Source organism: Pseudomonas sp. P105 (assembly GCF_032614175.1).
In the GTDB taxonomy this organism is placed as follows: domain Bacteria; phylum Pseudomonadota; class Gammaproteobacteria; order Pseudomonadales; family Pseudomonadaceae; genus Aquipseudomonas; species Aquipseudomonas rhizophila.
Map to the genome: position 1 here is coordinate 1,681,010 of NZ_CP126693.1, position 57,671 is coordinate 1,738,680.

General features: G+C 59.9%; 53 protein-coding genes (2 of these 53 running past the window's edge). All 53 read left to right on the top strand.

Annotated elements, in window-relative coordinates; all coding sequences use genetic code 11:
- Positions 1-931: the 3' portion of a sigma-54-dependent transcriptional regulator gene (locus QOM08_RS07635; protein WP_076385858.1), read on the top strand. 629 nt of this gene lie to the left of the window's left edge; 931 of the gene's 1,560 nt are visible here — the last part of the coding sequence; its start codon lies beyond the left edge, outside the window; its stop codon occupies positions 929-931.
- Positions 932-1,274: 343 nt separating this feature from the next.
- Complete coding sequence (locus QOM08_RS07640; RefSeq protein ID WP_047226216.1) at positions 1,275-2,012, top strand: flagellar basal body rod protein FlgF; 738 nt, start codon at positions 1,275-1,277, stop codon at positions 2,010-2,012.
- A 49-nt stretch (positions 2,013-2,061) separates the two neighbouring features.
- Positions 2,062-2,847 carry a flagellar basal-body rod protein FlgG gene (gene flgG, locus QOM08_RS07645; RefSeq protein WP_047226217.1) on the top strand — a complete coding sequence of 262 codons (786 nt, stop codon included), beginning with the start codon at positions 2,062-2,064 and terminating at the stop codon, positions 2,845-2,847.
- Between the two features lie 51 nt (positions 2,848-2,898).
- Positions 2,899-3,594: a flagellar basal body L-ring protein FlgH gene (gene flgH / locus QOM08_RS07650; protein ID WP_047226218.1), complete on the top strand. Its 696-nt coding sequence runs from the start codon at positions 2,899-2,901 to the stop codon at positions 3,592-3,594.
- Positions 3,595-3,639: 45 nt separating this feature from the next.
- Positions 3,640-4,725, top strand: a complete 1,086-nt coding sequence (locus QOM08_RS07655; RefSeq protein WP_160892017.1) for a flagellar basal body P-ring protein FlgI — start codon at positions 3,640-3,642, stop codon at positions 4,723-4,725.
- Between the two features lie 10 nt (positions 4,726-4,735).
- A complete protein-coding gene (gene flgJ, locus QOM08_RS07660) occupies positions 4,736-6,040 on the top strand; it encodes a flagellar assembly peptidoglycan hydrolase FlgJ (protein ID WP_188251128.1) in 1,305 nt (434 codons plus the stop codon).
- Between the two features lie 10 nt (positions 6,041-6,050).
- Positions 6,051-8,117, top strand: coding sequence for a flagellar hook-associated protein FlgK (gene flgK, locus QOM08_RS07665; protein WP_047226220.1), 2,067 nt, complete (start codon positions 6,051-6,053; stop codon positions 8,115-8,117).
- 13 nt (positions 8,118-8,130) lie between these two features.
- Positions 8,131-9,696 (top strand): flagellar hook-associated protein 3, encoded by a 1,566-nt coding sequence (locus QOM08_RS07670; protein WP_316912766.1) that lies wholly within the window; start codon positions 8,131-8,133, stop codon positions 9,694-9,696.
- A 93-nt stretch (positions 9,697-9,789) separates the two neighbouring features.
- The gene (locus QOM08_RS07675; RefSeq protein WP_316912767.1) at positions 9,790-13,356 is read left to right on the top strand and encodes a glycosyltransferase; all 3,567 of its coding nucleotides are present in this window, start codon (positions 9,790-9,792) and stop codon (positions 13,354-13,356) included.
- Positions 13,357-13,611: 255 nt separating this feature from the next.
- The gene (gene rfbF, locus QOM08_RS07680) at positions 13,612-14,385 is read left to right on the top strand and encodes a glucose-1-phosphate cytidylyltransferase (protein WP_186654069.1); all 774 of its coding nucleotides are present in this window, start codon (positions 13,612-13,614) and stop codon (positions 14,383-14,385) included.
- A complete protein-coding gene (gene rfbG / locus QOM08_RS07685; protein ID WP_316912768.1) occupies positions 14,367-15,449 on the top strand; it encodes a CDP-glucose 4,6-dehydratase in 1,083 nt (360 codons plus the stop codon). Before rfbF ends, rfbG begins: the two co-directional genes overlap by 19 nt.
- Positions 15,446-16,006, top strand: a complete 561-nt coding sequence (rfbC, locus tag QOM08_RS07690) for a dTDP-4-dehydrorhamnose 3,5-epimerase (protein WP_316912769.1) — start codon at positions 15,446-15,448, stop codon at positions 16,004-16,006. Before rfbG ends, rfbC begins: the two co-directional genes overlap by 4 nt.
- A complete protein-coding gene (locus tag QOM08_RS07695; protein WP_173407221.1) occupies positions 16,006-16,875 on the top strand; it encodes an NAD-dependent epimerase/dehydratase family protein in 870 nt (289 codons plus the stop codon). The genes rfbC and QOM08_RS07695 overlap by 1 nt, the downstream gene beginning before the upstream one ends.
- Positions 16,865-17,935 (top strand): class I SAM-dependent methyltransferase, encoded by a 1,071-nt coding sequence (locus tag QOM08_RS07700; protein WP_316912770.1) that lies wholly within the window; start codon positions 16,865-16,867, stop codon positions 17,933-17,935. Before QOM08_RS07695 ends, QOM08_RS07700 begins: the two co-directional genes overlap by 11 nt.
- Before the next feature lie 15 nt (positions 17,936-17,950).
- On the top strand, positions 17,951-18,688 hold the full coding sequence (locus QOM08_RS07705) for a cephalosporin hydroxylase family protein (protein WP_316912771.1): 738 nt from the start codon (positions 17,951-17,953) through the stop codon (positions 18,686-18,688).
- Positions 18,689-18,738: 50 nt separating this feature from the next.
- Positions 18,739-21,672, top strand: coding sequence for a TIGR00180 family glycosyltransferase (locus tag QOM08_RS07710; protein WP_316912772.1), 2,934 nt, complete (start codon positions 18,739-18,741; stop codon positions 21,670-21,672).
- A 25-nt stretch (positions 21,673-21,697) separates the two neighbouring features.
- The gene (gene pseB / locus QOM08_RS07715) at positions 21,698-22,699 is read left to right on the top strand and encodes a UDP-N-acetylglucosamine 4,6-dehydratase (inverting) (protein ID WP_173407218.1); all 1,002 of its coding nucleotides are present in this window, start codon (positions 21,698-21,700) and stop codon (positions 22,697-22,699) included.
- Entirely contained in the window at positions 22,696-23,856 is a 1,161-nt protein-coding gene (gene pseC / locus QOM08_RS07720) for a UDP-4-amino-4,6-dideoxy-N-acetyl-beta-L-altrosamine transaminase (protein ID WP_316912773.1), read from the top strand. Before pseB ends, pseC begins: the two co-directional genes overlap by 4 nt.
- A 4-nt stretch (positions 23,857-23,860) precedes the next feature.
- Complete coding sequence (gene pseF / locus QOM08_RS07725) at positions 23,861-24,562, top strand: pseudaminic acid cytidylyltransferase (protein WP_316912774.1); 702 nt, start codon at positions 23,861-23,863, stop codon at positions 24,560-24,562.
- On the top strand, positions 24,559-26,064 hold the full coding sequence (gene pseG, locus QOM08_RS07730) for a UDP-2,4-diacetamido-2,4,6-trideoxy-beta-L-altropyranose hydrolase (RefSeq protein ID WP_316912775.1): 1,506 nt from the start codon (positions 24,559-24,561) through the stop codon (positions 26,062-26,064). The genes pseF and pseG overlap by 4 nt, the downstream gene beginning before the upstream one ends.
- Complete coding sequence (pseI, locus tag QOM08_RS07735) at positions 26,057-27,109, top strand: pseudaminic acid synthase (RefSeq protein ID WP_316912776.1); 1,053 nt, start codon at positions 26,057-26,059, stop codon at positions 27,107-27,109. The genes pseG and pseI overlap by 8 nt, the downstream gene beginning before the upstream one ends.
- Positions 27,110-27,305: 196 nt before the next feature.
- Positions 27,306-28,232, top strand: a complete 927-nt coding sequence (locus tag QOM08_RS07740) for a ketoacyl-ACP synthase III (protein ID WP_047226235.1) — start codon at positions 27,306-27,308, stop codon at positions 28,230-28,232.
- Between the two features lie 84 nt (positions 28,233-28,316).
- Entirely contained in the window at positions 28,317-29,609 is a 1,293-nt protein-coding gene (locus QOM08_RS07745) for a motility associated factor glycosyltransferase family protein (RefSeq protein ID WP_316912777.1), read from the top strand.
- A complete protein-coding gene (locus tag QOM08_RS07750) occupies positions 29,606-29,875 on the top strand; it encodes a hypothetical protein (RefSeq protein WP_316912778.1) in 270 nt (89 codons plus the stop codon). The genes QOM08_RS07745 and QOM08_RS07750 overlap by 4 nt, the downstream gene beginning before the upstream one ends.
- Before the next feature lie 253 nt (positions 29,876-30,128).
- Positions 30,129-30,980 (top strand): flagellin domain-containing protein, encoded by an 852-nt coding sequence (locus tag QOM08_RS07755; RefSeq protein WP_047226238.1) that lies wholly within the window; start codon positions 30,129-30,131, stop codon positions 30,978-30,980.
- A 72-nt stretch (positions 30,981-31,052) separates the two neighbouring features.
- Positions 31,053-31,418: a flagellar protein FlaG gene (locus tag QOM08_RS07760; RefSeq protein WP_047226239.1), complete on the top strand. Its 366-nt coding sequence runs from the start codon at positions 31,053-31,055 to the stop codon at positions 31,416-31,418.
- 81 nt (positions 31,419-31,499) lie between these two features.
- Positions 31,500-32,936: a flagellar filament capping protein FliD gene (gene fliD, locus QOM08_RS07765; protein ID WP_107322129.1), complete on the top strand. Its 1,437-nt coding sequence runs from the start codon at positions 31,500-31,502 to the stop codon at positions 32,934-32,936.
- Between the two features lie 134 nt (positions 32,937-33,070).
- Complete coding sequence (gene fliS / locus QOM08_RS07770; protein ID WP_107322130.1) at positions 33,071-33,466, top strand: flagellar export chaperone FliS; 396 nt, start codon at positions 33,071-33,073, stop codon at positions 33,464-33,466.
- Positions 33,467-33,477: 11 nt separating this feature from the next.
- Positions 33,478-33,774 carry a hypothetical protein gene (locus QOM08_RS07775; RefSeq protein WP_047226242.1) on the top strand — a complete coding sequence of 99 codons (297 nt, stop codon included), beginning with the start codon at positions 33,478-33,480 and terminating at the stop codon, positions 33,772-33,774.
- A 169-nt stretch (positions 33,775-33,943) separates the two neighbouring features.
- The gene (locus QOM08_RS07780; RefSeq protein WP_047226243.1) at positions 33,944-35,419 is read left to right on the top strand and encodes a sigma-54 dependent transcriptional regulator; all 1,476 of its coding nucleotides are present in this window, start codon (positions 33,944-33,946) and stop codon (positions 35,417-35,419) included.
- A 111-nt stretch (positions 35,420-35,530) separates the two neighbouring features.
- The gene (locus QOM08_RS07785) at positions 35,531-36,739 is read left to right on the top strand and encodes a sensor histidine kinase (RefSeq protein ID WP_316912779.1); all 1,209 of its coding nucleotides are present in this window, start codon (positions 35,531-35,533) and stop codon (positions 36,737-36,739) included.
- Positions 36,740-36,744: 5 nt separating this feature from the next.
- Positions 36,745-38,133 (top strand): sigma-54-dependent transcriptional regulator, encoded by a 1,389-nt coding sequence (locus QOM08_RS07790; RefSeq protein ID WP_047226245.1) that lies wholly within the window; start codon positions 36,745-36,747, stop codon positions 38,131-38,133.
- A 215-nt stretch (positions 38,134-38,348) separates the two neighbouring features.
- Positions 38,349-38,675 carry a flagellar hook-basal body complex protein FliE gene (gene fliE / locus QOM08_RS07795; protein ID WP_047226246.1) on the top strand — a complete coding sequence of 109 codons (327 nt, stop codon included), beginning with the start codon at positions 38,349-38,351 and terminating at the stop codon, positions 38,673-38,675.
- Positions 38,676-38,690: 15 nt separating this feature from the next.
- Positions 38,691-40,475 carry a flagellar basal-body MS-ring/collar protein FliF gene (gene fliF, locus QOM08_RS07800; RefSeq protein ID WP_047226247.1) on the top strand — a complete coding sequence of 595 codons (1,785 nt, stop codon included), beginning with the start codon at positions 38,691-38,693 and terminating at the stop codon, positions 40,473-40,475.
- The gene (gene fliG / locus QOM08_RS07805) at positions 40,468-41,487 is read left to right on the top strand and encodes a flagellar motor switch protein FliG (protein WP_003199086.1); all 1,020 of its coding nucleotides are present in this window, start codon (positions 40,468-40,470) and stop codon (positions 41,485-41,487) included. Before fliF ends, fliG begins: the two co-directional genes overlap by 8 nt.
- A 7-nt stretch (positions 41,488-41,494) precedes the next feature.
- Positions 41,495-42,340: a flagellar assembly protein FliH gene (gene fliH, locus QOM08_RS07810; protein ID WP_316912780.1), complete on the top strand. Its 846-nt coding sequence runs from the start codon at positions 41,495-41,497 to the stop codon at positions 42,338-42,340.
- Positions 42,330-43,688 (top strand): flagellar protein export ATPase FliI, encoded by a 1,359-nt coding sequence (fliI, locus tag QOM08_RS07815; protein ID WP_047226249.1) that lies wholly within the window; start codon positions 42,330-42,332, stop codon positions 43,686-43,688. The genes fliH and fliI overlap by 11 nt, the downstream gene beginning before the upstream one ends.
- Before the next feature lie 6 nt (positions 43,689-43,694).
- Positions 43,695-44,144 (top strand): flagellar export protein FliJ, encoded by a 450-nt coding sequence (gene fliJ / locus QOM08_RS07820; protein WP_047226250.1) that lies wholly within the window; start codon positions 43,695-43,697, stop codon positions 44,142-44,144.
- Positions 44,145-44,246: 102 nt separating this feature from the next.
- Complete coding sequence (locus QOM08_RS07825) at positions 44,247-44,642, top strand: STAS domain-containing protein (RefSeq protein ID WP_331717220.1); 396 nt, start codon at positions 44,247-44,249, stop codon at positions 44,640-44,642.
- A 9-nt stretch (positions 44,643-44,651) separates the two neighbouring features.
- The gene (locus QOM08_RS07830) at positions 44,652-46,358 is read left to right on the top strand and encodes a fused response regulator/phosphatase (protein WP_178129661.1); all 1,707 of its coding nucleotides are present in this window, start codon (positions 44,652-44,654) and stop codon (positions 46,356-46,358) included.
- Positions 46,359-46,389: 31 nt separating this feature from the next.
- Entirely contained in the window at positions 46,390-46,734 is a 345-nt protein-coding gene (locus tag QOM08_RS07835) for an Hpt domain-containing protein (RefSeq protein ID WP_092458410.1), read from the top strand.
- A gap of 88 nt (positions 46,735-46,822) precedes the next feature.
- Positions 46,823-48,190 carry a flagellar hook-length control protein FliK gene (locus tag QOM08_RS07840; RefSeq protein ID WP_316912781.1) on the top strand — a complete coding sequence of 456 codons (1,368 nt, stop codon included), beginning with the start codon at positions 46,823-46,825 and terminating at the stop codon, positions 48,188-48,190.
- A 234-nt stretch (positions 48,191-48,424) separates the two neighbouring features.
- Positions 48,425-48,928 carry a flagellar basal body-associated protein FliL gene (fliL, locus tag QOM08_RS07845; RefSeq protein ID WP_139050816.1) on the top strand — a complete coding sequence of 168 codons (504 nt, stop codon included), beginning with the start codon at positions 48,425-48,427 and terminating at the stop codon, positions 48,926-48,928.
- A 9-nt stretch (positions 48,929-48,937) separates the two neighbouring features.
- Positions 48,938-49,906 (top strand): flagellar motor switch protein FliM, encoded by a 969-nt coding sequence (fliM, locus tag QOM08_RS07850; RefSeq protein ID WP_003184019.1) that lies wholly within the window; start codon positions 48,938-48,940, stop codon positions 49,904-49,906.
- 54 nt (positions 49,907-49,960) lie between these two features.
- Complete coding sequence (fliN, locus tag QOM08_RS07855) at positions 49,961-50,419, top strand: flagellar motor switch protein FliN (protein ID WP_047226255.1); 459 nt, start codon at positions 49,961-49,963, stop codon at positions 50,417-50,419.
- Positions 50,420-50,857: a flagellar biosynthetic protein FliO gene (gene fliO / locus QOM08_RS07860; RefSeq protein ID WP_316912782.1), complete on the top strand. Its 438-nt coding sequence runs from the start codon at positions 50,420-50,422 to the stop codon at positions 50,855-50,857.
- Positions 50,857-51,606, top strand: coding sequence for a flagellar type III secretion system pore protein FliP (gene fliP / locus QOM08_RS07865; protein ID WP_047226257.1), 750 nt, complete (start codon positions 50,857-50,859; stop codon positions 51,604-51,606). The genes fliO and fliP overlap by 1 nt, the downstream gene beginning before the upstream one ends.
- A gap of 24 nt (positions 51,607-51,630) precedes the next feature.
- On the top strand, positions 51,631-51,900 hold the full coding sequence (gene fliQ, locus QOM08_RS07870) for a flagellar biosynthesis protein FliQ (protein ID WP_047226258.1): 270 nt from the start codon (positions 51,631-51,633) through the stop codon (positions 51,898-51,900).
- Positions 51,901-51,903: 3 nt separating this feature from the next.
- Positions 51,904-52,686, top strand: coding sequence for a flagellar biosynthetic protein FliR (gene fliR / locus QOM08_RS07875; protein ID WP_047226259.1), 783 nt, complete (start codon positions 51,904-51,906; stop codon positions 52,684-52,686).
- Between the two features lie 3 nt (positions 52,687-52,689).
- Positions 52,690-53,826, top strand: a complete 1,137-nt coding sequence (gene flhB, locus QOM08_RS07880; RefSeq protein WP_047226260.1) for a flagellar biosynthesis protein FlhB — start codon at positions 52,690-52,692, stop codon at positions 53,824-53,826.
- Between the two features lie 181 nt (positions 53,827-54,007).
- The gene (flhA, locus tag QOM08_RS07885) at positions 54,008-56,137 is read left to right on the top strand and encodes a flagellar biosynthesis protein FlhA (RefSeq protein ID WP_047226414.1); all 2,130 of its coding nucleotides are present in this window, start codon (positions 54,008-54,010) and stop codon (positions 56,135-56,137) included.
- A gap of 11 nt (positions 56,138-56,148) precedes the next feature.
- The gene (gene flhF / locus QOM08_RS07890) at positions 56,149-57,498 is read left to right on the top strand and encodes a flagellar biosynthesis protein FlhF (RefSeq protein WP_047226261.1); all 1,350 of its coding nucleotides are present in this window, start codon (positions 56,149-56,151) and stop codon (positions 57,496-57,498) included.
- A 117-nt stretch (positions 57,499-57,615) separates the two neighbouring features.
- Positions 57,616-57,671 carry the 5' end (the start) of a flagellar synthesis regulator FleN gene (gene fleN, locus QOM08_RS07895; RefSeq protein ID WP_003184001.1) on the top strand. 775 nt of this gene lie beyond the right edge of the window, so only the first 56 of its 831 coding nucleotides appear in the window; the start codon lies at positions 57,616-57,618; its stop codon lies off the right edge, out of view.

Genomic DNA, 57,671 nt, shown 5'->3' on the forward strand with positions numbered 1-57,671 from the left:
TTCGAAGGTGATGGCGGCGGTCGTCCGGGAAGCCCGGCGCATGGCGCCACTGGATGCGCCGCTGTTGATAGAAGGCGAAACCGGCACTGGCAAAGAGTTGCTGGCTCGCGCCTGTCACCTGGCGAGTCCGCGCGGGCAGTCACCGTTGATGGCACTCAACTGTGCGGGGTTGCCCGAATCCATGGCCGAGACCGAACTGTTCGGCTACGGCCCCGGTGCTTTCGAGGGGGCCCGGGCCGAAGGCAAGCTCGGTTTGCTCGAACTGACCGCCGGAGGCACGTTGTTCCTCGACGGGGTAGGGGAAATGAGCCCGCGCCTGCAAGTGAAATTGCTGCGCTTTTTGCAGGACGGTTGCTTCCGTCGTGTAGGCAGCGATGAAGAGGTGTACCTGGATGTCAGGGTGATCTGTGCGACCCAGGTGGATTTGTCTGAGCTCTGCGCCCGAGGGGAATTTCGTCAGGATCTGTACCACCGTTTGAACGTCCTTTCGCTGCACATCCCGCCTCTGCGCGAATGCCTCGACGGCTTGATGCCGCTGGTGGAGCATTTTCTTGACCAGGCCAGTCGGCAGATTGGTTGTGCGCTACCGAAACTGGCCCCGGCGGCGATGGACCGTCTCAGCCACTACCATTGGCCAGGCAACGTTCGGCAGCTGGAGAACGTGCTGTTCCAGGCTGTCTCCCTGTGTGATGGCGCAACGGTGAAAGCCGAGCATATCCGTCTGCCGGACTACGGCGTGCGTCAGCCTCTGGGGGACTTTTCCCTGGAGGGTGGGCTGGACGACATCGTCGGGCGATTCGAGAAAGCCGTGTTGGAGCGGCTGTATTCCGAACACCCCAGCAGCCGGCAACTGGGCAAGCGGCTGGGGGTTTCCCATACGACCATTGCCAATAAGTTGCGTGAGTATGAGGTGGGTAAGGCCGGCTCATAATAGTTGCTTACCTGTTGTGTTTGGTGGGACTTCTATCGCGAGCAGGCTCGCTCCCACAGGGGTATCGAGTGTTCAAAATCCTGCGAGCACCCAAGATCCATGGTGGGAGCGAGCCTGCTCGCGATGACGGCAGTAGCCGTTGCCAGAAGGTCAAGCGTTGCCACCAAACGGCATGACACCGCCGGTTTTTCGTCTTTGATACATTTCCCCAAATCCCTTCAATAACCCTGAAGCCCTTTGTTTGTGCGGCTCGACGGCGCCAGAAAAAAGTTGGTCTGCAAATTGCTTAGTGCTCAGCAGTACAGCAGTGGACGGCAAACGTCCGGCATGCAGAGGAACGACAGTGGACAAGTACCTTTATGTGGCAATGACCGGCGCCAGCCAGAACGCACTGGCGCAGCGGGCCCATGCCAACAACCTGGCGAACATCTCCACCAACGGTTTTCAGAAAGACCTGGAGCAGGCTCGTTCGATGCCGGTGTTTGGCGACAGCTTTCCGGCGCGGGCATTTGCCATGTCCGAGCGTCCAGCCACCGACTTCACTCCTGGCGCGCTGGTGGAAACCGGTCGCGACCTTGACGTGGCAGTCAGCGGGCCGGGCTGGATGGCTGTGCAGAACCCTGAAGGCGGTGAAAGCTACGTGCGCACCGGCAGCCTCAACGTTGACGCCCTGGGCGTGCTGCGGGCCGGCAACGGTATGCCGGTGATGGGCAACGGTGGTCCGATCGCCGTGCCGCCAGAGCAGAAAATCGAAATCGGCCAGGACGGCACCATCAGTATCCGCGCCATGGGTGAAGGCCCGCGCGTGATGGCTGAAGTCGACCGCATCAAGCTGGTCAACCCGGATCTTCGCAACATGACCAAGGGCCTGGACGGCACCATCCGCACCAAGGACGGCCAGCCGGCTGTCATTGATGCCAACGTGCAACTGGTGTCGGGTTTCCAGGAAGCGAGCAACGTCAATGCCGTGGACGAGATGACTTCGGTGCTGGCCCTGGCCAAGCAGTTCGAGCTTCACGTCAAGATGATGAACACCGCCAAAGAAGGCGACGAAGCCATGGCTCGGGTCTTGCAGATCTAATCATTAATTACAGCGTCGCGCCGAAAAACAGGCGTACGAGGAGAATCGAATGCTTCCGGCTCTTTGGGTTGCCAAAACAGGTCTGTCCGCCCAGGACACCAACCTTTCTACTATTTCCAACAACCTGGCGAACGTGTCGACCACGGGTTTCAAGCGTGATCGCGCCGAGTTCCAGGACCTGCTGTACCAGGTCAAACGCCAGCCAGGCGCCCAATCGACCCAGGACAGCGAATTGCCGTCGGGCCTGCAAGTGGGTACCGGTGTGCGCATCGTCGGCACCCAGAAAAACTTCACCGCCGGTAGCCTGCAAACCACCGAGCAGCCGCTGGACATGGCCATCGACGGTCGCGGTTTCTTCCAGATCCTGCAGCCCGATGGCACCACGTCCTACACCCGTGACGGTACGTTCCACCTCGATTCCAATGGCCAGATCGTCAACGCCAGCGGTTTCGCCCTGGAACCGGCGATCATCATCCCGAACGACGCCCAAACGTTCACCGTGGGCCGCGACGGCACCGTGTCCATCACTGTGGCGGGCAACCCTGCTTCGCAGGTGATCGGCAACCTGCAGACTGCCGACTTCATCAACCCGGCCGGCCTGCAAGCGGTGGGTAACAACCTGTTCCTGGAAACCGCGGCCAGCGGCGCGCCACAAGTCGGCACGCCCGGCCTGAACGGCTTCGGTACCACGCTGCAGAACACCCTGGAAACGTCCAACGTGAGCACCGTGGAGGAGATGGTCAACATGATCACCACCCAGCGCGCCTACGAGATGAACTCCAAGGTGATCTCCACCGCCGACCAGATGCTCTCGTTCGTTACGCAGAATCTGTAATCACGTCTATAGGGCGGCCTGAGGCCGCCTGCAACACCAAGAGGTAGGGTCATGAATCGCTTCGTATCTGTTCTGGCACTGAGTGGAGTTACTGCGCTCGCGGGCTGTGTCGCGCCAACGCCCAAGGCCAATGACCCGTACTACGCTCCGGTGTTGCCGCGCACGCCGTTGCCGGCCGCTGCCAACAACGGTTCGATCTACCAGGCTGGCTTCGAGCAGAACCTGTATAGCGACCGTAAGGCTTTCCGGGTTGGGGACATCATCACCATCACCCTGAACGAACGGACCCAGGCCAGCAAGAACGCCAACTCGCAGATCGACAAGACCAGCGAGACCAGCGTTGGCCTGACGTCGTTGTTCGGCTCCAGCCTGACCACCAATAATCCCATCGGTGGCGGGGACCTGAGCCTCAACGCCGGTTATGGCTCCGACCGGGCCACCAAGGGCGACAGCAAGTCCGGACAGAGCAACAGCCTGACCGGCTCGATCACCGTGACCGTCGCCGATGTGTTGCCCAATGGCATCATCGTTGTGCGGGGCGAGAAGTGGCTGACCCTCAACACCGGTGACGAGCTGGTGCGCATCGCCGGCATGGTTCGCGCCGATGATATCGCTACCGACAACACCGTCTCGTCGACCCGTGTAGCCGATGCACGTATTACCTACTCGGGCACCGGCGCTTTTGCCGATGCGAGTCAGCCAGGCTGGTTCGACCGTTTCTTCCTCAGCCCGAAGTTCCCTTTCTAGGTGGCCCAGTTGAATCTTAAGCGGTTGAATCTCAAGCAGCTGTTGATGGGGGCACTGCTGATGTCGGCGGCCTTCACCGCTCAAGCCGAGCGTCTGAAGGACATCGCCAGCATTTCCGGCGTGCGCTCCAACCAGTTGATCGGCTATGGCCTGGTCGTGGGTCTCAATGGCACGGGCGACCAGACCACCCAGACCCCGTTCACCCTGCAAACCTTCAACAACATGTTGTCGCAGTTCGGCATCAAGGTGCCGGCGGGTTCGGGCAACGTGCAGTTGAAGAACGTGGCGGCGGTGTCGGTCAGTGCCGACCTGCCGGCGTTCGCCAAGCCCGGGCAGCAGGTGGATATCACTGTTTCGTCCATCGGTAACTCCAAGAGCCTGCGCGGCGGCACCCTGTTGTTGACGCCGCTCAAGGGGATCGACGGCAACGTCTACGCCGTCGCCCAGGGCAACCTGGTGGTGGGTGGCTTTGACGCCGAAGGCCGTGACGGTTCCAAGATCACCGTCAACGTTCCGTCGGCTGGCCGCATTCCTGGTGGTGCGTCGGTGGAACGTGCGGTGCCGAGCGGTTTCAACCAGGGCAACAGCCTGACTCTGAACCTCAACCGTTATGACTTCACGACCGCCAAGCGCATCGTTGACAAGATCAATGACATGCTCGGCCCTGGCGTGGCACAGGCCATCGACGGCGGCTCGGTGCGCGTCACCGCGCCTCTGGATCCGAGTCAGCGGGTCGACTATTTGTCGATCCTGGAGAACCTCGAAGTCGATCCGGGCCAGGCGGTTGCGAAAGTCATCATCAACTCGCGCACCGGCACCATTGTGATCGGCCAGAACGTCAAGGTTTCACCCGCCGCGGTGACCCACGGCAGCCTGACCGTGACCATTACCGAAGACCCGATCGTCAGCCAGCCTGGACCCTTGTCCAACGGCCAGACCGCCGTGGTGCCCCGTTCGCGGGTCAATGCCGAGCAGGAAGCCAAGCCGATGTTCAAGTTCGGCCCGGGCACTACCCTGGATGAAATTGTCCGGGCGGTGAACCAGGTCGGCGCGGCGCCGGGCGACTTGATGGCGATTCTCGAAGCCTTGAAGCAGGCCGGCGCGTTGCAAGCCGACCTGATCGTGATTTAAGGAACGAGCCATGGATATGCGCAAGGGCGCTTTGATCAGCGGGGATTCGGGTTCCTACTCGGACCTCAATCGCCTGAACCAGCTCAAGGTCGGCGACAAGAACAGTGACGGCAACCTGCGCAAAGTGGCGCAGGAATTCGAGTCGCTGTTCATCGGTGAAATGCTCAAGTCCATGCGTGCGGCGACCGAGTCGATGGGCAAGGACAATCCGCTCAATACCGCTGAAGCCAAGCAGTACCAGGAAATGTACGACCAGCAGTTGGCCGTTTCCATGTCTCGCGAGGGCGGTGGTATTGGCCTGGCTGACGTGCTGCTGCGCCAGATGTCCAAGAACAAACCCCTGGTGTCAGGCGAGGCGGCAACGCTGTCGGCCGGCAAGCAGGAGCAAGCGTTGGACGAGGCCGTCAAGGCCCCGGTGCCGACGCCCATTGCCGCCGGCACGTTGCCCGACGGGCCATTGTCGCGCTCCAACGGCCAGCGTCCGCTGTGGGCTTCGCGGGCCGTGAGTGCGCCGCAAGGGGCGGGCGAGGGCGTTCACCGCAACGACATGGAATTGCTCAACCAGCGCCGCCTGGCCCTGCCGCCCAAACTGGCCGATCGGCTGCTTGCCGGGTTGGTGCCTTCGGCTGCCGTCGCGCCTGACGTCAAGGCGCAGAATATTTTGCCGGATCGTGCCATCACCGCCGTCAAGCCTGCCACCGGCGAACTGGCCAATGGCGACTGGCTGGCCGCGCTCAAGGCGTCAGAGCCGAGCGGGTCCATGCAGGTGTACGGGCGTGCCGTGGCGCAGCCACCCCTGGCGCCAGCCCGCAAAGCCTTCCGCGATGCTGACGAGTTCGTCGATGCCATGCTGCCAATGGCCAAGGAAGCCGCGGACCGTATCGGCGTGGACCCTCGTTACCTGGTGGCCCAGGCGGCCCTGGAAACCGGCTGGGGCAAGTCGGTCATGCGTCAGCCTGATGGCAGCAGCAGCCACAACCTGTTCGGTATCAAGGCCAGCAAGAACTGGACGGGCGATTCGGCGCGGGCGATCACCAGCGAATTCCGCAATGGCGAGATGGTCAAGGAGACGGCTCAGTTCCGTTCCTACGCCTCGTATCGCGACAGCTTCCATGACCTGGTCAATCTGCTGCAAAGCAACAGTCGCTATCAAGATGTGCTGAAGTCGGCCGATAACCCGGAACAGTTTGTGCGTGAGTTGCAGAAGGCCGGTTACGCCACCGACCCGAACTACGCCAGCAAGATTTCGAATATAGCCCGGCAGATGACCAGTTACCAAAACTACGCTTCGGCTGGCGCCACTACGACTTTATAAGGTCTGAACCATGAGTTTGCTCAACATCGGGATGTCGGGTCTGTCCGCAAGTCAGACCTCATTGGTGACCACGGGTAACAACATTGCCAACGTTGATACCGCCGGTTATTCGCGTCAGCAGACCGTGCAGACCACCAAGGCGTCCAATCAGTACGGCAACGTCTTCATCGGCTCCGGCACCACCCTGGCTGATGTGCGCCGGGTCTATAACGCCTACCTTGAAGCGCAGTTGAAGACCACGACCTCGCTCAACAGCGATGCGGCCGCGTATCAAGGGCAGATCACCCCGCTCGATGCCTTGCTGTCGGACAGCGGCACGGGCCTCAATGGCGCGCTGACCAAGTTCTTCGCCTCGGTGCAGAACGTCAACGCCAAGCCGGGCGATGATGCATCCCGTCAGTTGCTGCTCAGCGATGCGCAAGCCTTGAGCAATCGTTTCAATTCGGTCGCCAGCCAATTGACGGAGCAGAATCAGAACATCAACGGCAACCTGTCGAGCATGGTCGATCAGGTCAACAAACTGGCTACCACCGTCGCTCAGTTGAACAAGAAAATCGCCGAAGTCTCCAACTCCGGCGGTGCTCCCAACGACCTGCTCGACGCCCGCAACCAGACCATTCTCCAGCTCTCGGCCTTCACCGGCACTCAGATCGTGGAGAACGGCAGCAGCCTGGACATCTACTTGGGGTCCGGCCAGCCGTTGGTGATGGGCAATACCGTCAACACCCTGGAAACCGTGCCGGACAAGAACGATCCGGGCCGCCTGGGGATCCAGCTCAATAGCGGTTCCAGTGTCATGGACCTCACCCAGGTACTTACCGGTGGCGAGATCGGCGGCCTGATGCGCTATCGCAGCACGGTGCTTGACCCGGCCATGAATGAACTGGGCCGCGTGGCCCTGGTGGTCGCCGACCAGATGAACGCGATCCAGGCCTCGGGCATCGACAAGAACGGCGCCTTCGGTTCCAACCTGTTCACCAACATCAACAGTGCCGCGCAGATGAGTCAGCGCAGTATTGCCGCGTTGAACAATAGCGCCGGTTCCGGCAACTTCAACGTGGCCATCGAAGACACCGGCGCGCTGACCACCAATGACTACAAGGTGAAGTTCACCAGCGCTACCGACTACACGGTCCAGCGCCTGCCTGACGGCACTTCGATGGGTTCGTTCAATACCGCGACGACGCCGCCGCCGGTGATCGACGGCTTTTCGATGACCTTCGCCAATGGCACCGCTGCCGCTGGCGATTCGTTCAAGATCACCCCGACCCGCAACGCGGCGACCAGTATCAAGACCGAGATGACCGACTCCAAGCGGTTGGCGATTGCCGCGCCGCTGGGCGCAGCCATCGTGCCGGGCGGCAGCGGTACGCTGACCATTCCGGCCAGCGGCCAGCCGACCATGACGTCGCAGTTGGACATCTACGACGAAGCCACCACCACCATCATCCAGAACGGCATCAAGACCTCGATGCCAGTCAAGGTGGTCTTCGGCGCGACGTCCGCCGACGGTACCAGCCAGGCTTACCAGTTGCTCGATGCCACGGGTGTCGAGATCAGCAATGGCACGATCAAGCCCGGCCAGAGCAATACCTTGAGCCTGAGCGTTCCACTCAAGGATGCCAGCGGCAACCCGATCATGGATTCCTCGGCACCTCCGGTGCAGCGTACCGTCACCTTCGACATGTCGATTGCTGGCGCGCCGTCCAACGGCGCCGCGATCGATGTGAGCGTCAGCCAGGCCGGCAGCCTGGATAACCGTAACGGCACTGTCCTGGCCGGTTTGCAGACTGCCAAGACCGTGGACACCGGTTCCGCCAGCAAGGGCATTTCGTTGAACGATGCCTACGGCAAGCTGGTGGAGGGCGTAGGTTCCAAGGCCGCCCAGGGCAAGCTCGACAGCGCTGCCACCGGCGCGATCCTGGATAACGCCAAGGGCGCTCGCGATTCGCTGTCGGGCGTGGACCTGGACGAAGAAACCGGCAACCTGGTCAAGTATCAGCAGTACTACACCGCGTCTTCGCAGATCATCAAGGCTGCGCAGGAAATCTTCAGCACATTGATCAACAGTCTTTAAGGAGTCGTAGCCCATGCGAATTTCTACCGCCCAGTTTTACGAATCCACGGCTGCGAACTATCAGAAAAACTTCGCCAATGTGGTCAAGACCAGCGAAGAGGCCAGCAGCCTGGTGCGCGTCAATACCGCTGCTGATGACCCGGTAGGGGCTTCACGTCTGCTGCAACTGGGCACACAGGCCTCGATGCTGGCTCAGTACGAAACCAACGCCAACACCATCAAGGCGACGCTGGGCACCACTGAAGCGGTGATGACCAGCATTGGCAACGTGCTGCAGCGCGCCAAGGAATTGGCCGTCGGTGCCGGCAACGCTGGCTACACCGACGCCGACCGCCAGGCCAACGCCTCGGAGCTGGCGCAGATCGAAGAGCAGTTGCTCAGCCTGATGAACAGCAAGGACGAAAACGGCAAGTACATTTTCGCCGGTTCCAAGGGCGATACCATCCCGTTCACCCGCAACACCGATGGCAGCTACAGCTACAACGGTGACCAGGTGACCCTCGACCTGCCGGTCGGCGATACCATGTCGATGGCCACCAACAGCACCGGCTGGGAAGTGTTCCAGCAGGCCGTCAACACCAGCCGCAGCCAGGTCACCATGACCGCGCCGGCGGTGGACGATGGTCGCGTGGTGCTGTCCAACGGTCAGGTGTCGTCCAGTGTCAGCTACAACAGCAAATTCCGCAGCGGCGAACCGTATACCGTTGAATTCACCAGCGGCACGCAGCTGAGAATCACCGACTCCGGCGGCAACGACGTCACCGCCGAAGCCAGCCAGGGCGGCGCTTTTGATCCCAGCAGCAAAAAAGGTCAGGCGGTGCAGTTCCGTGGTCTGGAACTGACCCTGAACATTAATCTGCAAACCGGTGATGATGCCAATACCGTGTTGCCGGGCCATACCTTCACCCTGGCCGCCAAGCCGGACACCTTTGCCGCGACCCGCAGCCCGGGCAACCCGACCACCGTCCAGGTCACGGGCAGCGAGATCACCGACCCGGTGGCGTATCACGCCAGTTTCCCTACCGGTTCGGCCGTATTGAAGTTCACCAGCGCCACCGACTTCGACCTGTACGCCGCGCCGTTGACCGCCAACAGCCAGCCGGTGTCCAGCGGCACCCTGGCCGGCAACGTGGCCACCGCCTCGGGCGTGAGCTTCACCCTGGACGGTACGCCCGGTGCGGACGATCAGTTCAGCATCGCGGTCAATACTCACGAGACCCAGAACATTCTGGACACCGTGAACCAACTGAAAACCGCGTTGAGCACGCCAACCAACAACGATCCGATTGCGCTGCAAAAGCTGCAGGCTTCGCTGGCCTCCGGTATTGGCAACCTGGCCAGCGGCACCGATCAGTTGTCCAGCGCCTTGAGTTCGGTAGGTGGGCGTGGTCAGGCTCTGGAAACCCAAAGCGACACGAACCAGAGCCTGTTGTTGGCCAATAGCCAGACCCAATCGTCGATCCGCGATTCCGATCCGGCCGAAGTGATGACCCGCTTGACGTTGCAACAGACCATGCTGCAAGCCTCGCAACTGGCTTTCAGCAAGATCACCCAACTGGGCCTGTTCAACAAGATCTGAGCCGGTATCGACCGAGCCGCCAACCGTCTTTTTTAAGCGGTTCCGGGGCTCCGGCCTGAAAAGGTCGGGGCCCGCCGCTCGAGAGTTTTCGCCGTGAAACCATTGCCCCTCGTCAGTATTGTCATTCCTGCGTACAACCCCCGGTTCTTCGACCAGGCACTGCTCAGTGCCCTGGCCCAGACTTACGAGCAGATCGAAATCGTTGTTTGCGACGATTCGCCTGGCGATGAAATTCGCCGGACAGTCGATTCCTTCACTGAGCCGTCCCATCCGATCCGCTATCTGCGAAATCCGCAGCGACTGGGGCTTCAGGGCAACCTGTTGCGTTGTGTCGAAGAGGCCAGGGGCGAGTTCATCAAAGTGTTGTGCGACGATGATCGGCTGTTTGCGCCGAGCATTGCGATGCAGGCCCAGGCGTTGATGGATCATGCTGACGTCAGCGTTGTGTTCGCGCTTCGGTTGTTGTGTGACGCCGGTAACTTCATCTTGCCGCCTCGCGTCGATAATTGCCGATTCTCGCCGAACGATGCTCTGCTCAAGGGCGATGACATGCTGGCGATTTTCGAGAGCACGCCGACTAATTTCGTTGGTAATTTCAGTTCCGCCCTGATGCGCCGGGCCGATGTGCTCGAGCTGCTGCCAGCGCTGGTCCAGGGCGGAGCCGGTTTCGTTGCCACCCTCGACTTTGCCTTGTTTGTCTGTCTGATGCGCCGCGGTAACCTGGCAGCGCTCAATACGGTTTTGAGTATCGAGCGCTTGTACCCTGAGCGTTTGAGCAAGACTGCTGAAATGCTCAAGGCTGCGAAAGTGGAGTGGCAATGGTTGGCGCAGATGCTCGCCGCACGCAACGGTGAAGCGGCTCCGGCCTCTGGCTGGGTGCGTTGCGTTGATCTGGACAAAGTCACCGATCAGCCTCACGCCTGGCAGGAATTATGTGTGACCCGCGTGTTGGGCAATCGCAATACGGTCGTCAATGGCCGGGTAGGTGCCCAGAGCGAGAGTTATGCCGAGTTCTACCGCGAGTGGCTGTCGATTCGTCGCTTCAGCGAGGTCGAGCAGCGTGTCATGCCTGCGCGCATCGACAGTTGGCCATTGCGTCCGAACATCGTGCCGATTGTCATCGACAGTGCCGGCGACGACGTGGCATTGGCGACCACGCTGCGCAGCATAGAGGGCCAGCTCTATCCGGCCCAGGCTGTCGTGGTGCTTTCCGACGCCCGTTGTGAGGTCAATGATCGGGTGTTGCAGTTGCCTTATCAGTCCGACTGGGCGCGGCAACTCAATGCCATCGTTGCGCAGTTGGAGGGCGCACATTGGTTCTATCTTCTGCGTGCTGGCGATACCCTCCGTGATTCAGCGTTGTTGATCCTGGCCGAACGCGTGGCGGGCAAGAGCGGAATTCTCTGCGCTTACAGCGACGAAGGCGCGCTGGTAAACGGCGAGTCCATCGAACCGGTGTTCAAGCCTGATTTCAACCTCGACCTGATGCGCGCCTATCCCTACGTCGGTCGGGCCCTGGCCTTCGAGCGTGAACGCTTCATGACCCTGGGCGGGTTCGACCCGGCTCGCGGTGAGCTGGCGCCTCACGATCTGCTCTGGCGGCTGGTGGAAGAGGCCGGCCCGCAAACCATCGAACACATTGCCGAGATCCAGGTTGAATCCACACTGAGCTTCGCCCAGTGGTTGTCGTGGCCCGAGGTGATCGAGGGCAACGCTCCTATGGTCGGCGCTCACCTGGAGCGTATTGGCGCACCTCACGAGATTCGCCAGGATGTGTTGCCGCTGATCAATCGCATCGACTACCGCTACGGCACCCGTCCGTTGGTGTCGATCATCCTGCGCACGGGTGATTCACTGGCAGCCTTGCAGCGCTGCTGCGAAAGCCTGATCGAGCGCACTGCCTATACGCACTATGAAATCCTGATCGTGGACAGCGGCGTCCGGGATTCGGCCATGCTTAGCTGGCTCGAGGACATGGCGCAGCTGGGCGCGAGCATGCTGCGCGTGCTTCGCTACGCCGGTGACGACAATGACGCCTCGGTGCGTAACTTTGCCGCGGGTCAGGCTCAGGGCGACTACCTGGTGCTGCTGAGCCCGCAGATTGTCATTTGCGAAAGTGACTGGTTGGACGAGATGATCAACCATGCCCTGCGCCCGGAAGTCGCGGTGGTCGGCGCAAGGATACTCAGCCCCCAGGGCACGGTTGTCGGTGGTGGGCAAATTCTTGGGTTGGCCGGGCCGGTGGGAACACCGTTTTATGGCGAACCGGCGGCCGCTCGTGGCTACATGCAACGTCTGCACACGACCCAGAACTGGAGTTCGGTCAACAGCGACTGCCTGATGGTGCGCAAGCAGGTGTTCGAGGAACTGGGTTGTCTTGATGACGCGACATTCAGCCAGGGCCTCAGTGACGTCGATTTGTGCTTGCGTGCAGGTAAAGATGGCTACCTGGTGGTCTGGACACCCTACGCCAGCGTCATGCATACGACCGGACAATCGTCAGCCCAGTCGGAAGAAGTGTTGCAGGAGCGCGAGCGCGAAGTTTTCTATCGCAAATGGTTGCCGCAGATTGCTCGTGACCCGGCTTACAGTCCTGCCTTGAGTCTTGGGGCTTCCAGTTTCAGTCTGGAACCGTCACTGCGCAATAACTGGAATCCGTTCTGCACCCGTGCATTGCCCTTGGTACTGGGACTGCCGGTCAACTCCACCGCGGTCGGCCACTATCGGGTCACCGCCCCGCTGGCCGAACTCGAAGCCAGCGGGCGGGTGATTGCCCGGGTGGCCTACGAGTCGCCTTCGACCGTGGAAATCGAGCGGCTGTCCCCGGATACCATCGTTTTGCAGGGACGCTACAGCGAAGGCGCTGCCGGTGACATCCTGCGGATGAAGAAGTACTCCGGCGCCTTGCGGATTTTCGAGCTCGATGACTACGTCGTCAGTGCCCCCAAGAAAAATACCCACGCCCGCAACAAACCGGTCAACACTGAGCAGATGCTGCGCGAGGGAATTGGCTTGTGTGACCGGGTGGTGGTGACGACCCAGGCGCTGGCCGATGCCTTGTCGAGCATGCATAGCGAAATTCGGGTAGTGCCCAACATGCTGCCGCCCGAACCGTGGACCCGGTTGACCAGCCGGCGCGGAACATCTTCCAAGCCGCGAGTTGGCTGGGGCGGCGGGACCAGCCACAGCGGTGACCTGGAAATCATTGCCGACGTCGTCCGCGAACTGGCCAATGAGGTGGAGTGGGTGTTCTTCGGGATGTGCCCGGACGCGTTACGCCCCTACATTCATGAGTTCCACGGCTCCGTCGGGTTGCAGACTTACCCGTTCAAACTGGCCAGCCTGAACCTTGACCTGGCGCTGGCGCCGCTGGAGTTCCACATCTTCAACGACTGCAAGAGCAACCTGCGCTTGCTGGAATACGGCGCCTGCGGCTACCCGGTGATCTGCACCGATACCAAGGCTTACGACGGCTTCCTGCCGTGTACCAAGGTACGCAGCAACAGCACCGAGGAATGGATCGCGGCGATCCGCATGCACCTGGCCGACCCTGACGCCAGCTACCGCATGGGCGATGAACTGCGCGAAGCGGTGCTTCGTGATTTCATGCTTAGTGGCGACAACTTGCAGCATTGGTTGTGGGGTTGGTTGCCGGACTGAGCATGAGCTGTTTGGGCCGGAAGGCCGTGGCGAGGGGATAAAATTCCCTCGCCACTAAGATCAGTATTCAACCCTGTTTTGATTCAAATCCCCTCCGGCGAGCTGGCGCGTTTCCTGCACGCCCCCCTCATATCGCCATAAAACGAGCGCTTGCGGCATACCGCGGCGCCCGGATCGGCATCGAAGGTGTAATCCCCGCGCCCGCAGAGCGAAACAACGCTTGGCCGAGCCCGGTGATGGACAAGAGGGGAGACGATGAAGGCAGTTATCTTGGCAGGTGGTCTCGGCACGCGGATCAGCGAGGAGTCGCACCTCAAGCCAAAACCGATGATCGAAATCGGTGGCAAGCCAATTCTTTGGCACATCATGAAGCAGTATTCCGCTCATGGAATCCACGACTTCGTCATTTGCCTGGGCTACAAGGGCTACGCCATCAAGGATTTCTTCGCCAACTACTTCCTGCACACCTCCGATGTCACGTTCGACATGTGCAACAACCGCATGGACGTTCACCAGAACTACAGCGAGCCGTGGCGCGTGACCCTGATCGACACGGGCGAAGAGACCATGACCGGCGGGCGGTTGCGTCGGGCGGCGCGTTATCTGGAAAACGAAGAGGCGTTTTGCTTTACCTATGGCGACGGCGTCTCGGACCTCAACATCGGTGCGCTGGTGGATTTTCACCTGGCGCACGGCAAGCTCGCCACGGTGACGGCGGTCCAACCTCCAGGACGTTACGGTGCGCTGGAGCGCAATGGTGATACGGTCCTTGGCTTTACCGAAAAACCCCGGGGCGACGGTGGCTGGATCAACGGCGGTTTCTTTGTCCTCTCGCCGAAGGTCCTGCCCTATATCGCTGACGACCAGACTTCCTGGGAGGCCGAGCCGCTGGCAGCGTTGGCAACGGAACAGCAACTGCAGGCGTTCCAGCACGACGGTTTCTGGCACCCGATGGACACCCTGCGCGATAAAAATCATCTTGAGGCCCTGTGGCAAAGCGGGGAGGCCCCATGGAAACAATGGGGTTGAGCCCGGAGTTCTGGCGCGGCAAGCGGGTGCTGGTCACCGGCCACACCGGTTTCAAGGGCAGTTGGCTGGCGCTGTGGCTGCAAAGCCTGGGCGCTCGGGTCAGCGGTTTTTCCCTGGATCCGGCCACCGAGCCCAGCTTGTTCGAGCTGGCACGGGTAGGCGAGGGCATCGATGATCGGCGCGGTGATTTGCGCGACCTCGGCGCGTTGCTGGAAGTGCTCGCCGACGTGCAGCCGCAGATCGTCCTGCACCTGGCGGCTCAACCATTGGTACGCGAGGGTTATCGCGATCCGCTGGGCACTTATTCCAGTAACGTCATGGGCACCCTGAACCTGCTCGAAGCGGTCCGCCAGATCGGCGGCGTGCGTGCCTGTGTTCTGGTCACTACCGATAAGGTCTACGCCAATCAGGAATGGCTGTGGCCCTACCGCGAAAACGAAGCCCTGGGTGGCCACGATCCTTACAGCAGCAGTAAGGCCTGCTGCGAGTTGTTGGCGCAATCTTATGCCGCCTCGTTTTTCTCCGCCGATCGTTACGCCGAACACGGCCTGGCCCTGGCCACGGCCCGGGCTGGAAACGTACTGGGTGGCGGTGATTTTGCCCCTGAACGGCTGATTCCAGACGTGCTCAAGGCCTGGTCGGCGGACGAACCGGTGACGCTGCGTTATCCCCAGGCCGTACGCCCCTGGCAGCACGCCCTGGAGCCGTTGGCCGGTTACCTGCAATTGGCCGCGCGCCTCTATGAGCAAGGCCCGGAGTTTGCCGGTGCCTGGAACTTTGGCCCCGGCGAGGCCGACATGTGCAGCGTCGGCGAAGTCGTCCAGTTGCTCGCCGAACGCTGGCCGCTGGCGCCGGGCCTGCGGATCGAAGCGAGTGATTTGCATGAAGCCGGCCTGTTGCGCCTGGACAGCAGCCGCGCCCGACAGTTGCTGGGTTGGCAGCCGCGTTGGTCGTTGCAGCAGTGTCTTGTCCAGACTCTCGATTGGCATTTGGCGTGGCAGAACGGCGATGACATGCGTGCGATAACTCTGAATCAATTGAATCTCTACAGAGGTCGGTTATGACTGATTTCACCCTTCAGGCGTTGGCGCTGGAAGGCTTATATCTGATCCGGCAAAAAGTCTTCTGCGATGATCGGGGGCGTTTTGCCCGATTGTTTTGTCAGTCCCGCCTCACGCTTCAGGGACGTCCATTCGCTATTCGCCAGATCAACCATTCACGTACGGTCGAAAAAGGTAGCGTTCGCGGTCTGCACTACCAAAAGCCCGGATATGCAGAGTCCAAGCTGATTACTTGCGTCCGGGGCGCGGTATGGGACGTGGTGGTCGACTTGCGGCCGCAATCCCCAACCTACCTGCAGTGGCATGCCGAGGAGCTGCGAGCCGATGACGGCCGCAGTTTGTTGATTCCTGCCGGTTTCGCTCATGGTTTCCAAGCCCTGACCGATGACGCTGAAGTGCTGTACCTGACCGATGCTGACTACGCTCCGGATCATGAAGCCGGCCTTTCGGTGATTGACCCTGCACTGTCTATACCCTGGCCGTTGCCGGTTAAAAACCTGTCGGCCAAAGACGCGAGTCATCCGTTGCTGGACAAAGACTTCAGTGGAGTTGAGCTGTAATGGGGCATTCCTCGACCGTACTGGTTACGGGAGCCACCGGCTTTGTCGGTCGGCATCTGGTCAGTGCTTTACTCGCTAAAGGCTTCAAGGTTCGAGCTTCTGGCCGAAACGTCGAAATCGCGCGTGCCATGCCATGGTTTGATGATGTGGAGTTCCGCACGGCAGACATCCACGCACCGGACCTGGACGTGGCCGCTCTGACTGACGGGGTCGAGGCCATCGCGCATCTGGCTTGGCCAGGCCTGCCGAACTATCAGGCGCTGTTCCATTTCGAGCGAACCTTGCCTTTGGACTACGCGTTTCTCAAGCGCGTGATCGAGGCTGGTGTCAGCCATGTGCTGGTCACCGGTACCTGTTTCGAATACGGGCTGCAAAGTGGCCCATTGAGCGAGACGGTGATCGCACAGCCTTGCACGCCGTATGGCCTGGCGAAACATACTTTGCACCGGTTCCTTGAAGCCTTGCAGCGCGAGCGCGCCTTTACGTTGCAGTGGGCACGCCTGTTTTATTTGCACGGCGAGGGACAGAACCCTAACAGTCTGTTGGCCAGTCTCGATCGGGCGATCAACGAAGGTGATGCGCAGTTCAACATGTCTGCGGGCGACCAGCTGCGCGATTACCTGGAAATCGGACAAGCCGCTTCTCAATTGGCCTCGCTGATTGCGCGGCGCGATGTCGATGGGGTGATCAACTGTTGCAGTGGTCATCCGGTGTCGGTGCGGGCTCTGGTTGAACAGCGAGTGCGTGAGCGCCAGTCGGCCATCGCCTTGAACCTGGGGCACTACGGGTACTCGGGGCATGAGCCCATGGCGTTTTGGGGTGATGCCCAGCGGATTTCGCAGCTCAGGAGAGAAGATCATGCAGCATGAACTGTATCGGGCGAGCGGACTGCCGATTCTGCAGAACCGCACATTTGCCACTGCCGAACAGGCTCAGGCGTCGGCCAGCGCGGATATCGTGCTGGTGCAGGACAGCCAGAGCGGTCTGATCTTCAATCAGGCATTCGACGCGAGCAAACTCAGTTATGACGTCGACTATCAAAACGAGCAGGCCCACTCAGTGCAGTTTCAACAGCACCTGAATGACGTCGAAGCGATCCTGGCGCGACATTTCAAAGACAAAAGCCTGATTGAAGTTGGCTGCGGCAAAGGTTATTTCCTCGAGATGCTGCGAGGCATGGGCTACGCCATCACCGGGATCGATCCTTCCTATGAAGGTGACAACCCTGATGTGATCAAGGCTCCCTTCAGTCGGGAGTTGGGGATGGCGGCTGATGCCATTGTGTTGCGCCATGTGCTGGAGCACATCAGCAATCCGGTTGGTTTTCTGGCTGAAATCGTCGCTGCCAACCAGGGCGGACATATTTATATCGAAGTGCCGTGTTTCGACTGGATTGTCGAGCACAGAGCCTGGTTCGATGTGTTCTACGAGCACGTGAATTACTTCCGCCTAGCCGATTTGCGCGCAATGTTCGGGACGGTGCACGAGGCGGGGCATTTGTTCGGCGGCCAATACCTTTACATCGTTGCGGATCTTTCCACTTTACGCAGCACACCCGCCGAGGCACCACAGTCGCTGATGCTGCCGGAAAACTTCACCGCCAGCCTAGACCGTGCCGTGCAGATCATCCGGGGCGCGCCTGAGCAAGGTTCGGCGATCTGGGGCGCTTCCTCCAAAGGCGTGATCTATTCATTAGCGCTGCAACGTGCAGGCGTGGCAGTGGATCGCGTGGTGGATATCAATCCAACCAAGCAGGGGCGCTACTTGCCTCTGAGTGGTGTGCGAGTGTCCTCCCCCCAGGAGGCGATGGACACCTTGCCCGAAGGCGCCAATCTGTTTGTGATGAATTCCAATTACTTCGAAGAGATCAAGCGGATGACCGGTGGGCGATACGTCTATCACGCCGTTGACAGCGCTTCGTTCCAATAACCGCGAGATTCGAACATGACCGACAATACTCTTCATAAAACTTTCGAAGCCCAATGCCAGGCTGAGATTTCAGCTCAAGGCCAAGACAAGAAAGTCGTTGCGCTGGCCAAGGAGTTTTTCAACGAATCGGCCCGTCACAAGTACAGCTACCATTTTTCCTGGATGGGCCGCCCCATCATCCAGTTGCCGCAGGACATGATGGCCATGCAGGAACTGATCTGGCAGATCAAGCCTGACCTGATCATCGAGTGCGGCATCGCCCACGGCGGTTCGATCATCTACTACGCCTCGTTGCTGGAACTGCAAGGCCATGGTGAAGTGCTGGGCATCGACCTGGATATCCGCCCCCATAACCGTGAAGCCATCGAAAACCACCCGATGAGCAAACGCATCTCGATGATCGAGGGTTCGAGCATCGATGCGGCTATCGCCGAGCAGGTCCATGCAGCGGCCAAAGGCAAGAAAGTCATCCTGGTGCTCGATTCCAACCACACCCACGACCATGTGCTCGAAGAACTGCGTCTGTACGCGCCGCTGGTTTCGGTAGGCAGCTATTGCGTGGTGATGGACACCGTGGTCGAGGACATGCCGGCGGACTTTTTCCCGGATCGTCCATGGGGCCCGGGCGACAACCCGAAAACCGCGGTGTGGAAATACCTCGAGGAAAATGGCGATTTCGAAATTGACCGGCAGTTGCAGAACAAGCTGCTGATCACCGTCGCACCGGATGGCTATCTGCGCCGGGTTCGTTAATTCATCCGTATCAAATCATTGGCGTCTGGCAGGTTGTGGGGACAGGAAATATGCAGGTTCGAAACAATGCTCAAAGCAACGTGGCACCGCTGAACGAGCGGTTCACAGTGGTGGTGATCTCCCACAACCGCAGTGCGTTCCTGCGCCGGACATTGCATTACTACAGCGGTTATCCATGTTCGGTGCTGGTGCTTGATTCATCGGTCGAGCGCGATGAGCAAATTGCCCGGGACTTTCCCTCGGTCGATTACCGGCACTTGCCTCAGTTCACCTACAAGGGGCTGCAAGACAAGCTGGTGTACGGCGTCAATCAGGTCACGACGCCCTACATGGTGTTCGCCGCCGATGACGATTTCCTGCTGCACGATGCCTTGACCGAATCGGTGGAGTTCCTCGAAGCCAACCCTGACTATGGCCTGTGCCATGGCTACGGGATCATGTATTTGTCCTGCGCCACAGAAGTCTGCTATTTCCGCCGTGATCGCAAGGTGCATGAGGACTACAACAGCGAACTGGCCGAGGACCGTGTGATTCGCTTCATGGATCAGTTCCTTCCGCCGTTCTACGCCGTGACCCGCACCGACCTGCTGCAGCAGTGGTACGGCATGCTGCCGCCAGGCACCAGTTTCGAATGGCAGGAAATCGGTCATACCTTTTACTTGCTGGCGTGCGCCAAGGCGCGGATCCTGCCGATTCCGTTCGCCGTGCGCGAACTCAACTACGGCGGTTCCGAGCACAACACCAATGTGTTGACTGTGCTCACCTTCAAGGATGCCAAAAGCGTTGCCGAGCGTGAACAGTTCGCCGAGTTCCTGGCATCCGTGCCTACCCAGCTTACCGAGCAGGCTCCGGAGCGTATCAAACAGATTGCTTTGGACAGTTTTGCGGCCATGGCTGACTGCTTGCAGCAGGGGCGCTCACTCAAAGGTACACAGATCATTCGTTCGGCCTGGCTGGAAGCAGGGGGCGAGCCGATACGTTCGTTTGGCCCACAGCAGTTTGTCGAAATGCCATTTTATAATCAGAGGGTTTTCGATCTGCTGACCCAGTTTGAATTCCTGCTGCATGCAATGCCGGCCGGTCGCCTTCAGCTTCAGCAACTGGAAGGCATCCTGCTGCGCCAGTACGAATTGATGCAGGTGCAACCCAACGACAACGAACGCACGATACGCAGCCGCTTGTGGGAAGCCCAAGGTCTTTATGCGTTCAACCGTACCGTGGTCAAGCGCCTGGCCGAGTCGTTGAAGAACAGCGACGAGCCTGAAGAGGCGGTGAAATTGCAGGCCTGGCTCGAGCGTCTGGACTCGGTGCCGGGACAGCAGGATCGTCAGCTACTGGAGAACATGCACTCCGGCCGCTTGTTGAGCTGGCTTGAAGCACGTAACCCTGATGAACAGCAACTCAAGTCCATCGCCGCCCACCTGGCCGAACATCAGGGCGGGCCGCGGTTTGGCATCCTGTTGCTGGATCTGGACGCTGACATGTTCAAGTTGCAGGCTACCTTCGACAGCCTGGTCAATGGCCATTGCAAAGCATTCAACGTCGTGGTGTTCACCACGGGTGACTTGCCGGCGACCACCACCGCGCGTGACACCGTGCACTTCGTCAAAGTCAGCACCGCCAATTACGTCGAGCGCATCAATCAGATCGTCGGGCAATCCACCGCCGACTGGCTGTTGCTGGCCGAAGCCGGTGACCAGTTCACCCAAAGCGGCCTGCTGCGCGCCAGCCTCGAACTGATCGGTGCCGAGGGCGTGCGCGCGGTGGCCATGGATGAAATCCAGCGCAAGGCCGATGGCGGCCTCACCGACGTATTCCGTCCGGGGGTCAACCTTGATCTGTTGCAATCGGTGCCTTCGTTGATGGCGCGGCACTGGCTGATTCGCCGTGAAGTGCTGACCCAAGTCGGTGGTTTTACCGCGCAATACACCCAGGCCCTGGAACTGGACCTGCTGTTGCGTCTGATCGAGGACGAAGGGCTCAGTGGCCTGGCGCATCTGGCCGAGCCGTTGTTGATCTGCAACGCCCCGACGCAGGAAGAAAACCCTCAAGAGCGTCAGGTGTTGACCCGTCACTTGACTGCCCGGGGTTATCGCGCCCAGGTCACTTCGGCCCAGCCGCTGACCTACCAGATCGATTACCAGCACGCCGAACGGCCGCTGGTGTCGATCATCCTTGAGAGCCGCGACAACTTCGAACACATCCAACAGGCGTTGGTCAGCGTGCTGCAGCGTACCCGCTACCATCGTCATGAAATCGTGATTGCCGACAATCACAGCCAATCCGAAGACCTGATCCAGTGGCTGGATAGCCTGGAAGGCAAGGGCGACCGGATTAGCATCCTGCGCAGCGACCGGCGCTTGAGTACTTCGGCGTTGTACAACTGGGCCAGCGGCCAGGCCAAAGGTGACTATCTGGTGCTGCTGTCGGCCCAGGTGCAAGTGATCAATGCCAACTGGCTCGACAGTCTGCTCAACCAGGCCCAGCGGCCTGAAGTGGGGATCGTCGGCAGCAAACAGATGGACATCCGCGGTGTCACCACCCAGGCCGGTCTGGTGCTTAAACCCGACGGCCAGGTGGGCTCGGTGTTTGTTGGCGAACGCAAGGACGCCAAGGGCTACCTCAACGGTCATCAGGTGGAGCAGAGCTACTCGGCGGTGTCGGGCGCTTGCCTGATGATCCGCAAGGAGCTGTTCGAAGCCGTGGACGGCCTGGACGAGGAGCACTTCGCTGACGCGTTAGCCGATGTCGATCTGTGCCTGAAAGCGGCCGATGCGGGTTATCTCACCGTCTGGACCCCTCAGGCCCAGATGCTGCACCCCGGCACATTCGCCCAAGCGCCACAGGCTGCCGGCGCTCTGCAGGACAAATGGCAGGCGCGCTTTGAACACGACCCGGCCCGTAACCCCAATTTGGCCTTGACCGGCACCGGCTTTGCGCTGGGCACTGCTACGGCTGTCGATTGGTCGCGGTTGCTCGCATAAGCCTGCCAGGCAAAAGGAATCAGGTATGTTCAACGGCAAATCGATTTTCATCTCAGGCGGCACCGGTTCGTTCGGGCGCAATTTCATCCGCCGGTTGCTGGAGCAGTACCAGCCCAAGCGGGTGGTGGTGTTTTCTCGTGACGAACTCAAGCAGTACGAGATGCAACAAACCTTCAATGCCCCGTGCATGCGTTATTTCTTGGGGGACGTGCGTGACGCCGACCGTTTGCGCCAGGCTATGCGTGGGATTGACTACGTGGTGCACGCGGCCGCCCTCAAACAGGTGCCGGCGGCGGAATACAATCCCACCGAATGCATTCGCACCAACGTCAATGGCGCCGAGAACATCATTGCGGCGGCCATCGATAACGGTGTGAAAAAAGTTGTTGCGCTGTCCACCGACAAAGCGGCCAGTCCAATCAACCTGTACGGCGCGACCAAGTTGCTGTCGGACAAACTGTTCGTGGCGGCCAACAATATCGCGGGTGAACAGCAGACCCGGTTCGCCGTGGTGCGCTATGGCAATGTCGCCGGTTCGCGAGGCTCGGTGGTGCCGTTCTTCAGCAAGTTGATCGCAGAGGGTGCGACGCAGCTGCCGATTACCGATGAACGCATGACCCGCTTCTGGATCACCCTCGACCACGGCGTGCAGTTTGTGCTCGACAGCTTTGCCCGCATGCACGGCGGTGAAGTATTCGTGCCAAAGATTCCGTCGATTCGTATCGTCGATCTGGCGTTGGGCATGGCTGGGCATTTGCCTCACAAGAACGTTGGAATTCGTCCTGGCGAAAAACTCCATGAGCTAATGGTGCCGCTCGATGACGCGCGCATGACCATCGAGTTTGCCGATCACTACACCATCCAGCCGTCGATTCGCTTCACCAGCGTGGATGTGGATTTCGCGCTGGACAATCTGGGGGAGTGCGGCAAGCCTGTGGCGGAGGACTTTGAATATCGCTCCGACACCAATCCGCACTTTTTGTCGGTGGATCAGATTGCCGACCTTCATGCCCGGTTGCCGACATGATTCCCTACGGGCGGCAAAGCCTCGATCAAGCTGACATCGATGCGGTGGTCGCGGTATTGCGCTCCGATTGGCTGACCCAGGGGCCGGCGCTTGAGCGTTTCGAACAGGCCATGGCCCTTCGTTGCCAGGCCGATCACGCCGTGGCGGTGTGCAATGCGACCGCTGCGCTGCACATTGCCTGCGTGGCGGCGGGGCTGGGGCCAGGTGATCGTTTATGGACCACCCCCAATACCTTCTTGGCCTCGGCCAACTGCGGGCGTTATTGCGGTGCGCAGGTCGATTTTGTCGATATCGATCCGCTGACCTGGAATCTCGATGCCGATGCCCTTACCACAAAACTTGAAGAGGCCGAGCGCGATGGGGCGCTGCCCAAGGTGTTGGTAGCGGTGGCGTTCTCGGGGCAAAGCTGTGACATGCGCAGAATCGGCCAGCTATCGGAGCGATACGGTTTCACAGTGATCGAGGATGCTTCCCATGCCGTGGGTGCGTCTTATGCGGGTCGACCGGTGGGCTGTGGCGAGTTCGCGGACATGACCGTGTTCAGTTTTCACCCAGTGAAAATCATCACCAGCGCCGAAGGCGGCATGGTCCTGACCAATCGCCCGGACCTGGCACAGCGCCTGCAACGCCTGCGCAGCCACGGAATGACCCGCGAGGCCGGCCAAATGACCGAGCCCAGCCATGGGCCGTGGTATTACCAGCAAGTCGAGTTGGGTTTCAATTACCGCATGACAGACCTGCAGGCCGCGCTGGGGCTCTCGCAGTTGAACAAGCTGGATGGGTTTATCGCACGGCGCCGTGAGCTGGCAGCGCGATACCGTCGTTTGCTGGGCGGTTTGCCATTGACCTTGCCCGGCTTACAGCCCGAGGCGGAATCGGCCTGGCATTTGTATGTGGTGCGCCTGCAACTTGACGGCATCACCCTCAGCCACCTTCAGGTATTCGAGGGCTTGCGCGCGGCCGGGATTGGCGTAAACCTGCATTACATTCCGGTTCATTTGCAACCTTATTACCGTGACCTGGGATTCGCCACAGGTGATTTTCCCCAGGCCGAACGTTATTACAGCGAAGCCATCAGCTTGCCCATGTTTCCTTCCCTCAGTGATGAACAGCAGGACTATGTGGTCGAGCAACTGCGCCGATTGCTTGAGGAGTAACGAGGTGAACGCCATCGCGATCATTCCCGCCCGGGGCGGCAGCAAGCGGATCGCTCGCAAGAACTTGAAGCTGTTCGCTGACGTGCCGATTATTGTCCACTCGATTCGCACGGCCCTGGCCTCGCGGCTGTTCGATGAGGTGATTGTCAGCACCGACGACGAAGAAATCGCCGAGCTAGCGCAGGTTCATGGCGCGCGGGTACCGTTCATGCGTCCGGGCGCGCTGGCTGATGATTTCACCGGGACGGCAGTGGTGATCGCCCATGCGGTGGGCGAGTTGCGCGAGCGGTCGTTCGATTTCGCCTGTTGTATCTATGCCACCGCGCCGCTGTTGCAGGCGCGGTTCCTGCGTGAGGGATTTGAGTTGTTACGCGAGCACCCCGACAAGTCGTTCGCGTTTTCAGTGACCGGTTTTGGTTTTCCCGTACAACGGGCCTTGACCCTGGATGAGCAGGGCGCGCTGACCCCGCTTTATCCGCAGTTTCGCGACACTCGCTCTCAGGACCTGCAGGAAGCTTTCCAGGATGCCGGCCAGTTTTATTGGGGGCGTCGGGAGGCCTGGTTGCGGGGTGACGTGCTGTTTTCCCCCAACAGCCTGCCGGTGATCCTGCCCCGCCATCTGGTGCAGGACATCGATACCCCTGAAGACTGGAAGCGGGCCGAATACCTCTACGCCGCCTTGAAAGCAGGCGGGGAACTGCAATGAGGGTGCTGATTCGCGCGGACGCCTCGCCAACCATTGGCAGCGGGCACATTGCTCGCTGCCTGACGCTGGCTCGCGTGCTGCGCGGGCAGGGGGCACACGTCGCGTTTGCCTGTCGCTCGCTGTCAGGGCATCGATTACAGGCACTAGAAACCGAGGGCTTCGAAACATTTGCCTTGCCGGATCTTTATCCCGGCGAGGACCCGCTGCAGGCGATCGAGTCGTTGCTGCCCTGGCAGGCGGATATCACTGCGTTGGAACAGGCCTTGCGCGCTCAGCAGCGTTTCGACTGGATCATCGTCGACCATTATGGCCTGGACCATCATTGGCAAACCGCCGCACGGCGCTTTGCGCCCCGGATCATGGCCCTGGACGACCTGGCAACACGCACCTATAGCGTCGATCTACTGCTCAATCAGAACCTGTCCGGCACCCGGGACGCGTACGCAGGGCTATTACCCGAGCACTGCCAGACACTGCTCGGGCCGCGGTACGCGTTGTTACGTGATGAGTTTTGTGGTCGGGCGATTGAGCCAAAACCCAATGTCAGACGGGTACTGGTCAACTTCGGCGGGTTTGATGCCGCGATGCAAACCCATCACGCCATGCAAGCGCTGGCGGATTTTGATGATCTTGACGTCGATTTTGTCGCCGGTGCCGACAACCCGGCCTGGGCTCAGATGCAGGCGATGGTGGCGACTCGGCCGCGCTGGCGGTTGCACAGTTTCGTGCGCAACTTTCATCAGCTCATGTTCGAGGCGGACCTGTTCGTCGGCGCCGGTGGAGGTACCAGTTGGGAGCGCGCCGCCATGGGCCTGCCTACGATTTGCATTGCGGTGTCGAACAATCAGCAGGCCAATGGCGAGGTGATGGCGACGTTCGGCGCACACGTTTATCTCGGACCTCGGGAGACGGTCAGCATCGAGCAGTTGCGCCAAGCCATCGGGTTCGTTGCGGACAATCACGGCATGCGCTGTAGTTTGGCCCAGCGCTCACGGCAATTGGTCGATGGCTTGGGCGCAAAAAGGGTCGCAGCGACGCTGGCCGGTGCTTTGCTGCGGATTCGCCCGGCCACGCAAGCCGACGCCCGGCTGCTTTTTGACGGACGTAACGCCGAGGCCGTGCGCCGCGTATCGCTGGATACGTCGATCATTGACTGGGACGGCCATTGCCAATGGCTGCAAGCAAGCCTGGTGAACGCACAGCGCCTGTTGCTGATCGGTGAAACCACGGACGGGCCCGTGGGCGCGTTACGTTATGACTTGCAAGGCACCGAGGCGCTGGTGTCGATTTATCTGTTCGAAAGTCGCCTGGGGCTGGGGTGGGGCAGGGCGCTGCTGGCCCATGGCGAAGCCTTTGCCAGCGCCCATTGGCCTCAACTGCGGACTCTCACCGCGCAAATACTGCCCGGTAATCAAGCATCCCTGAACCTGTTTCGGCAGGCCGGTTTTATTCAAAGTACCTGCGTGTTTACGCGTGTATTGAAGGATCACCCCCATGAGTAGTTTCAAGATCGGCCACCGCAGCATCGGGTCGCAGGTGCCACCGTTCATCATAGCCGAAATGAGCGGCAACCATAACCAGTCCCTGGAGGTGGCGTTGCAGATCGTCGAGGCCGCCGCCCGGGCCGGTGCCCACGCCTTGAAGCTTCAAACCTACACCGCCGATACCATGACGCTGGATTTGAGCGAAGGTGAGTTCTTTATCAAGGACCCCAATAGTTTGTGGGCCGGGACCTCGCTTTATGACTTGTACGAAAAGGCTCATACACCGTGGGAATGGCATGCGCCAATTTTCGCCCGGGCCAAGGCGCTGGGCATGCTGGCGTTCTCGACGCCGTTTGACGAGACAGCCGTGGATTTCCTCGAGAGTCTGGAGGTGCCGGCCTACAAGATCGCCAGTTTCGAAAACACGGACCTGCCGCTGATCCGTCGGGTCGCCGCCACCGGCAAGCCGTTGATCATTTCCACCGGCATGGCCAGCATCGCAGAACTCGACGAAACCGTGCGTGCCGCCCGCCAAGCCGGCTGCAAGGATCTGGTGCTGCTCAAATGCACCAGCACCTATCCAGCCACGCCGGCCAACAGCAACGTGCGCACCATTGCTCATTTGCGAGAATTGTTCGGCTGTGAGGTGGGCTTGTCGGACCATTCCATGGGCGTCGGGGTGTCTGTCGCCGCCGTGGCGTTGGGCGCGACCGTGGTGGAAAAACATTTCACTCTTGACCGCGCCGCCGGCGGAGTGGACGCCAGTTTCTCGCTGGAACCGGCGGAACTCGCGGCGCTGGTGATCGAAACCGAGCGCGCCTGGCAGGCGCTTGGGCAGGTGCACTATGGCGTGACGGAGGCTGAGCGCAAGTCGCTGGTCTATCGTCGTTCGCTGTACGTGACGCAAGACATGAACCCTGGTGATGCGTTTACACCGCAGAACCTGCGGGCCATCCGCCCGGGCCTGGGACTGGCTCCCAAGCATGCGGACGCCGTGATGGGCCGGCACGCGCGCCAGGCGATCGCGCGGGGTACACCCCTGGCCTGGGCACTGGTTGAATAGCTTTGTGATCGAGCTAATCAGTAAAATCGCGTGACCTGTGAGTCATAACGCGCATCTTCACTGTATTGTATTGACCGGGAAGATGGCGCCTGGCCCTTATCAGGCCCAGTGATAGCCCTTTACACTTCCCGTTTGTCGGCGCCCCTCGAATCCTTGCGAGCGGTGGTATTGGGCTGTTTTTAATTGGGAAGCCGTAATGATTGGCATAAAAGGCATTGCGAGCTACGTTCCTGTAGCCGGCGTGGATAATTACGCACAAGGTGCGAAGTTCGACAAGGATGAAGAATTCATCCTGGGCAAGATCGGTTCCGCCTTCTTGCCGCGCAAGGATGACGGGCAGGAAACCTCGGACCTGTGTGTAGAAGCGGCCAATGCGCTGTTTGCCAACAATCCCGGCCTGAAGCGCGAATCTGTCGATGTACTGATCGTCGTTACCCAGAACGGCGACGAAGAAGGCTTGCCTCATACGGCGGCCATCGTTCAGGACAAGCTCGGTTTGCCGACCACCGTGGCGGCGTTTGATATTTCCCTGGGCTGCTCGGGTTATGTCTATGGCATCTACGCCATCAAGGGCTTCATGGAAGCCGCCGGCCTGAAGAATGGCCTGCTGATAACGGCGGACCCGTATTCGAAAATCGTTGATCCAGAAGATCGCAACACCACGATGTTGTTTGGCGACGCCGCTACCGCTACCTGGATGGGCGAGGATGCACCGTGGCACCTGGGCAAGGCCAAGTTCGGCACCGACGGTTCCGGTGCGCCGCACCTGAAGGTCAGCGACGGGGTGTTCTTCATGAACGGTCGCCAAGTGTTCAATTTCGCCTTGATCAAGGTTCCGGCTCATTTGCATGAGTTGCTCGCCGATTCCGATCTGCAAGCCAGCGACATCGATGCGTTCTGCATTCACCAGGGCAGTGCGGCGATTGTCGATGCGGTGGCGCGGCGTTTCGAAGGCGAGCCGGAGAAGTTCATCAAGGATATGGTCGAGACCGGGAACACCGTGTCGTCGAGCATTCCATTGCTGCTGGAAAAGCACGTGCTCGATTCCGACTGGAAACGCGTGGCGTTAAGTGGTTTTGGCGTGGGCCTGTCCTGGGGGTCGGCGATCATTTATCGTCCTTGAGCCGTTAATGCCCGAGCACAAAAAATAGCGTCCAAGGTGTAACCTTGAACGCTATTTTTTTGCCTGATGGAAAAGCGAGACGCCATGAGCGAGTTCTTTGAGCGCAATTTCCAGGTGATCGAGCAACGCTGGCCGGCCGTGGCCCAGCGGTTGCTGCTGGAGAATGCCGGTGAGTTGCAGGCCGATCTGGTGGAGGGCCTGGGTTCGACCCTGAGCATCAACGGCATCCAACTGACCAGTCGGCATGACCGTCTCGCCGAAGCTGAACTGCAAGCGACCAGTCTGCCGCAGGACGCCACCATGGTGCATGTCTACGGCACCGGGTTGGGCGACCTGCAAAACCGCTTGCTGGAGCGGGCAGGGCTCGAGCGGTTGTATGTTCATGTTCTCAACGGCGCGGTGTTTTCCCTGGTACTGCAGGTACTGGATCAGATGCCATGGCTTGCCGATTCCAGGGTGGTGTTGCTCTACGCGGGCGATCTGGCGGAAATCCAGTTGCCATTCTTCGCGCTCCCCACCGAGCTCGTACTGGCCGATGATTACAGTGCCAAGATTCGTGATCGCCTGATCAGCGAAATTCATCTGGACTTCACTAATCGGGAGTTCGATCCCCAAGCCCCCGAGATCGTCGAGCGGCTGCAATCGACATTCAATCTCGTGCGGGACGACCGCGATGTTGCCGAGCTGTTCGGCGCGTTCAAGGGGCGTGAGGCGTTCGTCGTTGCCACCGGTCCCAGCCTTGAGCAACATTTCGAGAGGCTGCGCGGCTTGAATAGCCAAGCCGAGCGGCCGCTGTTGATCTGTGTCGATACGGCCTATCGGCCCTTGATCACCCAAGGCATCCGACCGGATATCGTGGTCAGCATTGATCAACGCATTTCGGCGCGCCACCTTCCGCCCGAAGACACCGGCGACATTGCCCTGGTTTACCTGCCAATGGCGGATCCATCGGTGATTGAAGCCTGGCAGGGTCGCCGTTATGCCGGTTATTCCGCCAGCCCTGTCTATCATCAAATGCGCCAGCAACTGCCTCGGGGCGAGCTGTACGTAGGTGGCAGCGTGATTCATCCGGCCGTGGACCTGGCCGTCAGGATGGGTGCGACGCAGGTCACTTTGTTCGGAGCCGATTTCGCTTTTCCCCATGACAAGACCCATGCGGGTTGGGGCGACGGCGACCTGGGGCCTCAGTTGGACGCATCCAGGCACTGGGTGCTTGATGGCCATGGCCGGCGGGTCAAGACTCAGCTCAACTTCCGTAGCTATTTGTGTGAGCTGGAGCGATTTGTCGCCAAGCACCCTCAGGTGCGCTTTTATAACAGCAGTCGAGATGGAGCGATGATCGTGGGTACTGCTTTTCATCCGGAGTTTGTGCGATGAGCGGCCTTGAGGTGGTCATCGAAGACGCGCGCAGGTGTGCTCGGCTGTTTCGTCTTGGCCGCGATGTCGAGGCGGGGCTGGCGATGGTTGCAGTGGTCGAGGCGGCCCAGCCTTTTGTCGAGCTTATGCCAGGCGATGTCCAGTCATCGTGGGGCGGTTTGCTTGGCTTGATGTTCAACGATCAGCAGGCTCAGAACTGGCTTTCGCTGGCGGACTATCTGGAGTTCGAGTTGGTTGAGCTATTGACCGCTGGTCAGGCGGTTTAAGTCTTTTTCCCCTCCGCTAGGATCGCTGTCTGGACGAATGGCGGCTCCGGCATTTCCCTGACGTCACTTTTTTACCTTCTGAGCACTGCCAAGTCCTTGATTTAGGAGGGGTGGCACCCTGATGGCAAATTATTTGAAAAAACAGCTAAAGCAAGTTCCGATTACGACGATAACTATTACGAAGGTTCTCTAGGCCACACCCGGCGGTTGCCAGGGCCGGAAGCCGCAGTACCCAACCAACGAGGAATTCGTCATGGCTTTAACAGTAAACACCAACGTCACATCGTTGAACGTTCAGAAGAACCTGAACCGGGCTTCCGATGCTCTCTCCACTTCGATGACCCGTCTGTCTTCCGGCCTGAAAATCAACAGCGCCAAAGATGACGCCGCCGGCCTGCAGATCGCTACCCGTATGACTTCGCAAATCCGCGGTCAGACTGTTGCGATCAAAAACGCCAACGACGGTATCTCCATCGCTCAGACCGCTGAAGGCGCTCTGCAGGAATCCACCAACATCCTGCAGCGTATGCGTGAACTGGCTGTCCAGGCTCGAAACGACTCCAACGGTACTGCTGACCGTGACGCTCTGAACAAAGAATTTGCTCAGATGTCGGACGAACTGACCCGTATCGCCGAGTCGACCAACCTGAACGGCAAGAACCTGATCGACGGTTCCGCTGGCACCATGACTTTCCAGGTCGGCTCCAACACTGGTGCTACCAACCAGATCACTCTGACCCTGGATAGCGGCTTCGACGCTGCAACCTTGAGCGTTGACTCTGCTGCCATCGCCATTACCGGTAACGACAGCGCCACGGCCGAAGCCAGCACCGCTGCTGCAATCGATGCAATCGACGCTGCTCTGGCAACCATCAACTCCAGCCGTGCTGACCTCGGTGCTGCACAAAACCGTCTGACCAGCACCATCTCCAACCTGCAGAACGTCAACGAAAACGCCGCCGCTGCACTGGGTCGTGTACAAGACACCGACTTCGCTGCTGAAACTGCCCAGCTGACCAAGCAGCAGACTCTGCAACAGGCTTCCACTTCGGTTCTGGCCCAGGCCAACCAACTGCCATCCGCTGTACTGAAGCTGCTTCAGTAATAGTCGGATGAGTTTTAGCGGGGGAGTGCGCTTGCGTACTCTCTCGCTTTTTCCGTTCAAGAGGTGATGGACATGGATATGAGCGTGAAGCTGAACTTGTCTTATCCAGCTGCGAAGCCGGCGACGACATTTGCCGACAAGCCAGTGGAGAAGCCTCGAGCCGATGCTGCCACCGTGGTACCGGTCAAGGATGAGCCAAAAGACGCTGAGGCCGAGCAGGAAAAGCTGAAGAGAGCGGTTCAGGAGATCGAAACCTTTGTTCAGTCGGTCAAGCGCAACCTGGAGTTCTCAATCGATGAGCCTTCAGGCAAAGTGGTCGTCAAAGTGATTGCCAGTGGTTCCGGTGAAGTGATTCGCCAGATCCCTAACGAAGAAGTGCTCAAACTGGCGAACAGTTTGAATGATGCAAGCAGCCTGTTGTTCAGCGCACAAGCCTGATAGCTGGCACGAATTTTGTTGTTTGGTTCTTTTGACGTTTTAAAGGTCAAAAGACCGGCGGCACACTGAAGGGAGTCCCACATGGCAAGTCCAATTCTACCTGGCTTGGGTTTAGGCTCTGGCCTTGATACCGGTGCTATCGTCAAGGCATTGGTGGATTCTGACAAAGCAGCCAAGCAAGGTCAGATTGACCGTGCCACCAAGACCAATACCGCCAATATTTCGGGGATCGGCACCCTGAAGTCACTGTTGGCTACCTTCCAGTCCGCGCTTGAAAGCCTGGGCAGCACCACCACGCCTCAATTCACCGGTGTTTCCGCTACTTCGGCCAATACCAGTGCGCTGACGGTGACAGCCGGGAATTCGGCGGTAAGTGGTATCTACTCGGTCAAAGTCACTCAGCTGGCAACCTCCTCAAAAGTTGCCACGGCTGCTTTCGCCGGTGGCGCTTCCAGTGCGGTGGAGACCGGTACGCTGACCATCAGCCAGGGCGGTACGGATTACACCCTTGATATCCCTGCTGATTCGACGCTGCAGTCGGTTCGGGACGCTATCAACAGCAAATACTCCTCCAGCGGTCTGACCGCCAACATCGTGACCGACAGTTTTGGTTCACGTCTTGTGGTGGGCTCGACTAAAACTGGTGCGGGTAACGATATTTCCCTCAGCGGTGTTGCCAGTCTTGCGGCTGACGGCTCTGTAGCGATGGCTACCCCCCCCACCGCGACTTCTTCAGGTTCTCTGGTGTTCGCACAGGATGCCGAGTTCAGCGTCGACGGCCTGGCGATGACCAGTCCGACCAACAAGTTGGATAACGTGGTCTCAGGCTTGAGTATGACGTTAGTCGTTGCCGATACCGGCCCGACGACCGTCACCGTTGCTGCCAATACCGACGGTCTGAAAGCTTCGATCCAGAAATTTGTCGATGCTTATAACGCGATCGCGAAGGCCGTGACTTCCCTGACCAAGCCATCGACAGATGCCGAAGGTAACTCGGTTCCGGCAGCATTGACCGGCGACTCATTGCCTCGTTCGCTTTTGGCGGCTATTCGCGCGCCTTTGTCCGAAACCGGTGCTGGCGATAAGCTGACCGTGTTGTCGCAGCTGGGAATTACCACCAATCAGACGACTGGTGCCCTGGATTTTGACAGTACAAAGTTCGCAACCGCTGTGAACGAAAAGCAATTGGGTGGGGAAATCCAGACCCTGTTCACTGGGGAGAATGGCCTGATCGAGCGCATGCAGAATGCACTCAATCCCTACACGGAGACCAGTAAGAAGGACTCCAACGGGAAGACCGTGGATAACATCCTGACGGCTCGATCCAAGAACCTGGAAGTTCTCAAGGCGAAACTGAGCGAAGATCAGTTGGCCCTTGATCGCCGAATCGAGACCCTCACCGCGGTGCTGACCAAAAAGTACAACGACATGGATACCCTGGTGGGCAGGCTGAAAGCCACTGCCAGTAACATCACCTCGATGTTCGAAGCCATGACGGCACAGCAGAAAAACAGCTGATTCTGGTCGATACACAAAAGCCCGGTAGCGTCTCAGGACGCTCCGGGCTTTCGGCTTTTTCGATCTAAAGTTTTTTGACGCGGCGTCGATACGCTGTTTATACGAACCGAAGTTTTTTTTTGATGAGGTAGAACATGAATCCGATGTTAGCCCTTCGCCAATACCAGAAGATTGGCGCCCAGGCGCAAACCTCCGAAGCAAGTCCCCATCGTCTGGTGCAGATGCTGATGGAGGGCGGGCTGGACCGCATTGCCCAGGCCAAGGGTGCGATGGAGCGCAAGGATATCGCCAATAAAGGCGTACTGATCAGTAAGGCCATCGGCATCATTGGCGGTTTGCGTGAAGGCCTGGACCTGGAAAACCAGGCCGCGTCGGTCACCGAGCTGGATAGCCTCTATACCTACATGATGAAGCGCCTTGCCGAAGCCAACGCCAAGACTGATCCGAAGATCCTCGACGAAGTCGCCGATCTGCTGAGCACGGTCAAGGAAGGTTGGGATGCCATCGCCGTACCGGGTCCGCAATTCTAAGGAGCACGCTCATGAGTCTTGTCTTGCAGCGAATCGAACAAACCCGTGATGCCCTGGTCGGTGCCCTGGCCGAGCGCAACTGGGAGGCAATCGGTCAATTGGACCTGGCTTGCCGTTCCTGCATGGAAGACGTTCTGAGCGAGCCTGAGGTAGACGAGGCGGCGTTGCGGAGCAATCTTGAGGAGTTGCTGGGGGTCTATCGGCAGCTGCTGGAGGCGGCCACTGGCGAGCGTCAGGCGATTGTCGACGAGATGTCGCAGATCCATCAAGCGCAGAACGCGGCAAAGGTTTACCATCTGTTCGGTTAACGCTCAGTTAATCCGAACAAAGTGCGCCATAAATTTGACTGTGCACGGTTTTTTGACTTAACTAGTGGCTGTTTACAGATTTCAGGCGTCTACAGGCATGACAAGTCTGCAAGCGTCTAGCTTGCCCCCAAATTCCGGGCATTGAGTTGACTAGGGAAGTTGCTATTGCATGTGGCGTGAAACCAAAATTCTCCTGATCGATGACGATAGCGTCCGCCGCCGCGATTTGGCGGTGATCCTAAATTTTCTTGGTGAAGAAAATTTACCCTGCGGAAGCCATGACTGGCAGCAGGCCGTCGGCTCTTTGTCGTCCAGTCGTGAGGTCATTTGCGTTCTGATCGGAACCGTAAATGCACCCGCAACGCTTTTGGGCTTGCTAAAGACACTCTCAACCTGGGATGAGTTCCTTCCGGTTTTGTTAATGGGCGAAAATTCTTCCGTTGACTTGCCTGAGGACCAGCGCCGCCGGGTACTTTCCACCTTGGAAATGCCTCCCAGCTACAGCAAGTTGCTCGATTCGCTGCACCGCGCCCAGGTTTATCGCGAGATGTACGACCAGGCGCGCGAGCGCGGCCGGCATCGCGAGCCCAACCTTTTCCGTAGTCTTGTTGGCACCAGTCGGGCGATCCAGCATGTGCGCCAGATGATGCAGCAGGTCGCCGATACCGACGCCAGCGTGTTGATCCTGGGTGAGTCGGGCACCGGTAAGGAAGTGGTTGCGCGTAACCTGCACTACCATTCCAAGCGTCGCGAAGCGCCGTTCGTGCCGGTCAACTGCGGTGCGATCCCGGCCGAGTTGCTCGAGAGCGAACTGTTCGGACACGAGAAGGGCGCCTTCACCGGCGCCATCACCAGCCGGGCCGGGCGGTTCGAGTTGGCCAACGGCGGCACGCTGTTTCTCGATGAAATCGGTGATATGCCGTTGCCGATGCAGGTCAAGTTGCTGCGAGTCTTGCAGGAGCGCACCTTCGAGCGCGTGGGCAGCAACAAGACCCAGAGCGTCGATGTGCGAATCATCGCCGCGACCCACAAGAACCTCGAGAGCATGATCGAGGTGGGCAGTTTCCGCGAAGACCTCTATTACCGCCTCAATGTTTTCCCGATTGAAATGGCACCGCTGCGTGAGCGGGTCGAAGACATCCCGCTGCTGATGAACGAACTGATTTCGCGCATGGAGCACGAGAAGCGCGGCTCGATCCGTTTCAACTCGGCGGCAATCATGTCCCTGTGCCGCCACGGTTGGCCGGGTAACGTCCGTGAGCTGGCCAATCTGGTCGAGCGCATGGCGATCATGCATCCCTACGGAGTGATCGGCGTGGTCGAGTTGCCGAAGAAATTCCGTTATGTCGACGATGAAGACGAGCAAATGGTCGATAGCCTGCGCAGCGATCTGGAAGAGCGCGTGGCGATCAACGGCCATACGCCGGACTTCACCGCCAATGCCTTGCTGCCACCAGAAGGCCTTGACCTCAAGGATTATCTGGGAGGCCTGGAACAAGGCCTTATCCAGCAGGCTCTGGACGATGCCAACGGTATCGTGGCCCGCGCCGCCGAACGCCTGCGCATCCGTCGTACCACCCTGGTGGAGAAGATGCGCAAGTACGGCATGAGCCGTCGCGAAGGAGATGAACAGGCGGATGATTGACGCCTGTTTTCCAACCGCCTGATTTTTCAGGCGGTTTTTTTTCGGCACGGGTATTGCTACATCCCTCGCAACGTTCCGTTTAACTGACGGTCAGCCAAGCGAGAGAGCACGATGACCCAAGCCGCCCAGATCTCCCCTGTCCCCGAGCCGGGGATCATGCCGTCCGCCGAACAGGCAAGCCGGGTTGGACTTGAGCAGGCCTTTTCGCTGTTCGACCAGATGTCCAGCCGGTTGACCGATTCCTACAGCCTGCTCGAAGCTCGCGTCACTGAGCTCAAGGGCGAGCTGGCAGTGGTCAGTGCCCAGCGCATGCAGGAACTGGCGGAAAAGGAACGGCTGGCCAATCGGCTGCAAAATCTCCTCGACCTGTTGCCCGGTGGCGTTATCGTCATCGATGCCCATGGTCGCGTGCGCGAAGCCAATCCGGCGGCCTGCGAGCTGCTTGGCCTGCCATTGGAGGGCGAGTTGTGGCGGCACGTCATCGCCCGCTGCTTCGCCCCGCGTGAAGACGACGGCCATGAAGTGTCGCTCAAGGACGGTCGGCGCCTGTCCATCTCCACTCGTTCGCTGGACGCCGAGCCCGGGCAATTGGTGCTGCTCAATGACCTGACTGAAACCCGTCACCTGCAAGATCAACTGGCCCGCCACGAGCGTCTGTCTTCCCTGGGGCGGATGGTGGCCTCGCTGGCTCATCAGATTCGTACGCCGCTGTCGGCTGCTTTGCTGTACGCCAGTCATCTGACCGAGCAGCAGTTGCCGATGGAGACCCAGCAACGCTTCGCCGGGCGCTTGAAAGAGCGGTTGCACGAGCTGGAGCATCAGGTGCGCGACATGCTGGTGTTCGCTCGTGGCGAGTTGCCATTGACCGATCGCGTCACCCCCAAGGTCTTGCTGCAATCCTTGCAAGCCGCCGCATTGACTCACGTGCAGGACCTGCCAATTCGCTGGCAATGCGACAGCTATGATGGCGAGGTGTTGTGTAATCGCGACACCCTGGTGGGCGCAGTGTTGAACCTGATCGAAAACGCGGTCCAGGCCAGCGGCGGCGACGTCCGGCTGAAAGTGCACTTGTACACACGGGGCAACACCTTGCGCTTGTGTGTCAGTGACAGTGGTAGCGGCATCGAGCCAGCGGTGCTGGCGCGTTTGGGCGAACCCTTTTTTACCACCAAGACTACAGGCACGGGCTTGGGCCTGACCGTAGTCAAGGCTGTGGCGCGTGCCCATCAGGGAGAATTGCAACTGCGCTCGCGTCTGGGGCGTGGCACCTGTGCACTGGTGCTTTTGCCATTGTTTTCCAGTACGCCGGGAGTGGAGTGAAGTTCATGGCGATCAAGGTGTTACTGGTTGAGGATGACCGGGCCCTGCGTGAGGCGCTGGCCGATACCCTGGTGCTGGCCGGGCACGATTACACCGCCGTCGGTTCGGCGGAAGATGCTTTGCTGGCCGTGGCTCAAGAGACCTTCGGCCTGGTGGTCAGTGACGTCAACATGCCGGGCATGGATGGGCACCAGCTGCTTGGTCTGTTGCGCGCCCGCCAACCTCAATTGCCGGTCCTGCTGATGACTGCCCACGGTGCCGTCGAGCGCGCCGTGGATGCCATGCGCCAGGGGGCTGCGGATTATCTGGTCAAGCCGTTCGAGCCCAAGGCGCTGTTGGACCTGGTGGCCCGCCATGCCCTGGGCAGCCCTGCCGTCGAGGGTGAAGGCCCGGTCGCGATCGAACCGGCCAGTGCGCAGTTGCTGGCGTTGGCCGCGCGGGTGGCTCGCAGCGACTCCACTGTTTTGATTTCCGGCGAATCCGGCACCGGCAAGGAGGTGCTGGCGCGCTACATTCACCAGCAATCCCGGCGTGCCAGCGAACCGTTCATTGCCATCAACTGTGCGGCGATTCCCGACAATATGTTGGAGGCGACGCTGTTCGGTCACGAGAAGGGCTCGTTTACTGGCGCCATCTCGGCCCAGGCTGGCAAGTTCGAGCAGGCTGACGGTGGCACCATTCTGCTCGATGAAATTTCCGAAATGCCCCTTGGCCTGCAAGCCAAGCTGTTGCGCGTGTTGCAGGAGCGGGAAGTGGAGCGAGTCGGTGCGCGCAAGCCTATCAGCCTGGATATCCGCGTGGTGGCGACCACCAACCGCGACCTGGCTGGCGAAGTGGCGGCAGGGCGTTTTCGCGAAGACCTTTACTACCGTCTGTCAGTATTTCCGCTGGCCTGGCGACCGTTGCGCGAGCGCACCGCCGATATCCTGCCGCTGGCCGAGCGTCTGCTGACCAAACACGTCAATAAAATGAAGCATGCGGCAGCCAGGCTGTCCCCCGAGGCACAGGCGTTTCTGATCGCCTACCCTTGGCCTGGCAACGTACGGGAGCTGGATAACGCGATTCAGCGGGCATTGATTCTGCAGCAGGGCGGTCTGATCCAGCCGGAAGATTTTTGCCTGAGCGGTCCGGTGGCCTGCGCGCCATTGCCGGCCGTGTCAGCGGTCCCGGCGTTCGCCCCTCCGGCGGAAGTGGAGGGCGAATCGGCCGGTGCTTTGGGGGACGACCTGCGTCGTCGCGAATTCCAGATGATCATCGACACCCTGCGCGCCGAGCGCGGGCGTCGCAAGGAAGCGGCCGAGCGCCTGGGGATCAGCCCGCGCACCCTGCGCTACAAGCTGGCGCAAATGCGTGACGCCGGCATGGACGTCGAGGCCTACCTGTTCGCCAGTTGAGTGATGTGCACCGAATATCCCTGGTGGGAGCGGGCTTGCTCGCGAAAGCGATTTACCAGTCGCCGTTGCATTGACTGAACCACCGCCTTCGCGAGCAAGCCCGCTCCCACATGCATTTGTTTTTTACGGTCACGGAGCTGGCACCCTTGTTGCTAATACCTGTGTACCCGCTGAGTAAGTGTCAAAAAAATGCGGGCCGCCAGAGAGAGTAGACCATGAGCCAAGGTATTGAATTTAATCGGTTGATGCTGGACATGCGGGCCATGCAAATGGACGCCATGGCACAGCCTAAGTCGGTCGCGGTCCCGGAAGTGGGCGCCAGCAGTTTTTCCGACATGCTCGGTCAGGCCGTCAATAAAGTGAACGATACCCAGCAGGCATCGAGTCAGTTGGCCAGTGCTTTCGAGATTGGCAAAAGTGGCGTCGATCTGACGGACGTGATGATCTCTTCGCAGAAAGCCAGTGTCTCGTTTCAGGCGTTGACCCAGGTTCGTAACAAGCTGGTTCAAGCCTACCAAGACATCATGCAGATGCCGGTCTAAGGAAATTATTGAGTCATGGCAGAAGCAGTCGCTGATAACGTTCCGGCCAAGGCCACTCCGCCCGACGGCAAACCGCCGCTGTTCGGTCTGTCCTTCCTGGAAAACCTCTCCGAGATGACCATGCTGCGTCAGGTGGGCCTGTTGGTCGGCCTGGCTGCCAGCGTGGCGATCGGGTTTGCCGTGGTGCTGTGGTCCCAGCAGCCAGACTACCGTCCTTTGTACGGCAGTCTGGAGGGCATGGACGCCAAGCAAGTCATGGAAACCCTGGCTGCCGCCGACATTCCTTATACCGTCGAACCCAATTCCGGCGCCTTGCTGGTCAAGGCCGACGACGTGGCGCGCGCGCGCCTCAAGCTCGCCGCTGCTGGCGTAACGCCCACCGATGGCAATATCGGTTTCGAGATCCTCGACAAGGACCAGGGCCTGGGTACCAGCCAGTTCATGGAGGCGACCCGTTATCGTCGCGGCCTTGAAGGCGAATTGGCGCGCACCATTGCCAGCCTGAACAACGTCAAGGGTGCCCGTGTGCACCTGGCGATTCCAAAAAGCTCGGTGTTTGTGCGCGATGAGCGCAAGCCAAGCGCCTCGGTACTGGTTGAACTGTATTCCGGTCGTTCTTTAGAGCCCAGCCAGGTCGTGGCCATCGTCAATCTGGTGGCTACCAGTGTTCCCGAGTTGAGCAAGTCCCAGATCACCGTGGTCGACCAGAAGGGCAACCTGTTGTCCGATCAGGCGGAGAACTCTGCTCTGACCATGGCCGGCAAGCAATTCGACTACAGCCGTCGCATGGAAGGCATGCTGACTCAGCGTGTGCACAACATCCTGCAACCGATCCTGGGTAACGACCGCTACAAGGCCGAGGTGTCGGCCGATGTGGATTTCAGCTCCGTCGAATCGACGTCCGAACAGTTCAACCCTGATCAACCGGCGTTGCGCAGCGAACAGTCGGTGAACGAGCAACGCACCGCCAGCAATGGCCCGCAAGGCGTGCCTGGTGCGCTTAGCAACCAACCGCCGTCGCCGGCCAGCGCGCCCCAGACCACCGGTGGTGCCACTGCGGCCGCTGGCATGGTGCAACCGGGCCAGCCGCTGATCGACGCCAACGGCCAACAGATCATGGACCCGGCCACCGGTCAGCCGATGCTGGCGCCATACCCGGCCGACAAGCGCCAACAATCGACCAAGAACTTCGAGCTCGACCGTTCCATCAGCCACACCAAGCAGCAGCAGGGCCGTTTGAATCGCCTGTCGGTCGCGGTGGTGGTGGACGATCAGGTCAAGATCAACCCGGCCAATGGCGAAACCAGCCGTGCGCCGTGGAGTGCCGACGAACTGGCGCGGTTCACTCGCCTGGTGCAGGACGCGGTCGGTTTCGACGCCAGCCGTGGCGACAGCGTGAGCGTGATCAACGTGCCGTTCTCCCAGGAGCGCGGCGAAGAAATCGCCGACATTCCATTTTATTCGCAACCCTGGTTCTGGGATGTGGTCAAGCAAGTATTGGGTGTGCTGTTCATCCTGATCCTGGTGTTCGGCGTGCTGCGTCCGGTGCTCAACAACATTACCGGTGGCGGCAAGAACAAGCAGTTGGCTGGCTTGGGTGATGTAGAGCTGGGAGGCATGGGCGGCCTGGATGGCGAATTGGCCAATGATCGCGTCAGCCTCGGTGGGCCGCAGAGCATTCTGCTGCCAAGTCCGAGTGAAGGCTATGACGCTCAGTTGAACGCTATCAAGAGTCTGGTGGCAGAAGATCCGGGTCGTGTGGCCCAGGTCGTGAAAGAGTGGATTAACGCAGATGAGTGATAATCGAGCCGCTGTTGCCAAATTGTCCCGGGTCGACAAAGCCGCGATTTTGCTGCTGTCCCTGGGATCGACCGACGCCGCCCAAGTGTTGCGTCACATGGGGCCCAAGGAGGTCCAGCGCGTGGGCGTGGCCATGGCGCAGATGGGCAACGTGCACCGTGAGCAGGTTGAACAGGTGATGAGCGAGTTCGTCGACATCGTCGGCGACCAGACCAGCCTGGGCGTCGGATCTGACGACTACGTGCGCAAAATGCTCACCCAGGCCCTGGGCGAGGACAAGGCCAATGGCCTGATCGACCGGATTCTGCTGGGCGGCAATACCAGCGGCCTGGACAGCCTCAAGTGGATGGAGCCGCGCGCGGTGGCTGACGTGATTCGTTACGAGCACCCGCAGATCCAGGCGATCGTGGTGGCTTACCTCGACCCGGACCAGGCTGGTGAAGTGCTGGGCAACTTCGATCATAAGGTGCGCCTGGACATCATCCTGCGGGTATCGTCGCTCAATACCGTGCAGCCGGCGGCCCTGAAAGAATTGAACCAGATTCTCGAGAAGCAGTTCTCGGGTAACTCCAATGCCTCGCGCACCACTCTGGGTGGCATCAAGCGCGCGGCGGACATCATGAACTTCCTCGACAGTTCGATCGAAGGCCAGCTCATGGACTCGATCCGCGAGTTCGACGAAGACCTGTCCGGTCAGATCGAAGACCTCATGTTCGTGTTCAACAACCTGTCCGATGTCGACGATCGCGGCATTCAGGCGCTGTTGCGCGAAGTGTCCTCCGACGTCCTGGTACTGGCCCTCAAGGGGTCGGACGAAGGCGTCAAGGAAAAGATCTTCAAGAACATGTCCAAACGGGCGGCCGAACTGTTGCGCGACGATCTCGAGGCCAAGGGCCCGGTACGTGTCAGCGACGTGGAAACCGCACAAAAGGAAATCCTCACCATCGCCCGCCGTATGGCCGAAGCCGGAGAGATCGTGCTCGGTGGCAAGGGCGGCGAAGAGATGATCTAAGGTCGTTATGTCTGCCAAGAGTGATGGTTCACCCAGCGACCTGATCCGCGCTCGGGACGTCGGTGGTTTTGACGTCTGGTCGCTGCCCAGCTTCGATCCCCACGTGCCCGAGCCTGAGCCTGAGCCCGAGGAAGAACTGCCGGAAATGGAGGAGGTGCCGCTGGAAGAAGTCCAGCCACTGACCCTCGAAGAAGTCGAAAGCATTCGTCAGGAGGCCTACAACGAAGGCTTCGCCATTGGTGAAAAAGAAGGTTTCCATAGCACCACGCTCAAGGTTCGCCAGGAAGCCGACGTCGCGCTGACAGCCAAGCTCCGCGCGCTCGAATCGCTGATGCTCAACCTGTTCGAGCCTATCGCGGAGCAGGACACTCAGATCGAGAAGTCCCTGGTCGGGCTGGTGCAGCACATCACTCGACAAGTGATCCAGCGGGAACTGGCCATTGATTCGAGCCAGATCGAACACGTCATGCGCGAAGCCCTCAAGCTTTTGCCGTTGGGCGTGGGCAATGTGCGGCTGTACATCAATCCTCAGGATTTCGAACTGGTCAAGGCGCTGCGTGAGCGTCATGAAGAAACCTGGCGCATCGTCGAGGACGAATCCCTGCTGCCGGGCGGTTGCCGCGTGGAAACCGAGCACAGCCGCATTGATGCGACCATCGAAACCCGCATCAGCCAGATCATGGCCAAGCTCTTCGACCAGTTGCACGAACAGGCACTGCACCCGGCTGCTGCCGACCTGAGCCTGGAATTGCCGGACGAGCCCCAGGTTGACACCCCTAGTGATCCAGACGCCGCAGAGTCGGATGCTCTTGAACTCAGTCCCCCTGAACTGGACGGCCGCGATGCGCCTTGAGCGAACCAGTTTCGGCAAGCGCCTGGGCAGCTACGCCGAGGCCACCGAGCTGGCCGGGCAGCCGATCCTGGAAGGGCGCTTGCTGCGCATGGTTGGCCTGACCCTCGAAGCCGAGGGCCTGCGTGCCGCCATGGGCAGTCGCTGCATGGTGATCAACGACGACAGTTATCACCCGGTCCAGGTCGAAGCCGAAGTCATGGGCTTCTCCGGCAGCAAGGTCTTTCTGATGCCGGTGGGCAGCGTAGCCGGCATCGCACCTGGCGCGCGGGTTGTGCCTTTGGCTGACACCGGTCGGCTGCCCATGGGCATGAGCATGCTCGGACGGGTGCTGGACGGCGCCGGGCGTGCCCTGGACGGCAAGGGCGGCATGAAGGCCGAGGATTGGGTGCCGATGGACGGCCCGACGATCAACCCCCTCAAGCGCGACCCCATCAGCGTGCCGCTGGACGTGGGCATTCGTTGCATCAACGGTTTGTTGACGGTCGGGCGCGGTCAGCGTCTGGGCCTGTTTGCCGGTACGGGGGTGGGCAAGAGTGTGCTGCTGGGCATGATGACCCGATTCACCGAGGCGGACATTATCGTGGTCGGGCTGATCGGCGAGCGGGGCCGCGAGGTGAAGGAGTTCATCGAGCACATCCTCGGCGAAGAGGGCCTCAAGCGATCAGTGGTCGTGGCTTCGCCAGCCGATGATGCACCGTTAATGCGCCTGCGGGCCGCCATGTACTGCACGCGGATCGCCGAGTATTTCCGCGACAAGGGCAAGAATGTCCTGCTACTGATGGACTCGTTGACCCGTTTCGCCCAGGCCCAGCGGGAAATCGCCCTGGCCATCGGCGAACCGCCGGCCACCAAAGGCTATCCACCCTCGGTATTCGCCAAGTTGCCCAAGCTGGTTGAGCGCGCCGGTAATGCGGAAAAGGGCGGCGGTTCGATCACGGCGTTCTATACCGTGCTGTCCGAAGGCGACGATCAGCAGGATCCCATTGCCGACTCGGCCCGTGGCGTGCTCGACGGTCACATCGTGTTGTCCCGGCGTCTGGCCGAAGAAGGGCACTATCCGGCCATCGACATTGAGGCGTCCATTAGTCGCGTCATGCCGTCGGTCATCAGCGCCGAGCACCTCAAGCGCGCCCAACAGTTCAAGCAATACTGGTCGCGCTATCAGCAAAGCCGCGATCTGATCAGCGTCGGTGCCTACGTGCCCGGCGGTGATCGTGAGACCGATACCGCCATCAATCTCTATCCGGCAATGGCGGTCTATCTGCGCCAGAGCCTGAACGACAACATCGGCATGGGCGCCAGCGAAGCGCACCTGCAGAGCATCTTCACTCCGGTCGCCGGCGGGTAACCGGCCATGGCCACGAGTCGTGCGGCGCGTCTGGCGCCCGTGGTGGAGATGGCGGAAAAAGCCGAAAAAACTGCCGTCCAGCGTCTGGCATATTTCCAAGGGCAGGTGGCTGTCGCCGAAAGCAAACTGGCGGACCTGGAAAATTTCCGTCTCGAATACCAGGAGCAGTGGATCGCCCGTGGCAGCCATGGGGTTTCCGGCCAATGGTTGCTGGGTTACCAGGGCTTTCTTGCGCAATTGGGCACCGCCATTGACCAGCAGCGCCAGAGTCTGGTCTGGCACCAGAACAACCTGGAAAAGGCTCGCCAGAGTTGGCAGGAGGCTTTCGCCCGGGTCGAAGGGCTGCGCAAACTCGTACAGCGTTATATCGACGAAGCGCGGCGATTGGAGGACAGGCGCGAGCAAAAACTGCTGGATGAATTGTCCCAGCGTTTGCCACGTCAGGATCCGTATTGATCATCGGGCCGGGATTTTGAGAGGGAAGTGTTCCAAACCTTGCTCAGACTTCTACCAGGTGCTAAACCTTGTACACGTATGTCCATGACAAGGAAGCCGAACATGTCAGTCGTTACCGAAGTATCCCCCGATGGGCAAAAGCTGACGATCTCGATCAAGGGTCGTTTCGATTTTGGGCGGCATCAGGAGTTTCGCGAGTCTTACGAGCGGCTCAACAAAAAGCCCGAATCCATTGTGGTGGACTTGAAAGAAGCCACTTATCTCGACAGTTCCGCCTTGGGCATGCTCCTGTTGCTACGCGATCATGCCGGCGGCGAAGATTCGGATATCCGGATCGTGAACAGCAACAGTGACGTCAAGAAAATCCTCGCGATCTCCAACTTCGACAAGCTGTTCGATATCTATCCGAAAGAAGAAGCAGGGAAAGACAGCTCGGGAGAAAAAGACAAGCCACAGGCAGGCCATCTCCAGGACAAACTTCATCCCGGAAAAGCTTGACCGGCAGCCATGTTGTCCGACCTCGAACCACTGACGGTCCTGATTGCCGAAGACAGTGCCGCTGACCGACTGCTGCTGTCGACTATTGTCCGTCGTCAGGGCCATCACGTGCTCACTGCGGCTGACGGTGCCGAAGCGGTGGACATCTATATCCAGCAGCGTCCGCACCTGGTGCTGATGGATGCGATGATGCCGGTGATGGATGGTTTCGAGGCGGCGCAAAAGATCAAGCAACTGGCCGGGGAGCAGTTGGTTCCGATCATCTTTCTCACCTCGTTGACCGAAAGCGAAGCCTTGGCCCGATGTCTGGAAGCCGGGGGCGACGATTTTCTGGCCAAGCCGTATAACCAGGTCATCCTGGCCGCCAAGATCAAGGCCATGGACCGCTTGCGTCGGTTGCAGGCCACTGTCGTGGAGCAGCGTGACCAGATATCCCGGCACCATGACTACCTGCTCAACGAGCAGCGCGTGGCCAAGGCCGTGTTCGACAAGATCGCCCATTCCGGCTGTCTGAGCGCACCGAACATCCGTTACCTGCAATCCCCTTACGCCCTGTTCAACGGCGATCTGCTGCTGGCCGCATTCAACCCGGCGGGCGATATGCACATCCTGCTGGGGGATTTCACCGGACACGGTTTGCCGGCCGCTGTCGGCGCGATGCCGCTGGCGGAGGTGTTCTACGGCATGACCGCCAAAGGTTATGGCCTGGCGCAGATCCTGCGGGAGATGAATGCCAAGCTCAAGCGCATCCTGCCGGTGGACATGTTCTGTTGCGCGACCCTGTTATGCCTGAGTTTCCAGCGCTGCACGGTGGAAGTCTGGAACGGCGGCATGCCCGATGGTTACCTGCATGACAGCCTCAGCGGTGTGCGCACACCATTGCCGGCGCGGCACCTGCCGCTGGGCGTGCTCACTCCCCAGTTGTTCGATGACCGCACTGAAGTACACCCCATGTCGCTGGGTGACCGGGTATTCCTGCTGTCCGATGGCGTGATCGACACCGCTGACGACAATGAGCAGCTGTTTGGCGTGGAGCGTTTGCAACAGGTCTTTTCGGCCAATCGTGAGCCCGACTGTCTTTTCGAAGACATCCAGCAAGCCTTGCGGGACTTTCGCGGCGAGCCGCGGGACGACTTCAGCATGGTCGAGGTGCGCTTGGTCGCGCCGACGCAACTCAACCCGCCACCGCCGGTCTATTCCGATAGCGGCCAGTCCAGTCCGCTGGACTGGTCGATGAGTTTCGAGTTTCGCGCGCAGACGCTCAGGCGGTTCAACCCGATGCCGTACCTGTTGCAGCTGTTGCTTGAGGTTCATGGGCTCAGGGCTCAGAGTGGCGCTCTTTACAGCGTGCTGTCGGAGCTCTACTCCAATGCGCTGGACCATGGCGTATTGGGGCTCGATTCGAGTCTCAAGCGCGACGCGTCGGGTTTCGCCCGTTACTACAGCGAGCGCAACCAGCGCCTGGATGAATTGAACAGCGGTCACGTCCGGGTTCATGTGCACGTCACGCCTCACGGTGACGGTGGTCGTCTGGTCATTGAAGTCGAAGACAGTGGTAAGGGCTTCGATGTCGCCCGGGTGTTGGCACGACCTGCGGACAGTAACCGGTTGTCGGGGCGCGGCGTGAGCCTGGTGCGTCAGTTGAGCCATCAGGCCTGCTGGTCCGACGATGGTCGTAGTGCACGCGTGGAGTTTTTCTGGGAGGCTCTGGCATAATCGGCGCCATTCTTGATCAGGGAGCGAACAAGTGAGTGAGATTCATCTGGACCGCGACGTACTGAGTACGTTGAAGGAAGTCATGGAGGACGGGTATCTGGAGCTGCTGGATACCTTTCTTAACGATTCCGAAGCACGCCTGCGTGTGCTGCATGAGGCTCGGGACGCGGAAAAGCTCAGTGCCACGGCCCACAGCTTCAAGGGCAGCAGCAGCAACATGGGCGCCATCCGCCTGGCAGAACTGTGCGGCGAACTGGAGCAACGTGCCAAACAGCCGTCGTTAGGCGGGATTGAAAAGCTGGTCAGCGAAATCGACAGTGAATTCGCCCACGTTCGCAAGCTTTGCAGGGAAGAGCGTGAAGGGTTCCACTGCTGAGATTCGAGCATTGCCAATAGGTTGGCCCGTCCCTTGCATTGTCATCTCTCGACTGTACCTATGATTCCAGTGCAGTGGAGACCTTTTTATGTCAGTAACGCCCAATACACTGCTTCAGGCCACCCCGCAGGCCAAGCCTCAGGCCGCCGTCAATTCACCGGCAGCGGCCCCTGAGTTCGGGAATAAAGCCTCCAGCTTCGCCCAGGTCTTCGCCCGCCAGGCCCCCGCCAAGTCGTCGACCGCCCCCGAGCCATCGGTTAAACAGGTACGCGACCAGGCTTCTGATAACACCGTCAAAAAAGACGAAGGCAACGAAACGGCTGCCGCCTCCGAGACGACGGTTGCCGATAGCGGCAAATCCTTGCCCGCCGACAAACCGTCAACGGCCGATGACAAGGTGGCCAGTGATGACGGTGCCGACACGACTGAAACCCCAGTGGCGGAAGTTGATTCTGACGATCCGGCTGTGGACCCCGCGCTGCTGCCGGATATGATCGCAACGGTTGTCGCAACCGAGGCAGAACCCGCCCCCGTGGTGGCCACGACGACGCCTCAAGTCGCCGCTGCGGCGGCGCCGGTTGCTCCATTGGCCACAGCGGCCCAGGCTTCGGTGGCGGTCGATCCTGAGTTCGATCCGGCGGCCGATCCGCTCGATGCATTGCCTGCCTTGCGCCTGGCGATGGAGCAGAGCGGCCATGTTTCCGCTGCCAGCCAGGCGCAGTCCAAGACACCTGCCCCTGCATCGCTTGACGGTGAGCCGACATCGGCCCAAACCTTTGCCGCTGGCATGGCAAGCATGCTCACCGTCCAGGCTGACCAGAACAGTACTGGCCCCGGCAGCCAAGGCGGTGAAAAGGCATTTGGCGGCTTGATCAATGAGGGCCTCAAGGATCTGACCGCTGCTTCCAGCGATACTCGCGTGGATGACTTCGCCAACCGTCTGGCAGCGCTAACCCAGGCCGCCACGCCAAAAACCGCCAATGCGATACCGGTCAACCAGCCTATCGCCATGAATCAGAGCGGCTGGACCGAAGAAGTGGTCAATCGGGTGATGTACCTGTCGAGTGTCAACCTCAAGGCGGCCGATATCCAGTTGCAGCCGGCCGAACTCGGTCGTCTGGATATTCGGGTGAACATGGTTCCGGATCAGCAGACCCAAGTGACGTTCATGAGCGCTCATTCCGGCGTTCGCGAAGCGCTCGAAGGTCAGATGCATCGCCTGCGCGACAGTTTTGCCCAGCAGGGCATGGGCCAGGTCGACGTCAGCGTGTCCGACCAATCCCGTGGCTCCCAAGGGCAGGAACAGCAAGCGCAGCAACAGGCTCAGGCTGGGCGCACAACATCGTCCGGCGGGCGGGTGGATTCGGTAGAGGAAGACCTGCCAGCCAGCATTGCTGAAGTAGCAGCCACCGCCACCAGCGTGATCGGCACCAGCGCGGTCGATTTCTACGCCTGACCCCAAGATGCCCCCAATGTGGGAGCGAGCCTGCTCGCGATAGCGGAGTGTCAGTCACCCATTTGGGGGACTGATCCATCGCTATCGCGAGCAGGCTCGCTCCCACATTGGTTTTATGGCGTTCTGCAGATTGCATCCCAATCGTGATCCTTGTGCCCCGACACTTCTGGCATAACACTTGCTCCTGCCTTGCCGTGCAACAGTGAAAACCCCGATTAGTGACGGATTATTGGCATGGCGAAGAGCGAAGCAGCAGCTGTAAAGGACCCGGCAACCAAGGGCAAAATCAAGCTGATCATCTTGATCGTGGTGGGCTTGCTCCTGGCCATTGGGGTCTCTGTGGGGGCGACCTGGTATTTCATGCACAACGCTCAAAGCAAGCCGGCCGTGGCGGTCGAAGCCGCGCCAGTGGGCAAGCAGCCGGCGATTTTCGAGCCGATGGCGCCCGCTTTCGTGACCAACTACACCCAGAACGGCCGCCAACGCTACATGCAGGTCAGTATCACCCTGTTGGGCCGCAATCAGGCTGATCTGGAAGCGCTGCGGGTGCACATGCCACTGATCCGCAATAACCTGGTGATGCTCTTTTCCGGACAGAATTTCGACACCCTGGCCACGCCCGTCGGCCAGGAAATGCTGCGTCAGAAAGCCACGGCCAGCGTGCAGGAAGTGGCTCAGAAAGAGCTCGGCAAAGTGGTGATCGAACAGTTGCTCTTCACTAACTTCGTATTGCAGTAGGAACCCGACATGGCCGTGCAGGACCTGTTGTCCCAGGATGAAATCGACGCGCTGTTGCATGGTGTCGACGATGGCCTGGTGCAGACCGAAAACGCTGCTGAGCCGGGCAGCGTCAAAAGCTACGACCTGACCAGCCAGGATCGCATCGTTCGCGGACGGATGCCGACCCTGGAAATGATCAACGAGCGTTTCGCCCGATACACCCGCATCAGCATGTTCAACATGCTGCGCCGTTCGGCCGATGTGGCCGTCGGTGGCGTGCAGGTGATGAAGTTCGGTGAATACGTGCACTCGCTGTATGTACCCACCAGCCTCAACCTGGTGAAGATCAAGCCGTTGCGCGGCACAGCGCTGTTCATCCTTGACGCCAAACTGGTGTTCAAGCTGGTGGACAACTTCTTCGGCGGTGACGGTCGTCACGCCAAGATCGAAGGGCGTGAATTCACCCCGACCGAGCTGCGGGTAGTGCGCATGGTGCTGGAGCAGGCCTTTGTCGATCTGAAGGAGGCCTGGCAGGCGATCATGGAAGTGAACTTCGAGTACATCAACTCGGAAGTGAACCCGGCCATGGCCAACATCGTCGGCCCGAGCGAAGCCATTGTGGTTTCGACCTTCCACATCGAGCTCGATGGCGGTGGTGGCGATCTGCACGTGACCATGCCGTACTCGATGATCGAGCCGGTACGGGAGATGCTCGACGCCGGCTTCCAGTCGGATCTCGACGATCAGGACGAGCGCTGGATCAATGCTTTGCGCCAGGATGTGCTGGATGTCGACGTGCCGATCGGCGCGACGGTTGCCCGGCGTCAGCTGCGCCTGCGGGACATCCTGCATATGCAGCCGGGGGACATTATTCCTGTCGAGATGCCTGAAGACATGATCATGCGCGCCAACGGTGTACCGGCCTTCAAGGTCAAGATGGGCTCTCACAAAGGCAACCTGGCGTTGCAGGTGATCGAGCCGATCGAACGCCGCTGAGCGGTGTCGAATCCTTACGTTTTTAACTGAATTTTTGCCCGCCGAGGACAAATGATGGCTGACGATATGAACACCCAGGATGACCAGGCGCTGGCCGACGAGTGGGCTGCGGCCCTGGAAGAAACCGGCGACGCCGGGCAGGCCGACATTGACGCTTTGCTGGCGGCCGACACTGGCGCTCACGCCTCCAACCGGCTGCCGATGGAAGAGTTTGGCAGCGTGCCCAGAAGCAACGAACAGGTGACGCTGGACGGGCCGAACCTGGACGTGATTCTCGACATCCCGGTGTCGATTTCCATGGAAGTGGGCAGCACTGACATCAACATCCGCAATCTGCTGCAGCTTAACCAGGGCTCGGTGATCGAGCTGGATCGCCTGGCTGGCGAGCCGTTGGATGTATTGGTCAACGGCACGCTGATCGCCCATGGCGAGGTAGTGGTGGTCAACGAGAAGTTCGGCATTCGCCTGACGGACGTGATCAGCCCGAGCGAACGCATCAAGAAGTTGCGCTGAGTGAAAGGTTTTTTCGCCGCAGCCTTGATGCTGCCATTCAGCGTACTGGCGGCCGAACCGGTAGCCACCGTAACGGCTGCGCCGGCGGCGGGTAGCGGGATCGCCGGGCAACTGGCGCAATTGGTGCTCGGTCTGCTGCTGGTGCTGGGGTTGATCTTCTTCCTGGCCTGGTTGCTGCGGCGTGTGCAGCAGGCGGGGCCAGCCGGCAAGGGGCAGGTCATCGACATCGTCGGTTCCCGCGCGCTTGGCCCGCGGGACCGGCTGGTGCTGGTTCAGGTTGGCAACGAGCAGATTCTGCTGGGGCTGAGCCCGGGTACCATTACTGCATTGCATGTTCTCAAGGAGCCGGTGCAGGTGCCTGCCACCGACCAGGCCACCCCCGAGTTTGCCCAGCGTCTCATGGAACTGTTGGGTAAAGATCAGAAGGATAAAAAGTAATGCCATTGCGCATTCTGTTGGCGGTGGTCCTGATGCTGGCCGCGCCGTTGGTGCTTGCCGCCGATCCACTGTCGATCCCGGCAATTACCTTGGGCACCAACGCCGAAGGAGCTCAGGAGTATTCGGTCAGCCTGCAGATCCTGCTGATCATGACCGCGCTGAGTTTCATCCCGGCGTTCGTCATGCTGATGACCAGTTTCACTCGGATCATTATCGTCTTTTCGATCCTGCGCCAGGCCCTGGGCTTGCAGCAGACGCCGTCGAATCAGATTCTTACCGGCATGGCGCTGTTCTTGACGATGTTCATCATGGCACCGGTCTTCGACCGGGTGAACCAGGATGCGCTGCAGCCCTATCTGGCGGAAACCATCACCGCCCAAGACGCGGTGGCCAAGGCTGAAGTGCCGATCAAGGATTTCATGCTGGCCCAGACCCGCACCAGCGACCTGGAACTGTTCATGCGCCTGTCCAAGCGCACTGACATTGCCAGCCCGGATCAAGCGCCGCTGACCATCCTGGTGCCGGCGTTCGTGACGTCCGAGCTCAAGACCGCGTTCCAGATTGGTTTCATGATTTTCATCCCGTTCCTGATTATCGACCTGGTGGTCGCCAGTGTGCTCATGGCCATGGGTATGATGATGCTGTCGCCATTGATCATTTCCCTGCCGTTCAAGATCATGCTGTTCGTGCTCGTGGACGGCTGGGCCCTGATCATCGGCACCCTGGCGGGCAGTTTCGGCGGTGTTTAGGCCATTTGTGCGGGTAGCAAGAATATGACGCCTGAAGTAGCGGTAGACCTGTTCCGCGAAGCGCTCTGGCTGACGACCATGATGGTCGCCGTGCTGGTGATACCCAGCCTGCTGGTGGGCTTGCTGGTGGCGATGTTCCAGGCCGCGACCCAGATCAACGAACAGACCCTCAGCTTCCTGCCGCGCCTGCTGGTGATGCTGGTGACGTTGATCGTCGCCGGTCCCTGGCTGGTGCAAACTTTCATGGAATACATCCTGCAGCTTTACGGCAGTATTCCGCAGTTGATCGGCTGACCGATGTCGATGCTCGAACTGACGGATACCCAGATCAGTACCTGGGTGGCGTCATTTATCCTGCCGCTGTTTCGTGTCACCGCGGTGCTGATGAGCATGCCGGTGTTTGGCACTACCCTTGTGCCGACCCGCGTACGGCTGTATTTCGCCCTGGCGATTACGGTGGTCATCGCGCCAGGGTTGCCGCCTATGCCGCCGGTCAACGCTCTGGACCTCAGTGCATTGATGCTGGTGGCCGAGCAGATTCTGATTGGCGTCTTGATGGGCTTTTCGCTGCAGCTGTTTTTCCAGGCGTTTGTGGTGGCCGGGCAAATCATTTCGATCCAGATGGGCATGGCGTTCGCCTCCATGGTCGACCCCACCAACGGCGTGAACAGCGCTGTGATCGGGCAGTTCCTGACGATGCTGGTGACCCTGCTGTTTCTGGCCATGAACGGGCACCTGGTGGTGTTTGAGGTGTTGACCGAGAGCTTCACCACATTGCCGGTGGGCAGCGCGATGCTGGTCAATCATTTCTGGGACATCGCCGGCAAGCTTGGCTGGGTTCTAGGGGCGGCGATGGTGTTGGTATTGCCCGCGATTACCGCCTTGCTGGTGGTCAATATTGCCTTTGGCGTGATGACCCGGGCGGCGCCGCAGTTGAACATTTTCTCCATTGGCTTTCCGTTGACCCTGGTGCTGGGCCTGGTGATTTTCTGGATCAGCCTGGGGGATCTTCTTAACCAGTACCAGCCGCTGGCGACCCAGGCCTTGCAGCTGTTACGCGACATGGCACAGGCGCGCTGAACCATGGCCGAAAGCGAGAGTGGGCAGGACAAGACAGAAGACCCCACGGAGAAGCGCAAGAAGGAGTCTCGGGACAAGGGCGAGATTGCGCGCTCCAAGGAGCTCAATACCCTGGCGGTGATGTTGGCCGGGGCGGGCGGTCTGTTGATTTATGGCGGCGGGCTGGCCCTGGATCTGCTGGAAATCATGCGCCTGAATTTTTCCTTGCCCCGCGAGGTACTGCTCAGTCCCGGTGCCATGGGGCAATACCTGCTGCACTCCGGCAAGATCGCGATCCTGGCCGTGCAACCGGTCCTGATCTTTCTGCTGTTGGCGGCCATTATTGGCCCGATTTCCCTGGGGGGCTGGCTGTTTGCCGGTAAGAGCCTGGCGCCCAAGTTCAGTCGGATGAACCCGGCCAACGGCCTCAAGCGAATGTTTTCCAGCACGGCGCTGATGGAGTTGCTCAAGGCGCTTGGGAAGTTTTTCCTGATCCTGTTTGTCGCGCTGACGGTACTGCAGGCCGATATCGACGACTTGCTGCGCATCGCCCATGAACCCTTGGAGCAGGCCATTATCCACAGCGTGCAGCTGGTGGGCTGGAGTACCTTGTGGATGGCTTGCGGCTTGATTCTGATCGCCGCCATCGACGTGCCGATCCAGCTGTATCAGAGCAAGCAGAAGCTGATGATGACCAAGCAGGAGATCCGCGACGAGCATAAGGACCAGGAGGGCAAGCCGGAGGTCAAGCAACGGATTCGCCAGTTGCAGCGTGAAGTGTCCCAGCGCCGGATGATGGCGGCGATCCCGGACGCCGACGTGGTCATCACCAACCCGACTCACTACGCCGTGGCACTCAAGTACGACCCCGATAAAGGCAATGCTCCGGTGTTGCTGGCCAAGGGCAGTGATTTCCTGGCGCTGAAAATCCGCGAGATTGCCGTAGCCAACGAAGTGATGCTGCTCGAGTCCCCCGCGTTGGCGCGATCGATTTACTACTCCACCGAACTCGACCAGGAAATCCCCGGAGGCCTGTACCTGGCCGTGGCCCAGGTGTTGGCCTACGTCTATCAGATCCGTCAACACCGCGCCGGCAAGGGCAAGCGCCCCGAGCCTCTCAAGGATTTGCCGATTCCACCGGATTTGCGCCGCGACTCCTGATTCGGGCCTGCGTTGATTGCGCTCGGATGCAGAACCAGTGGGAGCGAGCCTTGATTGCATACGGCGCCTTGGCTAGCGCCTCTATTTCAGCCTCTGACAAAAGTTGGAAGGCTTCTTGCAACACCCCGTCTACGCCCGTTCCGGGCGTCAAAAGTTTGCTTCACAGGAACGGGGATTATTGGTGGATCGCTCTCAGTTATTCAACACCGCGCGCAACAACGTAGCCGACCTCAGCCGGGGTAATCTGGGCGTGCCGTTGTTGCTGCTGGTCATGCTCGCCATGATGATGCTGCCGGTGCCACCGTTTCTGCTGGACGTGTTCTTCACGTTCAACATCGCTTTGTCCATCGTTGTACTGCTGGTGTGTGTGTACGCATTGCGGCCACTGGATTTCGCGGTGTTCCCGACCATTCTGCTGGTGGCGACGCTGATGCGCCTGGCGCTCAACGTGGCGTCCACCCGGGTGGTGATGATCCACGGGCATGAAGGCCACGCCGCTGCCGGTAAGGTGATCCAGGCCTTCGGTGAAGTGGTGATCGGCGGAAACTACGTGGTGGGTATCGTCGTCTTCGCCATTTTGATGATCATCAACTTTGTCGTGGTGACCAAGGGTGCCGGACGGATTTCCGAGGTGAGTGCGCGTTTCACCCTCGATGCAATGCCCGGCAAGCAAATGGCAATCGACGCCGACCTCAACGCTGGCCTGATCGATCAGGGCCAGGCCAAGGCCCGTCGTCTGGAAGTGGCCCAGGAAGCCGAGTTCTATGGCTCCATGGACGGTGCCAGCAAATTCGTGCGCGGCGATGCCATCGCCGGCCTGCTGATCCTCTTCATCAACCTGATCGGCGGTATGGCTGTCGGTATCTTCCAGCACGGCATGACATTCGGCGATGCCGGCAAGGTTTACGCGCTGTTAACCATTGGTGACGGTTTGGTGGCGCAATTGCCATCACTGTTGTTATCCACAGCTGCCGCGATCATGGTGACCCGTGCGTCCGGCTCCGAAGACATGGGTAAGCAGATCGGCCGGCAGATGTTTGCATCGCCCAAGGCGTTGGCCGTTGCAGCCGGACTGATGGCCGTGATGGGCCTGGTCCCCGGGATGCCCCATTTCTCGTTTCTGAGCATGGCCGCATTGGCGGCGGGTGGCGCCTACCTGTTCTGGAAGAAACAGAACGTACAAAAGGTTCAGGCTCTGCAGGAGGTCAAGCGTCAGCAGGAACTGTTGCCGTCGCCGGCTCGTGCCATGGAAACCAAGGAGCTGGGCTGGGACGACGTGACGCCGATCGACATGATCGGCCTGGAAGTCGGTTACCGTCTGATCCCCTTGGTGGACCGCAATCAGGGTGGTCAATTGCTCGCGCGGATCAAGGGTGTGCGCAAGAAGCTTTCCCAGGACCTGGGCTTTTTGATGCCCACTGTACATATTCGTGACAACCTCGATCTGGCGCCAAGTGCCTATCGCTTGACGCTGATGGGGGTGATCCTGGCCGAAGCCGAGATTTACCCGGACCGTGAACTGGCGATCAACCCGGGACAGGTCTACGGTTCGCTCAACGGCATTACCGCCAAGGATCCGGCTTTTGGCCTGGAAGCGGTATGGATCGAAATCAGCCAGCGGGCCCAGGCCCAGTCCCTTGGCTATACCGTGGTGGACGCCAGTACCGTGGTCGCGACCCACTTGAACCAGATTCTGTACAAGCACTCCAGCGAGCTGATCGGTCACGAAGAAGTCCAGCAATTGCTGCAAGTGCTGGCCAAAGGCTCGCCGAAGCTGGCCGAAGAGCTGGTGCCTGGCGTGGTTTCGTTGTCGCAATTGCTCAAGGTGTTGCAAGCGCTGTTGGCCGAGCAGGTGCCGGTGCGCGACATTCGCAGCATTGCCGAGGCTATCGCCAACAACGCTTCCAAGAGTCAAGATACCGCCGCTCTGGTGGCTGCGGTGCGGGTTGGCGTATCCCGCGCAATCGTCCAAAGCATTGTAGGCACTGAGTCGGAGCTGCCTGTGATCACGTTGGAGCCAAGGTTGGAACAGATATTGCTCAATAGTCTGCAGAAGGCAGGACAAGGCTCGGAAGAGGGCGTTCTGCTGGAGCCAAGCATGGCCGAGAAGCTGCAGCGTTCGCTGATCGATGCAGCCCAGCGGCAGGAGATGCAAGGCCAACCGGTGATCCTGCTGGTGGCCGGTCCGATTCGCGCGATGCTTTCGCGATTCGGGCGCCTCGCGGTCCCGGGGTTGCATGTGCTGGCGTACCAGGAAATACCGGACAACAAGCAAGTGACCATCGTTGCGACAGTAGGGCCCAACGGCTGAGGTAGTGGTTTATGCAAGTGAAGCGTTTTTTCGCCGCCGATATGCGTCAGGCCATGAAGCTGGTTCGTGACGAGCTGGGCGCTGAAGCCGCCATCATCGGCAACCGTCGGATCGCCGGCGGTGTCGAGCTGACGGCGGCTCTGGATTACAAATTGTCGGCGCTGGCCCCACGTGTTCCCAACATGGAACTCGAGGATGAGCTGCGCAAGACCCAGTCGCGCATCGCCAGTGCCCAGGCCGAATTGAGCTTGCGCAGCAGTGACGGCGAAGCCAGCGCGGGCACCAATCGTCAATTGTTCGCCGGCCAGCCTCTGACCGCCGGATTGCCGTTGACCGCTGCTGAGCCACTGGTCGAGCAGGCCAAGGCCGAGCCGCGTCGTCCGGCGCCGGTTCAGGCTGCCTCAGGCGGTGGCGTCGACCCGCGCGCCCTGGACTCGATGCGCTTCGAACTCAACAGCCTGCGTGAACTGATGGAAGTTCAGCTCGGCTCCCTGGCCTGGAACCAGTTGCAAGGCAACCGTCCGGCCCAGGCAAACCTGTGGCGTCGCCTGCAACGTATCGGCCTGTCCGGTCCGTTGTCCCGCGACCTGCTGGCGCTGATCAACGATATCGAAGAACCTCGTCAGGCCTGGCGCATGTTGCTGGCGCACCTGGCGCGGATGATCGCCACGCCGGAAGTCGAGCCTCTCGAAGAAGGTGGCGTCATTGCCATGGTCGGCCCGGCCGGCATGGGCAAGACCACCACCCTGGCCAAGCTCGCGGCGCGTTATGTACTCAAGTACGGCGCCCAGAGCATCGCCCTGGTGAGCATGGACAGTTTCCGTATCGGTGCCCAGGAACAACTCAAGACCCTTGGCCGGATCCTCAATGTGTCGGTGACCCATGTGGATCCGGGCCAGTCCCTGGCCCAGGCGCTGGAACCGCTGCTGCGCAAGCGCGTCGTGCTGATCGATACCGCCGGCCTGCAAGCCAGCGATCCGGCCCTACGCATGCAGCTTGAAAGCCTGGCCGGGCGTGGGATCCGGTCAAAAAATTATCTCGTGTTGGCAACCACCAGCCAGAAACAGGTTCTAACCGCCGCATACCACAGCTACAAACGCTGCGGGCTGGCCGGCTGCATCCTGACTAAGCTGGACGAAACGGCAAGCCTGGGCGAGGTGTTGAGCCTGGCGATCGGTCATGATTTACCGGTGGCCTACCTGACCGACGGGCCGCGGATCCCGGATGATTTGCATCTGCCGCGCCGTCATCAACTGGTCAGTCGTGCCGTGAGTGTGCAAATGCAGGAAGAACCCAGCGAAGAAGCCATGGCTGATATGTTCGCTGATATCTACCACAGCCCGACCAAGCAGGTCGGCTGAGGTAATCATGAATATTTTTTGTACCTACATCGATGGTCTGCCATGCATTGTTCCTTCATGCGAGCGCGCAGCCAGTAATGTGGCCTCCGTCTAAGTAAGACAAGGTAAAGAACGAACATGGGCAGCATGCATCCCGTACAGGTGATCGCGGTGACCGGCGGCAAAGGTGGCGT

Bases quoted from the DNA above. Each gene is read 5' to 3' on its own strand.
- fliL (WP_139050816.1), top strand. From the start codon at position 48,425: ATGGCGAAGAGCGAAGCAGCAGCTGTAAAGGACCCGGCAACCAAGGGC.
- pseG (WP_316912775.1), top strand. From the start codon at position 24,559: ATGAGGGTGCTGATTCGCGCGGACGCCTCGCCAACCATTGGCAGCGGG.
- QOM08_RS07790 (WP_047226245.1), top strand. From the start codon at position 36,745: ATGGCGATCAAGGTGTTACTGGTTGAGGATGACCGGGCCCTGCGTGAG.
- QOM08_RS07740 (WP_047226235.1), top strand. From the start codon at position 27,306: ATGATTGGCATAAAAGGCATTGCGAGCTACGTTCCTGTAGCCGGCGTG.
- pseI (WP_316912776.1), top strand. From the start codon at position 26,057: ATGAGTAGTTTCAAGATCGGCCACCGCAGCATCGGGTCGCAGGTGCCA.
- pseC (WP_316912773.1), top strand. From the start codon at position 22,696: ATGATTCCCTACGGGCGGCAAAGCCTCGATCAAGCTGACATCGATGCG.
- rfbF (WP_186654069.1), top strand. From the start codon at position 13,612: ATGAAGGCAGTTATCTTGGCAGGTGGTCTCGGCACGCGGATCAGCGAG.
- QOM08_RS07655 (WP_160892017.1), top strand. From the start codon at position 3,640: ATGGGGGCACTGCTGATGTCGGCGGCCTTCACCGCTCAAGCCGAGCGT.
- QOM08_RS07695 (WP_173407221.1), top strand. From the start codon at position 16,006: ATGGGGCATTCCTCGACCGTACTGGTTACGGGAGCCACCGGCTTTGTC.
- fliR (WP_047226259.1), top strand. From the start codon at position 51,904: ATGTCGATGCTCGAACTGACGGATACCCAGATCAGTACCTGGGTGGCG.
- flgG (WP_047226217.1), top strand. From the start codon at position 2,062: ATGCTTCCGGCTCTTTGGGTTGCCAAAACAGGTCTGTCCGCCCAGGAC.
- flgH (WP_047226218.1), top strand. From the start codon at position 2,899: ATGAATCGCTTCGTATCTGTTCTGGCACTGAGTGGAGTTACTGCGCTC.
- QOM08_RS07755 (WP_047226238.1), top strand. From the start codon at position 30,129: ATGGCTTTAACAGTAAACACCAACGTCACATCGTTGAACGTTCAGAAG.
- rfbG (WP_316912768.1), top strand. From the start codon at position 14,367: ATGGAAACAATGGGGTTGAGCCCGGAGTTCTGGCGCGGCAAGCGGGTG.
- fliI (WP_047226249.1), top strand. From the start codon at position 42,330: ATGCGCCTTGAGCGAACCAGTTTCGGCAAGCGCCTGGGCAGCTACGCC.
- QOM08_RS07785 (WP_316912779.1), top strand. From the start codon at position 35,531: ATGACCCAAGCCGCCCAGATCTCCCCTGTCCCCGAGCCGGGGATCATG.
- rfbC (WP_316912769.1), top strand. From the start codon at position 15,446: ATGACTGATTTCACCCTTCAGGCGTTGGCGCTGGAAGGCTTATATCTG.
- fliH (WP_316912780.1), top strand. From the start codon at position 41,495: ATGTCTGCCAAGAGTGATGGTTCACCCAGCGACCTGATCCGCGCTCGG.
- QOM08_RS07750 (WP_316912778.1), top strand. From the start codon at position 29,606: ATGAGCGGCCTTGAGGTGGTCATCGAAGACGCGCGCAGGTGTGCTCGG.
- QOM08_RS07700 (WP_316912770.1), top strand. From the start codon at position 16,865: ATGCAGCATGAACTGTATCGGGCGAGCGGACTGCCGATTCTGCAGAAC.
- fliQ (WP_047226258.1), top strand. From the start codon at position 51,631: ATGACGCCTGAAGTAGCGGTAGACCTGTTCCGCGAAGCGCTCTGGCTG.
- fliG (WP_003199086.1), top strand. From the start codon at position 40,468: ATGAGTGATAATCGAGCCGCTGTTGCCAAATTGTCCCGGGTCGACAAA.
- fliP (WP_047226257.1), top strand. From the start codon at position 50,857: ATGCCATTGCGCATTCTGTTGGCGGTGGTCCTGATGCTGGCCGCGCCG.
- fliF (WP_047226247.1), top strand. From the start codon at position 38,691: ATGGCAGAAGCAGTCGCTGATAACGTTCCGGCCAAGGCCACTCCGCCC.
- QOM08_RS07760 (WP_047226239.1), top strand. From the start codon at position 31,053: ATGGATATGAGCGTGAAGCTGAACTTGTCTTATCCAGCTGCGAAGCCG.
- QOM08_RS07710 (WP_316912772.1), top strand. From the start codon at position 18,739: ATGCAGGTTCGAAACAATGCTCAAAGCAACGTGGCACCGCTGAACGAG.
- pseB (WP_173407218.1), top strand. From the start codon at position 21,698: ATGTTCAACGGCAAATCGATTTTCATCTCAGGCGGCACCGGTTCGTTC.
- flgK (WP_047226220.1), top strand. From the start codon at position 6,051: ATGAGTTTGCTCAACATCGGGATGTCGGGTCTGTCCGCAAGTCAGACC.
- fliE (WP_047226246.1), top strand. From the start codon at position 38,349: ATGAGCCAAGGTATTGAATTTAATCGGTTGATGCTGGACATGCGGGCC.
- fliS (WP_107322130.1), top strand. From the start codon at position 33,071: ATGAATCCGATGTTAGCCCTTCGCCAATACCAGAAGATTGGCGCCCAG.
- flhF (WP_047226261.1), top strand. From the start codon at position 56,149: ATGCAAGTGAAGCGTTTTTTCGCCGCCGATATGCGTCAGGCCATGAAG.
- QOM08_RS07775 (WP_047226242.1), top strand. From the start codon at position 33,478: ATGAGTCTTGTCTTGCAGCGAATCGAACAAACCCGTGATGCCCTGGTC.
- fliM (WP_003184019.1), top strand. From the start codon at position 48,938: ATGGCCGTGCAGGACCTGTTGTCCCAGGATGAAATCGACGCGCTGTTG.
- fliJ (WP_047226250.1), top strand. From the start codon at position 43,695: ATGGCCACGAGTCGTGCGGCGCGTCTGGCGCCCGTGGTGGAGATGGCG.
- QOM08_RS07780 (WP_047226243.1), top strand. From the start codon at position 33,944: ATGTGGCGTGAAACCAAAATTCTCCTGATCGATGACGATAGCGTCCGC.
- flhB (WP_047226260.1), top strand. From the start codon at position 52,690: ATGGCCGAAAGCGAGAGTGGGCAGGACAAGACAGAAGACCCCACGGAG.
- QOM08_RS07840 (WP_316912781.1), top strand. From the start codon at position 46,823: ATGTCAGTAACGCCCAATACACTGCTTCAGGCCACCCCGCAGGCCAAG.
- QOM08_RS07825 (WP_331717220.1), top strand. From the start codon at position 44,247: ATGTCAGTCGTTACCGAAGTATCCCCCGATGGGCAAAAGCTGACGATC.
- fliN (WP_047226255.1), top strand. From the start codon at position 49,961: ATGGCTGACGATATGAACACCCAGGATGACCAGGCGCTGGCCGACGAG.
- QOM08_RS07745 (WP_316912777.1), top strand. From the start codon at position 28,317: ATGAGCGAGTTCTTTGAGCGCAATTTCCAGGTGATCGAGCAACGCTGG.
- QOM08_RS07670 (WP_316912766.1), top strand. From the start codon at position 8,131: ATGCGAATTTCTACCGCCCAGTTTTACGAATCCACGGCTGCGAACTAT.
- flgJ (WP_188251128.1), top strand. From the start codon at position 4,736: ATGGATATGCGCAAGGGCGCTTTGATCAGCGGGGATTCGGGTTCCTAC.
- fliD (WP_107322129.1), top strand. From the start codon at position 31,500: ATGGCAAGTCCAATTCTACCTGGCTTGGGTTTAGGCTCTGGCCTTGAT.
- QOM08_RS07830 (WP_178129661.1), top strand. From the start codon at position 44,652: ATGTTGTCCGACCTCGAACCACTGACGGTCCTGATTGCCGAAGACAGT.
- QOM08_RS07705 (WP_316912771.1), top strand. From the start codon at position 17,951: ATGACCGACAATACTCTTCATAAAACTTTCGAAGCCCAATGCCAGGCT.